Raw genomic sequence first — 54,233 nt, 5'->3', positions numbered from 1 at the left:
TGGTCCGGCGGCGGTTCGCCGAGCCGGAAGGAAACCGCCGGACCGCACCGCGCCGGGCGCCGGATCAATGCTGACGGTTCATCAGCGGAATCCCTTTCCCGGGCGAGCGTGATCGCGCTGGAAAACTCTGATTCAGAGGGATCTCGGCAAGGCGGTAGCGGCTCCGCGGTTTCCGGCCGAGTGGACTCCCGGGCGACGGTCGCCGCCCGGCCACATCGCGGTCTGCCGGTCCTCACATGGCCGCACACCCGCACCGACATCCCGCTGCCCGCGGTCGCCGCCGAACCGGTGCGCGCCGTGCTGACCGCGTTGGCCCAGGCCGGCGATCTGGTCGTGGTGGACCTGCCACGGGCCCTCGACGAGGCCGCGACCGAGGCGCTGGCACTGGCGAACGTGACGCTCATGGTGGTGCCGGCCGAGGTGCGGGCCTCGGCCGCGGCCTCGCAGTTGGCCGCGGCGGTCCGACTGGTCACCCCGGACCTGCGGGTGGTGGTCCGGCTGCCCGCGCCCGGCGGTCTGGAACCGCTGGACATAACGGATGTGATGGGCGGGCTGCCGCTGGCCGGGGTGATCGGCGCGGACCGCCGGCTGTCGGCCGCCGCCGAGCACGGCGAGCCGCCGGGCTCCAGCGCCCGGGGCAGCGTTTCCGCCTTCTGCCGGTCCTTCCTGGACGACCTGTTCGGCCTGCCGTCCGGACGGCGCGGCTCCGAGTCCCGGGCGGCGGCATGAGCATCCCGCCGCCCGTCAAGTCGTCGCCCTCGCCCATGTCCTCGGGTCCCTTGCCCGGAGCCGAGCGGTTGCGGCTGAACGCGGCGCTCGTGGACCGGGTCCGCACTCGGCTGGCCACCCCGCCGGTACGGGTCGACATGCAAGCCATCCTCGCCGCGCTGCGGGCCGAGGGATGCATGCTGGACGGCCGTGATCTGCGCGCCGCGGCGTACCAGGTCCGCTCCGAACTCACCGGCGCCGGTGTGCTGGACCGGTTCCTGTCCGACCCGGAGGTCACCGACGTCCTGGTCAACGCGCCGGACTCGGTGTGGATCGAGCGGGCCGGGACCTTGAGCCGCGCCGACGTGCGCTTCCCCGACGAGACCGCGGTGCGGCGCCTCGCGCAGCGGCTGGCCGCCCACGCCGGGCGCCGGCTCGACGACGCGGCACCGTGCGTCGACGGCGTCCTGCCGGACGGCGCCCGGCTGCACGCGGTGCTGCCTCCGGTAGCCGTGCGCGGAACGCTGATCTCGTTACGGGTCCCGCCACGCCGGGCCTTCACCATGGAACGGCTGACCGCCGGGGGACTGACCACCGAACACGGCGCGCACCTCCTCCAGGCCATCGCCACCGCCCGGCTGTCGTATCTGGTCACCGGCGGCACCGGCAGCGGTAAGACCACGCTGCTCGGCGCGCTGCTCGGCCTGGTGCCGGCGGACGAGCGGATCGTGGTGACCGAGGAGTGCGCCGAGGTGGTCGTCGACCATCCGCACGTGGCCCGGCTGCAATGCCGGATCGCGAACCAGGAGAACCGCGGCGCGGTGAACCTGCGGACGTTGGTGCGGCAGGCGTTGCGGATGCGGCCGGACCGGGTCGTGGTCGGCGAGGTGCGCGGGCCCGAGGTGCTGGAACTGCTGGCCGCGATGAACACCGGGCACGACGGCTGCGCGGCCACTTTGCACGCCAACGGGGTCGAGGACGTCGTGGCCCGGGTCGAAGCCCTCGCCGCCCCGGCCGGGTTGTCACAGGGTGCGCTGCACGCGCAGCTCGCCTCCGCGGTGCAGGCGGTCGTGCATCTGGTGCGGGAGAAGGGAAAACGGCGCCTGGCTTCGATCGGCGTCATCGAGCGCGGGTTCGCGGAGACGCAGGTACTCCCCGCCGTGGACTTCGACGCCGCGGGCACGGCGACGTACGGCGCCGGGGCCGAACGCCTGAGCCGGTTGCTGGGCCTGGAGATCCGTGAGACGCCCGACGATCCCGCGCCGGAACCGGAGAACCAAGGTCCTGACGCCGGGCTGGACCACCTCGACAGTTGGCAGGAGGCGTTGGCCGCGGCCGATCGGCTGTTGCCGGTGCTGAAGAACGCGCCGGGCGGCGACGAAGCCGGTCCGGACGAGCCGTTCGTCGCCGACTACGGCCCCGCACCGGCACGCAGAGGGGGCCACCGATGAGCGCCGCGTTGGCCGGACTGCTGGCGGCTTCAGCGGTACTGGCGTTTCCCGGCCCCGGCGCGCGCCGTCGTCTGGAGACCGCGGTACTGGGCCAGCCCAAGGGGCCGAGGTGGCGGTTGCGGCTGTCCGGGGCGTGGCCGACGGCGTTGTCGGCGATCGCGTTGGGCATCCTCAGTTCGCTGTTGGCCCGCTCGACGGTTCTGGCGTTCCTGGTTCCGTTCGGTGCGTGGCGGGCCCATCGGGCGTGGACGGCGCACACCGCACGGCTGGCCGTCGAGCGCCGACGGACCGAGATCATCGAACTCTGCGTCACCGTCCGTTCCGAACTACACGCCGGGCGCGAGGCGCGCGAGGCATTGCGGGACGCGGCCAACGGCGCGTGCCCGGACCTGGCGGTGTATCTCGCCGGACCGCTCAGCACCGGCGACGACGTGGTCACCGTGCTGCGCTCGGCCGCCGGGACACCGGGCCGCGAGGCCCTGGCCGCGCTGGCCGCGTGCTGGCAGGTCGCCGAGGGCGGCGCCGGGATGACAGCGGCGATCGGGGAGCTGGCCGACGGGCTGCGGGCTGAACGGGCCCAACGCCGGGAGCTGGACGCCGAACTCGCCGGGATCCGCACCTCGGCCCGGTTGCTGGCGCTGCTGCCGGTGGTCGGGCTGGTCATCGGCTCCGGGATGGGGCTCTCGCCGGTCCCCATGCTGCTGCACACCGGGGTCGGCGAGACGTGTCTGGTGCTGGGCATCGCGCTCGTGCTCGGCGGCGTGCTGTGGATGGACCGCATCGCACGATCGGCGGAGGCGCTGTCGTGAACGTCCTGGGCGTCGCGTTCACCGGGATCGCGGCCGGCGTCTCGGCGGGCGTGTCGGTGCTGTGCTGGCCGCAGCGTCGGCCGAACCGCCCGGCCCGACGCCTGGCCTTCCTGACCGCACCAGAGGGCGCGACGGATCCGGCGCACACCCGGCCCTGGTCCGGGTTTCTCAAAAGGCTGAGACACAACCCTTGGAGCCTGGCCCGCCGAAGGACGCGGCAGGGCCAGGCGACGGCCCGCATCTGCCCGGTGGCCGCGGACCTGCTGGCCGCATGCCTGGCCTCCGGCGCCGATCCGTTGCGCGCCGCCGAAGTCGTCGCCTACTGCCTGCGCCCGGCCGGCCGGCTCACCACCCTCGGCGAGCACGCGGCAGCTGAGCTGGCCGACCGCTTCCAGGAAGTCGCGCACCTGCTCCGGCTCGGCGGCAACCCGGTCACCACCTGGCGCGTGGTGGCCGGCGAGCCCGGACTGCGCCCGGTCGCCGAGGCCATCGGCCGGGCCGGCCTGACCGGCGCCCCACCGGTCGCCATGATCCGCGCCTGCGCAACAGATCTCCGCAAGGAACGCCATGCCGCGAGCACCGCGGCCGCCCGCCGGGCCGGAGTGCGCGGCGTCGCACCACTGGCCGGCTGCTTCCTGCCCGCCTTCGTCCTGATCGGAGTCATCCCCATCGCCCTGGGCCTGGCCCACCACCTGCTCTGACCAACCGGCAGCAAGACAGAAAGTCAGAACCATGCGACACACCCTGCACCGCCTCAGGCGCGACGACGGCATGTCCACCGTCGAGTACACCCTCGGCACCCTCGCCGCCTGCGCCTTCGCCGTGATCCTGTACAAGGTGATCACAAGCCCGATGGTCCAGGACGGCCTCACCGCCGTCCTGCGCAAAGCCATGAACACGGCCTTCTGATGCCCGGCCGAAGACCCCCCGACGCCGGCTACGCGACAGTGGAGGCGGCCCTGGCCATCCCCAGCCTGTTGCTCCTCACCCTGGCACTCGCCGGCGTCCTGGCCGGCATGGCGACCCAGATCCGCTGCCTCGACGCCGCCCGCCTCGCGGCCCGAGCCACGGCCCGCGGCGAGTCGCCCGCAGAAGTCAAAGCCGCCGTCACCCGCGCCGCCCCCGACAGCTCAGTGCACATCACCACCGAGAACGGCCTGATCCACGTCTCGATCTCAGCGCCGGTAGCCGCGGTGCCGCTGCTGCACGCCTTCACGGTGCACGCCGAGGCCTACGAGGCAGATGAGACCACGACAGAAAGCGAGGATCCCGGCACCGACCCGGACCCCTGACCAGAACCACATCTCGGTCCAGACACCGAACACCGATAGCCAGCGCTCGCAAATAGCCCAGACAGAGCCGCATACCGAAAGTGAGGACCCCCCATGCCGACCCGAGCCCCTGACCGCGGCTCGGCGACGATCTACGCCGCGTTCCTAGCCAGTCTGCTGACCGCCCTCGCCGGGGCTGTGCTCGCCTTCGGGTCCGCGGTTCTCGCCCGGCATCGGGCCGGGGCCGCCGCCGATCTCGCGGCGTTGAGTGCCGCTGTCCATGCCGATACCGGGGCGCCCTGTGACTGGGCGCGGCGGGTGGCTGCCGCGCAGCGGGTACGGCTGGTCCGATGTGCTTGCGATGGTCCGGTTTGTCTTGTCAGCGCCGCCGCCGGGACGCCATGGGGTGCTGCGACCGTAACGAGTCGGGCCGGTCCGGCCGACGACCCGCTTGGGTCGGATGTCGTCGCCGCCAGCCGACCGAGCGCTCCGCGACCAACCGGCGTCGGTGCCGGCACCGGCACTCGCACTGGCACCTCCGCCGACGTCACCGTCAGCGCCGAGCGGCGGCAAGGTGCGGAAGCGGATCCCGCCCGGCTCCGCCCCGCGCCCCTCGTTCCCCGGGCGCCGCCCCAGCACGCCCCAGTCGCTCCAGGCTGCCCAGCCGTCGTCGTCGGCGTCGCTCTCGGTGAAGCCCAGCCAGTCGGTGGCACGGCGGCTGCGGCGGGCTGCGAGTTGGGCGCAGCGCTCGCCGGAGCGGTGCATACCGAGCCGCAGCAGCCATAGGGCGATGACGAAGACCCAGCCGAATATCGCGCCGGTCAGGAAGACCTGGGCCGTGGTGGTCTGGACGCCGACTCCCAGAAAGGTCAGGTGGTCGTCGGCGGTGCTGGAGGCGGCCACGCCGGTAGCGATCATGACCACGAGGCCGATCAGGCCCAGCGCGACGGCGATCATGGGCGGAACGCCTTTCGGTGGGTGGTCGGGTCCGCGCCGGTCGGCGGCTCAGGGCCAGCGGGGTCGGGGCTCAGGGCCAGCGGTTGGCCGGGGACTCGCGGCGGCCGGGATCCATGGCGGTGTCGTCGGCACCGCCGCGGCGGTCGCCCTCCTGCCAGCGGCCGACCGGCTCGACGTCGCTGTCCGAGTCGAGGATCCAGACGCTGTCGGCACCGGCCCGGGAGCGGCGCCACCACAGCAGGCCGACCGCGCCCAGGGCGCCGATGGCCATCAGGCCCAGCGGGGCCCGGCCGCGGCGGGCGACGGTGGTCACCGCGACCGGCATGACCGCGGCCACCCGGGACATCGGCGAGGGCTGGGGCGCGCCGTGCAGAATGACCTGCCAGGCCGCGCCGCCGCGGGACGCGGCCTCGGAGGCCACCGGGCGGGCGCGCTCGGCCAGCACCGCGGCGGCGACCGACGCGCGGTCGGCCACCTGGTGCGCGACCACCGTGGCCCGTCCTGCGACCTGCTGGGCGGTGTCCTGCGCGACGCCGGCGGCGTTGGCCGCCGCGGACTGGGCGGTCCCGGCCGCACCGGAGACCGAGTGGGCGGCGCCAGAGGTCCGGTCGCGCACAGCACAGCGCACGCGCTCCAGACGGCTCTGCGGCTCTTCGTGGCTGAACGGCATCCTCATCCTCGCCTCTCCCTTACTTAACCTGTTCACCGCTGCCGGCGGCCCCGCCGGGCAGCGCCGCCGGAAGCAGGGTCGACCTGGCAAGCGGCTCGAAGTCGTGCCTGCCCGGCCCACCCTTCCGACAATCTCACTCAGGGCCATTGGGGCTACCCAGAGGGTGAGCGTGCTTCCGTGCGAGGATGGAGAGCGTCCATACGACAGAAACCGAAAGGCAACAGACTGTGGCCGAGAACCTGTACGCCACCATCAAGACCAACCACGGCGATATCGTCGTGCGGTTGCTTCCGGACTACGCGCCGAAGACCGTCGCCAACTTCGTGGGTCTGGCGGAGGGGACCCGGGAGTGGACGCATCCGGAGACCAACGAGAAGTCGACCAAACCGCTGTACAACGGCACGGTCTTCCACCGGATCATCCCGCAGTTCATGATCCAGGGCGGCGACCCGCTGGGCCAGGGCTTCGGCGGCCCGGGCTACGTCTTCGACGACGAACCGCACCCGGACCAGACCTTCAACGACCGCGACTACCTGCTGGCCATGGCCAACGCGGGCATCCGCAACGGCCGGGGCACCAACGGCTCGCAGTTCTTCATCACCGTGCCGACCCCGCGCCGGCCGACCCACCTGAACGGCAAGCACACGATCTTCGGTGAGGTCGTGGACGAGGGCAGCCGCAAGGTCGTGGACCAGATCGCGGCCGTCCCCACCGCCGACCAGGACCGCCCGCTGGAGCCGGTGGTCATCGAGTCGATCACGGTCGAGCGTCGCGAAGGCTGAGCCTGCCGCGCGGGGCCGGAGGAAACTCCGTGCCCCGCGTGTTCGTTTCCTCTACATTCGAACCGGCCGATCGAAACCGGAACCCGTGGCAGAAGGATCACCGTGACGATGCCGCCAGGCAGCCCCTCCGCGCCAGCGCCCGACCTCCAAGCCTGCTACCGGCATCCGGGGCGGGAGGCGCAGATCCGCTGCACCCGCTGTGACCGCCGGATCTGCCCGGAGTGCATGGTGCCGGCCTCGGTCGGGTTCCAGTGCCCGGACTGCGTGCGCGGCGGCAACCAGCAGGTGCCCAAGGCCCGGTCCCCGTTCGGGGCGGTGCTGCGGCCCCGGGTGGTGCCGGTGGTCACCTACAGCCTGATCGCGCTGAACTTCGTGATGTTCGGCCTGCAGCACATCATCGGCAGTTCGCAGGTCGGCGTCGGCGACGGCCAGGTGGCCCAGGTGAACACCCTGGACATGCGGCTGGAGCTGATCGCCAAGGGCACCTGGGTGGACGGCCAGCCGATAGGCGTCGCCAACGGCGAGTGGTACCGGCTGTTCACCTCGATGTTCCTGCACGCGAACCTGATACACATCGCCTCGAACATGATCTCGCTGTTCTTCATCGGCCCGATGCTGGAGGCGTTGCTCGGCCGGCTCCGGTTCCTGCTGGTCTACCTGGTCGGCGGGCTGGCCGGGGCGGTGACGTCCTACTGGTTCATGACCCCGCTGAGCCCGGCCAGCCTGGGCGCCTCCGGCGCGATCTCGGCGGTCTTCGGCTGCCTGGTGGTGATCGGGCTGCGGCGCAAGATCCTGGACCCCGGGATGATCGTGGTGGTGCTGATCATCAACATCGTGATCCCGTTGCAGGACACCAACATCGACTGGCGCGACCACGTCGGCGGGGTGGTGGCCGGCGCGCTGATCGGCGCGGTCTACGCCTTCGCCCCGGAGCTGATCCGGGCCTTCGGGCGGGGCCGGGCGCCCCGTGAGCAGCAGGTGCGGCTGCTCAACGGGCTCGGCTTCGGCACCATGGCGCTGGTCCTGGCGCTGGCGATAGCCGGGACGGCCGTCCACACCGCACACCTGAACGACCCCGCGAACCGTACGCGCACTGTTGACGGCGCCGCGTACTCACCCGGCCTGACCAGGGGCGTCACCGACGTCCCGGCAAGTTATCCACAGGCTTCCGGCACTTATCCACACTGGGGATAAGCCTGTGGATGTTGTGTTAGGAAGCGGTCGGGCACAGTCGGTGACGCCGAGGACCTAATGCGGGCCGGACGCTACTTCCACTTCATCGACGTGATGAATCCGACGATGATCAGGCCGAAGCCGACGGCCATGTTCCAGCCGTGCAGGGCCGACACCGGATACGTCATGTTCGACAGGTAGTAGACGACTATCCACAGCAGGCCGAGCAGGAAACACCCGACCATCAGCGGCAGCACCACCCGGTTCCCGGTGTCCAGCTTGATCGGCTGCTTCTTGTCCGGCGGCGGGGTGTACGCGGCCTTCTTGCGGACCTTCGACTCGGGCACGGTTCACTCCTGGATTGCTCGGCTGCTGTGCGGCCTCGATCGGGCATGCGACAGTGTGCGTCCGATAGCGTATCCGCCATGGCGTCAGGGCGCGATCAGCTGGACGAACCCGTATCGGAGGCCGACCCGGAGCCGGGTCCGGGTTCCGGCCCGCGACAGGCCGGGCGGCCCCGCTCCCGGGTGGTCTGGCACACCGGGGTGGTCCTGGTGTTCGCCCTCGCCGGAGCGCTGTTCCTGACCGCCCGGGACACCGCGAACGGCCAGGGTGACATCCGCCCGGACCGGGGGGCCCAGCTCTCCGACGTGATCCGGGCCCAGAACACGCACAACCAACAGCTTACCGAGCAGGTCGCGACCCAGCGCGCGGACCAGGACGCGCTGACCCGCGCCCAGAGCGCCGACGCCCGGGTCAAGGCGGTCCAGGACCAGGTGGACGCGCTGTCCGGCCCGGTGGCCCTGACCCCGGTCAGCGGCTCGGCGCTGGCCGTGACCCTCAACGACGCCCCGCCGAACGCCCAGCCGGCCGCCGGGGCCCCCGCGGCCCAGCCGGACTGGCTGATCATCCACCAGCAGGACGTGCAGGCGGTGGTGAACGCCTTGTGGGCCGGCGGCGCGACCGGGATCCAGTTGATGGACCAGCGCCTGGCGCCCACCTCGGCGGTGCGCTGCGTCGGCAACACCCTGCTTCTGCAAGGCCGCGTCTACTCCCCGCCCTACGTGATCACCGCGGTCGGCGACCCGACCAAGCTGCGGGCGTCGTTGCTGGCCGCCCCGGCCGTGCAGACGTATCTGGAATACGTCAGCGCCTACGGCCTCGGCTGGGACGTGAAGGCGCGCGATCGAGTGACGCTCCCGGGCTACACCGGGCCGCTGGACGTGTCGTTCGCGTCCGTGGCGCCGTGAAGCCGACAAACTGGCGGAATGTGGGCTGAACGTACGCGGACGACCATCCGATCGCTCGGGGAGATCCTGATCACGCTCGGCGTCGTGCTCTTCCTGTTCTGCGCCTACCAGCTCTTCTACACCAACGTGGTCGCCGACGAGGCGATGAAGTCCGAGGTCTCGGACCTGCACAAGCAGTGGGCCGAGCCGCCGGCCGCGCGCTCGGCCGCGCCGGCCGCCGACCCCTTCGACACCGCCGACAGCCAGGGCCACTCCGGCACGGCGTTCGCGATCCTGCACATCCCGCGGCTCGGCGACAAGTCGATCCCGGTCCTGCAGGGCACCACTTTGGACCTGCTGGGCCGCGGCGTCGGCCACTACAAGGACTCGGCGCTGCCCGGCCAGATCGGGAACTTCGCGGTCGCCGGACACCGCAAGACGCACGGCGAACCGTTCCGCTACCTCGACGAGATGCGGGCCGGCGACCTGATCGTCGTGGAGACCGCCCAGACCTGGTACACCTACCGCGAGGACCGCGACCCGTTCATCGTCGAGCCGACCGACCTCGGCGTCGTCGCCCCGGTCCCGAACGAGCCGGGCGAAAAGCCCAGCCAGAAGCTGATCACGCTGACCACCTGCAACCCCTGGTGGGCCTCCACCCAGCGGATGATCGTCATCGGGACGCTGATCGCCGAGCGGCCCCGCGCCCAGGGCGAGCCCCCGGCGTTGACCGTGAACGCCCCCAAGTTCCAATAAGACTCTGGTAAAACCTCATAGAGACCTCTATAGAGAAGTCTGTAGAGAAGAGGAGCAGGCGATGTACGCGTTTCTATGGCGGCACCTTCCGGGACCCGTCTATGTGAAGGTACTCGTCGCCCTAATCGTGGCGGCCGTGATCGTGGTGCTCCTGTTCGGCTGGATCTTCCCGTGGGTCGAGCCGCTGATGCCGTTCAGCGGTAACACCGTCTCGCAGTAGCGGCTCCCCGCGGCCGGTAGGCTCGCGGCATGGCAGCGCGGATCCTCGTCGTCGACAACTACGACAGCTTCGTCTACAACCTCGTCCAGTACCTGTACCAGCTCGGCGCGGAGTGCGAGGTGGTGCGCAACGACGCGATCGGCGTCGAGGCCGCGCACGACTACGACGGCGTCCTGCTCTCGCCCGGCCCCGGGACGCCCGAGGAAGCCGGCATCTGCATCAAGATGGTCGGTTACGCCGAGCGGCACCGGATCCCGGTCTTCGGCGTCTGCCTGGGCCTGCAGTCGATCGCCGTCGCGCACGGCGCCGTGGTCGGCCGGGCCCCGGAACTGCTGCACGGCAAGACCAGCACCGTGACCCACGACGGCCAGGGTGTCTTCCAGGGCCTCCCGGACCCGTTCACGGCCACCCGCTACCACTCCCTGGCCATAGAGCCGGAGACGCTGCCGGAGGACCTGTCCGTGACCGCACGCACCGACTCCGGCGTCATCATGGGCATCCGGCACCGAGAACTCCCGGTAGAGGCGGTGCAGTTCCATCCCGAGTCGGTCCTCACCGAGGGCGGGCACCGGATGCTGGCGAACTGGCTCACCGCATGCGGCGACGCCGGGGCGGTCGAGCGGTCGGCGGGCCTGGCCCCTGTGGTGATTGGTGCGGCTAACTGAGGGCTGCGCTATAGCGTTTCCCCTATAGCGGACAACACGAAGCCCCGCACGGAAGGTTCCGTGCGGGGCTTCGCTATAGAGCGGATCGCTCAGTTACCTCCGTGCCCCTTCGAACTCGTCGGGGAGCTCGGGCACAGCGCCGGGTCGAGGATGCACGCCATGCTGTTGGTCGGGTTCGGGTTGCCCGGCCCGGACGACGTCGTCGACGTCGGGTTGCCGCTCGGCTGGCAGGTCGGGTCCTGCTGCGGGTCACACGTCTGCTGCTGGGAGCTGGACGGCGTGCTCGGCGGCGGCTGCGGCGCGTAGTACACCACAATCGGCGTGTCGGCGGTGAACGAACCGTCCCCCACGCTGAGCTTGGTCACGTTGCCGGGCTGCTGGCCGTTGGCCGAGGTGTCCGGCTGCGGGGTGACCTTGGTGAAGCCCAGCCCCTCGATCTGGTTGACGACGCCGCCGTACGGCTGCCCGACGTAGCCGCCGCTGGCCCCGTTCAGCGCGATCTTGTTCTTGCCGGTGGAGACGATCCACCCGATCTGGACCTTGCTGACGTCGGGGACCTGCACGCCGTCCAGGACCGCGTTGTTGTTGTTCGCGTCGATCACGTCGATGATGTTGTTGACCGGAACCGTGTCGCTGGACTGCTGCGAGATCACCGGGTTGGACAGATCGAAGTGGGCACCGGCCAGGTAGCTCTTCAGGGTGTCCTGGGTCCAGGTGTTCAGGACGGCCTTCGTCGGCACCTTGCCCGTCTGCGGGCCCAGCGACAGGCAGTAGGTGATCGGACCGGGCTTCTGGTAGACGTTGGCCGCCGGGTTCTGGGCGATGATCGTCCCGAGCGTGCCCTGGTGCTGGTCGGTCCCGGCCGGGCAGTCCTTGCCGTTGCCGGTGAGCGAGTACCCGGCGTACTCCGGCTTGGCCAGCATCTGCTGCGCCTGGCCGAAGTTGGTGATCCCGACGCCGAAGTCCGGCACCGCCTTGGAGCTGGTGTTGCCGCCGGACTTCAGCAGCGACTTGGCCAGCAGGACCGCGGCGATCACCGCGGCGATGCCGGCGATGGCCAGGATGATGTACCCGGTCTTGCCGCTCTTCTCCGGCTCCGGAGGACGGCGCGGCTCCGGACGGCGCGGCGGGCCCGCCGGCGGACGGCCACCGTCCAGGTATTCCTCGTCCTCGTACCGCGGCGTCGGCGGCTGGTAGCCGGTCTGCGCGTCGACCGCGGGCATGGCCCGGGTCTGACCCACCGCGGCCGCGGCACCGACCTGGCGCGGGTCCAGCCGCTGGGTCGGCATGTTGGCCGCGCCCAGCACCGCGGTCTGCGCGTCGGTCGGCCGGCCGTCCAGCACCCGCTCGATGTCGGCGCGCATCTCGGTGGCCGACTGGTAGCGCTGGTCGGCGGACTTGGCCAGCGACTTGAGCACCACCGCGTCGATCGCCGGGCTCACCTCGGGGTCGTACGAGGACGGCGGCTGCGGCTCCTCGCGCACGTGCTGGTAGGCCACCGCCACCGGGGAGTCGCCGACGAACGGCGGCCGGCCGGTGAGCAGTTCGTACATCAGGCAGCCGGTGGAGTACAGGTCGCTGCGGGCGTCCACGGTCTCGCCCTTGGCCTGCTCCGGCGACAGGTACTGCGCGGTGCCGATGACCGCGGCGGTCTGCGTCATCGTCATGCCGTTGTCGGCCATGGCCCGGGCGATGCCGAAGTCCATCACCTTCACGGTGCCGGCCCGGGTCAGCATGATGTTCGCGGGCTTGATGTCGCGGTGGATGATGCCGTTGCGGTGCGAGTAGTCCAGGGCCTGAAGCACGCCGGCGGTGATCTCCAGGGCCCGCTCGGGCAGCAGCCGGCGGCCGGAGTGCAGCAGGTCGCGCAGCGTGGAGCCGTCGGCGTACTCCATCACGATGTAGGGGACCGAGACGTTGGCCTCGAAGTCCTCGCCGGTGTCGTAGATCGCCACGATCGCCGGGTGGTTCAGGGAGGCCGCCGACTGCGCCTCGCGGCGGAACCGCGCCTGGAACGTCGGGTCCCGGGACAGGTCCGCGCGCAGGGTCTTCACGGCCACCGTGCGGCCCAGCCGGGTGTCGCGGGCCATGAAGACCTCGGCCATCCCGCCTCGGCCCAGCACGGAGCCCAGCTCGTACCTGCCGCCGAGCCGCCGCGGCTGTTCCGCCCCGGGGTAGGTTCCGGACATCTCATCGCTCCAGCTCATCGATCACCGCCCGAAGGCGGCGGTCTGACATCGTCTCAGTCGAAAACTTGCTTCCGGCAGTATCCCCCGAACCGGGTCCGGCGCCAGTCCACGCGCCGCTGATCCCCGAGGACCGGCTCCCCGCTACCCGGGGCCGCCGGTCCGACACCCGCCCGGCCCGGGGCGGATCCCCGCCCTGTCAGCTCACGCCGAGTGCCGCCTTCAACACAGCGTCGGCCACCGGACCGGCGAACCCGACACCGCTGACGTCGCCGCGGATATTGGGATTGTTCGTCTCGACCATGGCCGCCACCGCGACCTTCTTGCCGTTGGCGGTGCCGTAGCAGACGAACCAGGCCAGCGGGTTCTGGTTCGTGCCACGCTGTGCGGTGCCGGTCTTGGCGCCCATGTGGATGCCCGCGACAGCGGCGTTCTGCGCGGTGCCGTTGGCGACCACGCTCTGCATCATGTCGTCCAGGGTGGCCGCCGTGGACGGCTGCATCGCCTGGCTGAGCTCGTGCTGGTGGTCCGAGCCCTTGTACGTCACGTGGCCGTTGGGCGCGGTCTCCTTGTCCACCAGGTAGGGCTGCATGATGACGCCGCCGTTGGCCACCGCCGCCGCTATCATCGCCGCCTGCAGCGGGGTGGCCTGCGTGCCGTTCTGCCCGACCGAGTCCTGGGCCAGGGCGACCGCGTCACTGCCGATCTGATTGGCAGCCGGGAAGTTCGACTGTGCGACCGACAGCGGAATCTTCAAGCTGGGGTTGTTGAACCCGAACTTCTGCGCGTACTCGGCCATGGTCTGCGCGCCGAGCTTGTCGCCGACGAAACCGTAGACGGAGTTGCAGGACTGCTCGAGCGCGGACTTCAAGTCCGTTCCCGGGCAGGTCGCGCTGTTCTCGTTGGGCAGCTGGTTGGACGAACCGGGCCAGGTCAGCGTGGTGGCCGGGGCTCCCGTCGGGCCGGTCTCGGTGTACATGCCGGTATCCAGCGCCGCCGCGGCCGTGACGATCTTGAACACCGAGCCGGGAGGGTAGTTCTCCTGGATCGCGTGGTTCAGGTTCGGCTTGTTCTTGTCGTTGGCCAGCCCGTTGGCAGCGGGGTTGGAGACGTCGGAGTTGTTGGACGAGATCCCGTTGGGGTCGAAGCTCGGGTTGGAGTACATCCCCAGGATCGCGCCGGTGGTCGGGTCCAGTGCCACGACCGAGCCGGTCTCCGTGCCCAGCGCCTTGATGGCCGCTTGCTGCACCGGATTCTGCAGGGTCAGCTGGACGTCCCCGCCCTTCTTGGACTTGCCGGTCAGCGTGTCCATGAAGTTGGCCACGGACTCGGAGCTGTCCGTGCCCTTCAGATAACCGTCCAGAACGGACTCGATGTCGGTGGAGCCGTAGCCGATCGACTTGTACCCGGTGATGTTGCCGTAGGCCGACTTCAGCGGGTACTGGCGCTGGTACTTGTACAACAGACCGCCGGAGGGGACCGAGTTGGCGATGACGGTGCCGTCCGCGGTGAGGATCTGGCCGCGCGGATACGCGAACGCGTCGTAGACGTTCCGCTTGTTGCCGACCCGCGACTTGTAGCTGTCGGCGTTGACCACCTGGAGGTAGTTGGAGCTGACCAACAGGCTGGCGATGAGCAGGAAGCAGAAGATGGCCACTCGCCTGATCGGCTGGTTCACGGTCCGTACCTCCGCTCCGACGGACCCGGCCGGCCCGGCGCGTCACCCGGGGTCGCACCGGGTGCCGGGGTCTGCCGCGTCCGTACGTCGTCTTCTTCGTCTTCGAATACCGGGGTATAGGACTCTGTCGGACCCTGTTCCGGTTCCGAGTCCGGCCCGGATGTGGTCTGGATCGCTTGTGTCGCTTCCCCTGCGCGCATCATTGTCTGCTCTCCGTAACCGCGCGGCTGGGCGGGCACGGCCTGCGTCGGGTCCCCGGCACCTGCCGATCCGGCGGCCCCGGCCGGCCGCACCGGCATCGCCTGCGTGGCCTCGGAGGCGCCCGGTGGGGTCGGATCGCCGGGCCCACCGGGGCCCGACAGACCGGTCTGACCCAATCCGCTCTGCCCGAGACCGGGCTGAGCCAGCGGATGCGGACGGGGCGGACCGTCAGGACCCTGCGGTGCCGCCGGCTGGGCGTGCCGCCCCGGCACCGCGTTCGACGGCATCCGCTGCGCGGCCGCCAGGCGCATCGCCCGCAGCTCGTCGTCGGACAGCGGGATCGCCGGCGGCAGCGGACGCCGCGCGGAGTCCGACAGCCGGATGAGCAAGGCGACCACGACCCAGTTCGCCACCAGCGCCGAACCACCGGCGGCCAGGAACGGCATCGGCAGACCGGTCAGCGGGATGACCCGCATGACACCGCCGGCGGTGATGAACACTTGCAGGGCGAAGGTCACGGACAGACCGGCCGCCAGCAGCTTGCCGTAGTTGTCGCGGATCAGCAGCGCGGTCTTGAACCCGCGCATCACGAACAGCGTGTAGACCATCATCAGCGCGAACAGCCCGACCATGCCGAGCTCTTCACCGACCGTGACCAGGATGAAGTCCGCGTTCTTGGCGAAGCCGACCAGCCAGGGCCGGCCCTGGTCCAGGCCCTTGCCGAAGATGCCGCCGGTGGCGAAGCCGTAGATGGACTGCGAGATCTGGTCCGAGGGACAGTGCGTCCCGGCCGGAGCGGTGGCGGCGCAGATCTCGCCGTTGAACGGGTGCAGCCAGTTGTTCACGCGCTGCTGGACGTGCGGGACCGTCTCGGCGATGAACACGGCGCCGCCGATGAACGCGGTGACACCGAACACCAGCCACGAGGTCCGCTCGGTCGCGATGTACAGCAGCACCACGAAGGCGCCGAAGAACATCAGCGAGACGCCGAGGTCGGTCTCGAAGACCAGGATGAGCATCGCCAGGACCCAGCAGACCGCGATCGGGCCCATGTCCCGGCCGCGCGGGATGTTCAGGCCGAACACCCGGCGTGAGGCCACCCGCAGTGCGTCGCGTTTGGCCATCAGGAACGCCGCGAAGAACGAGACCAGCAGCAGCTTGCCGAACTCGGCCGGCTGGATCGACACGCCTCCCGGGAAGCGGATCCAGCTCTTGGCGCCGTTCGCGCTGGAGATCGAGGCCGGCAGCACGGCCGGGACCGCGACCAGGAACAGGCCGGCGACCATCGAGATGTAGGCGTAGCGCTGAAGGATCCGGTGGTCCTTGACCATCAGCAGGACGCAGGCCAGGCCGATGATGCCCAGCGCGGTGAACATCAGCTGGTTGGTCGTGGAACCGGTCGGCGCGGTGTGGTACTTCACCGGGTCGACCTTGTGCAGCGCGGCGAAGGTCTCGGAGTCGTAGATGTCCAGGCGGTGGATCAGGACCAGGCCGATGCCGTTGAGGAAGATCGCCAGCGGCAGGAACAGCGGGTCGGCGTAGGGCGCGGCGTAGCGGATCAGCAGGTTGGCGACCACCACGACGGCCGCCAGGCCCGCGCCGTAGCCCCACATACCGGCCGGCAGCTTGCCGTTGTCGGCCAGGCCCACGTTGGCGTACGCGAACATGGCGATCGCCACCGCGAACAGGCTGAGCAGCAGCTCGGTGTTGCGGCGTTTGGGGATCAGTGGTTCTTCGGGCCGGGGTGGGGCGGCTGACATCGACGACACTACTAAGGACCGTCCGTAGTTCCGGCGCAGTACGCCTTTCGGGGGTCGTCAGTCGGCTGTGACGCGGCCGACGGCGACGACGTGGGATTCTGCGGGGGCGGCGAGCCCTGCTCGCTGCTCCCGGAGGAGCTGCCGGTCGGGATGTCGGCAGGCGGCGTGGGGACCGGCGCGCTGGTCGGGCCGTTGGCCAGCGGTGCGCCGGCCCTGGAGGCCGGCGAGGACGGAGCGAGGTTCTGCTGCTGCGGCAGCGTGGTGCCGGCCGGTCGGCCGGTCACCGCCTGCAGCTGCACCTGCTGGCCGGCCGGCGGCTGGTTGTGCCGGTAGTCCGCGCAGGACTTGGCGGCCGACCGGTACTGCTCCAGGTAGTTCAGCGCGGCGCCCTTGGAGCCGAAGGACTGGGTGTTGAGCAGGTCTGCGCGCTTGCTCTCCGGCACCGATTCGATCCACAGCGGGCCCTCGGTCATCGACTGCTTCGACGCGGCGAACGACAGCTGCGACATGCCCTGGTAGAGCAGCACCTGCGTCTTGTCCGCCGACGGCGTCACGTAGTACTGCCCCTGGCTGTACATGTAAGCGCCACCCGCGGCAGCGGCCAGCACCACGACCACGGCCCCGGTGATGAGCAGCCCCTTCTTGCCCCGCTTGCCGGCGGTCGCACCGCCAGGGCCGCCGGGCATCCCGTCCGGTCCGCCGAACGCCCCGCCGGGCCCGCCGGGGGAGCCGGGCTGCAGGTTCTCGGCACCGGGCATCATGCCGCGCTGCCCGGGCACCGACTCGGTCTCCATGGTCTGCGCCGCCGGGTCGAACTGGGGCGACGCCGTGGCCACCGGTCCGCCCGGGTGCTCGGCGGTCAGCTGCTGGTTCTGCTGGTTGCGGCGGGACCGCAGCCGCGCGGCCCGGCCGGCCGGGTGGTTCTGCGGGAACTCGTCCTGCTGACCGCCGCCCTGGCCCGGACCACCGGTCGCCGGAGTGCTGAACTGGGGGAGCTGGTCCACCCCTTCGCTGGCCGCGCCGACCACCACCGGGGTCAGCGAGCCCAGCATCTGGGTGGCCTCGTTCGGGCTGGCCCCCGGGATGGTCCCGTCGTCGAGGGTGTCGGCGACGATGCAGGTGATGTTGTCCGGGCCGCCGGCCCGCAGCGCCAGCTCGATCAGCGCGTCCACGGCCTGCTGCGGGTCCAGGTAGGCGGCCAGGGTCTCGGCCAATGTTTCCTGTGAAACAAAGCCTGACAAACCGTCAGAACACAGCAGGTAGCGATCGCCCGGATAGGCGTCGAAGGTGCCGATGTCCGCCTCGACCTGGGTGCGGCCGTCCAGGACCCGCATCAGCAGGGAGCGCTGCGGGTGGTGGCCCGCCTCCTCCTCGGTGATCCGGCCCTCGTCGATCAGCCGCTGCACCCAGGTGTGGTCGGCGGTCATCTGCTCCAGCAGGCCCTCGCGCAGCCGGTAGGCCCGGGAGTCGCCGACGTGCACCATGCCGAACCGGCCGCCGGACCACAGCATCGCGGTCAGCGTGGTGCCCATGCCCTCCAGCTCGGGACGCTCGGCCACGATCGCCCGCAGCCGCTCGTTGGCCGCCACCACCGCGCCGCCCAGCAGCGCCAGGTCGGGCTCGCCGAGCGTCGGGTCGGGGGCCGAGTGCGGGTGGCCGGACTCGCGGGCGGCCAGGTCGTGCTGCGAGATGTGCAGGGTCTGCTCGTTCTCCGGCACGCCCTGGTCCCCCGGCGCCGGTGCGCCGGGCCCCGGGTGAGCGCCCCGCGGCATGACGGGCAGCTCGCCGGAGCTCGACAACGCCTCCAGGCCGACCTCGCCGCCGGGCGCGTCCAGCCGCGAGACCGTCGTCATCACGACCGCGCTGGCCAGCTCACCGGCGGCGGCGCCGCCCATGCCGTCGGCGATCGCCAGCAGGCGCGGGCCGGCGTAACCGGAGTCCTCGTTGCCCTCCCGGATCAGCCCGACATGGGAGCGGATCGCGTACCTGAGCACAAGAGCCATCTGGCACCTCTCCTTATCCCTAAGCGCGCAACTCGAGCACGGTCTTGCCGATGCGGATCGGGACACCGATCTGTGCCACGGTCGGCGCGTTCAGCTTCGTCTGCCCGAGGAAGGTGCCGTTGGTGGAGCCCAGGTCTTCGACTATCCACTGCCCGGAGGCATCCGGGTAGAGCCGGGCGTGCCGACTGGAGGCGTAGTCGTCGTCCAGCACGATGGTCGAGTCGTGGGCCCGCCCCATCGTGACCTGTTGCCCGCTGGTGATGTTCACCGTGGTGCCGGCCAGCGAGCCGCCGACCACCACCAACCGGGTGGGCTGCGGCGGGCCGCTGCGGCGGGCGCCTGGGTTGTAGGGTGCGCGGGCGCCGCCGCGGGGGGCGGCCACCTGCTGGGTCGAGGCGGCGGCCGCCTTGGCTGCCTTGGCCTGCTGGCGCTTGCTCGTCCGGGAACCGTAGAGGTCGGAGCGCATGACCCCGACCGCGGAGAACACGAACAGCCAGAGCAGCACCAGGAAGGCGAGCCGGATCACCGTAAGAGTCAGCTGGGACATCTTGTGTGGGTTCGCCTCGCCCCTAGCCCTGCTGCCGGAAGATGATCGTCGTGGTACCCAGGTGGATCACCGATCCGTCCCGCAGGGGAGCCTGCGTCACGTGCTGGTTGTCCACCACGATGCCGTTGGTCGAGCCCAGGTCGGATACGTAGGACGGGGTCCCGATCCGGATCTCGGCGTGCCGACGGGACACCGACGGGTCGTCCACCCGCAGGTCCACGTCGGTACCGCGGCCCATGGTGGTGACCGGCTTGGTCAGCATGTGCCGGGCGCCGTTGATCTCCACCCAGCACTGGGTCTGGGACTGCTGCGGCGGGTACTGGTCCTGCTGCTGGCCGCCGGGCGGGCCCCAACCGGCCTGCTGCGGCGGCGGCTGGCCGTACGGGTCGTACCCGCCGCCCTGGTTGTAGCCGCCCTGACCCTGCTGGTCATAACCGCCCTGACCCTGCTGGTCGTAGCCGCCCTGGCCGGGCGGCGGCGCGCCCCAGCCGGGCTGCGGCCCGCCCTGCCCCTGCGGGGGCGGCGGGGGGCTGCCCCACGGCGCGGGCTGCGGCACCGGGTTCGGCGGCGGCACCGGCTGAAGCCCGCCGGGCCCCTGCGGTCCGCCCGGGCCCTGGGGTCCACCGGGGCCCTGCGGACCCTGGGGTCCGCCTTGGTATGGGGGAGGCTGGCCGTAGGGGTCGTAGCCCTGGGGCTCGCCTTGCATCTGAGACACGGGCACCACTCCTGCCAACGCCTGACTTTGGATCCGGAACATCCCCGTGTCGAGATCGGCCGCGCGCGCGAACTTCACCTCGACAGGTCCGACGAACATATAGCGCTGTTCCGCGCCGTACTCACGGACGAGTTCGGCGAGTTCGGCGCCCAGGGGGCCGGCGTAAGTCGCCAACCGCTCGTAGTCCACGCCGCCCAACTCGACTGTGAAGTCGTTGGGCACCATGGTCCGTCCCTGGCTGACTATGGCCGCCCGGTCGTCGCACTCGCGCTGTAGCGCGGAAGCGATCTCCACCGGCTGGACCTCGGACTTGAATGCCTTGGCGAAGGCGCCGTTGACCAACCCTTCGATGCGTCGCTCGAACCGCTGTAGGACTCCCACGGACACCCCCTTCCGGCGCGCCAGCCTAGCGTTGACCGGCCTCGCAGACCATTCTGTCGTCCAGCGCCCCACATCGGGACGCCGTCGTCGTCGGACCCACGGTCACCCGCACCGTCCGCCGCCTGCGACATCCGGTCCGTGTGCCTGTTACGGATGAGATCGTAACCACCCCATCCCCCGCTGCGTACCCACATCGCCGCGAGATCAGCCGCACGGCCGTGCCCACGCAGCTCAGCGGCCCGCCCGAAAGCGGCGCCGCGAGCAGGTACGGAAGGAGGGAGGTGAACACCCTCTCGACACAAGGACGTGCGACACCCCCGACCGGTTCCCATCGATTCCGGCTCGGCGAAACGGGCGATCGGCACCCGTACCGGGATGTGACGATCGCTACCTTCGGGCCCGCCCCGATATTGGCGAGAGGCACCTCCACCGCGTGCTAATGTTTGTGCAGCAAGAGCGAGCGCGAGTGGCGGAATAGGCAGACGCGCACGGTTCAGGTCCGTGTGCCCGAAAGGGCGTGGGGGTTCAACTCCCCCCTCGCGCACTTGCGGAGTCGCAGGTCAAGTGGCCTGCGGCTTCTTTATTTGGCGGCAAACATGCAAGGAATCATGCAACAGGGTCAGGCTATGAGGCTGGCAACCTGTTCGGCTGCCGCGTGCTGCATGCCCGGAAGGGCGTGCGTGTAGATGTTGAAGGTAATCGTCGGGTTCGCGTGACCAAGCCGTTCTTGTACGACCTTCACAGGAACGCCGTTCTTCAGCGCCAACGTCGCCCACGTGTGGCGAACATCGTGGAGCCGTACGTCTGGAACCTTGGCCTTAGCAAGACGCCGGTCGAACAAACGGGCCAGCCGGTCAGGGTGGCGCGGCCCACCTGCCTTCTGATTCGGCCCGAGCCGGAACCCATCGCGGGCGAACACAAGATCCTCGTCAACCCACCGGTCCCCGAGGGCCAGGCGCTCAACAGCCTGAGCCTTCCGGTACGCCTTTAATACTTCCCGGGTCTTCGCGTCGAGGTCGATCACACGCGGCTTGTTCGACTTCGGCAGCGTCTCGCGCACGATCTTCCCCCTGATCACCCCCACCGTTTGCCGGATGACCGCCGTGCCGGCGGTGCCCGCCTCGAAATCGATGTCTGACCAGCGGAGCCCGAGCGCTTCCCCACGCCGTACGCCGGTCGTGAAGAAGAAGTGCCAGATCGCGTACTCTCGTTTTCCCTTCTCCTGGTTCAGGAACCGGCTCACTTCTGCGGCCGTCAGAACCGCGAACTCCGGTGCAGCCGCTTCAGCCGCAGACGGGCGTATCGCGGTGGTCGCAGGATTCGACGCGAGGAGCCCGTCAGTCACTGCCTGCTTGAGCGCCCGCGACACGGTGTTGTGGACGTGAAGCACGCTCGACGGCTTGAGTGGTCCCTTACCTTTCGGGCTGCCCTCACGTTCGAGCTTGCGATAGAGGTCGGACAGGTGGCGGGTCGTGAGCTTGGATAGCTTGATGTGGCCTATATGTGGGTTGATATGCAGCGTGACCCACTTCCGGTAGCCCGCGAGAGTCTGAGCCTTCACCCTGTGCGTGTCCAGGAACGCCGTGAGGTAGTCGCTCAAAGGTTGCTCGGACGGGTTCACGAACGTGCGCGCATCCACGGCGGCCGTTGCCTCACGCCGCTTCTTCTGGGCCTCCTCATATGTCTTGATGCCGTAGAACGGCTTCCGCTTGGTCTGACCGGTCTCGCGGTCCTTGTAGCTGATCCAGACGTCGTAGACGGTCGTGCCGTCCTTCAGCTTCCGGGGGACAATGCTGCCGTCCCCGTTCGCGGCTTTGGTCTTCTTCTTCGGGGGCACCTACGCCTCTTCCTTGGGGTCGTCGTTGAGGAGCTTCTTCGCCTTGCTGGTCAACTCGGTCGCCCGCTTGCCCGGCGTTCCGGCTAGCAGGCCAAGGCGCCTTGCCTTCTGAATCCGGGCGCTGACAGTGCTCGAACTGACCGACCAGTCCTGAGCAAGGCGCTTGATGGGCGATCGGTGGCCTTCCCGCACGTACTCGACGTAGGCCCGAGCCACAACGGCGTAGTCCCGCTCCGACTCCGCACGCCCCACAGGGTCGCCGGTGTCCGTCTGGCCCATCCACGCGAGGATTCGCGGCTTCAGCGCGTTCCACTCACGCCGAATGTCACCGAGCGGGATGCTGCGCAGGTCTCCCGTGGTAATGCCGGACATCCAATTGGACTCGTTCATTGACTCCTCGCTGGTGTCGAGTCGGACATGGAGGTCCAGCGGGCCATCAGCCGGCGCCATCGGGTCGAACTGGACCGTCACCCACCAACCGGGGATGTTGTAGAGCCGGTTAAACCGGACGTAGACCGAGCCGTCAGGGCTGTAGGTCGGTACCGCTTCCCACCCTTCGGGAAGCGCCAGGGTGCTGAGGTCGATCGCCATAGCGACGACAGTAACGTATGACAGTTGCCAATGTCCACATGAAGGATGTAGCGTCCACTCACCGAACGTCAGCCGGAAGCTGCCGACGCCGATCGAGGGAGTGTGACGAGCTGTCCGACAACATGATGACCACGGGGGAACTTGCTGAGTACCTGGGACTCAGCACGAAGACCATCTACCGCAACAAGCACAGGTTGCCGACGCATCGCGTTGGCAGGGGCTACCGATTCCGACGCTCCGAAATCGACCGGTGGCTGGAGACCTGCCGCGAGAATCCGGGCCTGCTGTAGCCGCTCGCGATGGCCCACAGCACTAAGGGCCAGATCAGGGGCGGTTGGTGGGAGTCACGCGTTGCCGCCGGCCTGAAGCGCTGGGGCTTTAAGACGGCGCACTACTGCCCCAAGAAGGGCGTAGGCGACGTTCTCGGACTCCCCTTCCTGGTGGAGTGCAAGGCGTACGCCGAAACGTCCTGGCGGCCGTCTGAAGCCGCGAAGTGGGTCAGGAAGGCGGATACCCAAGCTGCGGCTTGCCGTCTTCCTTTTGGCATCGTCATCGCCCATCTCCACGGCGGACAGCGCCTTGAACACGCCCTATGGCTCATGTCGCCCGAGTCCTACGCTCTGGCGCGCGCCGTACTCCCTGAGCTGGTGCCGATCTCGACCTACCCCACCGGAACCATTGCACTTCCTGTGATGGTGCCTGACACCGTGATTGCCCTGGTCCACAAGGGTTTTCCCGGCCTCTCGCGAGCCTGAGCGAGCGGCCATACCCCATCTACGAGGAGGCTCCTTGAGTGATGTTCTGACGGTCCCGACTGGGACCGATGTAAATGACCTGTCGGCTGTCCTGGATGCTGTGGAGGGCTTCATGGCCAGGTTCATTGCCTGGCCGGATGGCCAGGATGGGCATTGCGCTTCGATGGCGGCGCTGTGGGTGGCGCATACGTATACGGCTGAGGCGTTCGGGCGGACGCCGCGCCTGTTGGTGACGGCCGAGACGTTCGGCGCGGGCAAGACGCGGGTGCTTGAGGTGTTGCGCTCGCTGTGCTCGGGCGCGGTGCTGTCTGCGTCCATCACGCCTTCGGTGCTGTTCTCCCTGATCGAGAAGCGGCAGACGGATGGCGCCCCGCCTCCGACGTTCCTTCTGGATGAGGTGGACCGCTGGCTTGACGAAGACCTCACGGGCCTGTTGAACGTGGGCTACCGGACAGGGCAGTCTGTGTTTCGGGTGGACACGTCCAAGGGTCGGAAGGTGATCGAGTTCCCGACCTTCGCGCCGGTCGCGGTCGGCGGCCTGTCGATGGGCCGGATGCCTCAGGACTTTCGGTCCCGCTGCATCAAGCTGGCGATGAGGCGCAAGCCGCCGGAAGTCAGTATTGAGCGGTTCGACGCCCGCCGTCAGGAGGAGGCAAAGGCGTTAGGGGTGCTGCTGGCAGGCTTGATGGCTGCTGAGGCGGACGTGTGGGGCCTGTTGGAGCCCTCATTGATGCCCGATGGCCTGTCGGATCGGGAGTATGAGATTTGGTCGCCGCTGGTGGTGATCGGGGAAGCGGCTAGTGATGTGTGGGGGCGGCGTGCGCGGGAGGCGTGCGCGCACTTCACTTCGGGTGTCAAGGCGCGGGTGGATCTCGATGCCGATCAGCGGTTGTTCCCGGACATGCGGGACGTGTTCCACGATCTGATGGCCGCGCGCGGCCCGGATGGCGGGATGGTCTCGGATTTGATCGGCTCATCGGTGCTGCCGCTTGTGGATGAGGAGCACATCGCCAGTGAGGTGCTGGTGGCCGCGCTCAAGGCGCGCGATGACATGCCGTGGGGTGACTGGTCGTGGTTCACGGTCCACAAGCTGAATCGGATGCTCAAGCCGTACGAGATCTCATCAGGGGTGTACCGGTATCGGCAGGACCCGGGCCTTCCTGTGAAGGGCGGTACTCAGCGGCGGGGTTATGCATGGGCTGACCTTGCTCGGGAGTGGGACAAGTACCCGCCGGAGGCGTAACCGCGTAACAGCCTGTCGCAGCACTTGTCACAGTAAACACGGGGTTTGACCTGCGGTCTCCCGGTTCTGTGACGTTGTGACGAGTTGTCGGGGCGGCCCTTCGGGGCCGTCCTACGGTCACTTCAGCCGGTGAGCCGGCCTGGTGCTGTAAAGCTCATCCCCTTCGACAAACGGCCGGTGCCGAAATCCGGCCGCGTAGCCCCTCGAAGGACTTCACTCTTCACCGGTAGTCCGATTGCCTACGGCTGTTCTGCTGTCTCCTTCACGGCCCTCACGGGGCCGATGGGACCTAACCCATTGGGACACGGCCGCCTTACTGGCGAGCCTTCTTTCATGCCTACCCCCCACCTAACGGCTTAGCTGAACTTCTCTGCTGCTGACGTGCGGCAATGCCGCTAGCGGCCACAACCTTGACCCACAAACGGCAACACTTCCGTGTTGTCCCTTTTGGGGTTATTGAACATAGGTGGTAGGTACTTACGGGATAGGGGGGGTCAAAAGTGTATCGACCTATATGCACAAGACCCGCGCAGTCTCATGTGTGCGCCCGCAGAATAAACGGGTTTTGGGCACACGCGTGACTAACTCATCACCATGCGCACACGCAGGTTGGCAAGAAAAAGGTGTGGACGCTCCATGCTGGAATCGGTTATCATTTTCATCTCGGCAGTGACGCACCGGTCCCCGGTGTAGCTCACACTCTGGCGAAGCGGCCCGCCATTCCCCGTAGTCATGCCCCCTCCCATGGGGGCCTCTTTGTGTTGGGATGGTGGTCTCTCTTGACTTCTGCTGCCTGCTCTGCCCCCGCTTCCGACAAGGCCGGAGCACCCCGGCTCGCTACCGGCAACGACGGTTCCCCGTGGCTGGTGATGACACTCCCCGATGGTGGCCAAGAGCCGGCCAGCCGGATATCTGAGATGCTGGCCGCTTTTGGCGCCGCTGGCGGTGCGCCATCTGCCGCGTACGGCATTGCGTGGTCGTCCTACACGGATCGAGCGAACCAGGGGAAAGAAACGGCTTCAGCGGACCGTACGCGGTCCGTGTAGTCCGCCCATATCGAATCACTCTCGGGTTTTCTGTACGGCCGTCAGCGTTGCTGTCCGGCCGTTTCTGTTTCCTCCGTCGCAGGTCACAGGCATGACGTTTTCAGGCCCTCGGTGCCTGCTACGCACAAGAAACCCCCGCCCATCAAGGGCGGGGGTCTTGTCGTTTCACAGACCTTCTGTCACGCGGCGTTCAGCTTGGCGAGGTAGTTCCTACCAGTCCGGTCTGTGGTCCCTAGCACACCCGCGAGGGTGGCGCCGGTAACCGGCTTGCCCTCTGCCTTCAGCCGCTCCGTAGCGGCTTTGACGCGGTTCAACTTCACCGGCTCCGGAAGGGTGTTCCACGACTCGGCAGCGGCCTTCTCGGGGCTGCCCGTGATGTTGCTGGTATCGGCACTGTTGCTCGCCTGTGTGACGGTCTCTGTCGCGGTTTCCGGCTGTGCCGTCTCGGCCAGGAACCGCACGGCGAGGTGAACGGAAAGCGCCATGACGACGGGCGGAATCGCGGAAACGGCGACCACCACGGGCCACCCCACGGTGAGAACGTGGAACGCGTTCAGGTGCTCGATGCCGTTCCCGACCACGGAAAGGGACACGGCCACGGAAGCGTTGATGCCGGACCGCTTACGGTCCGCCTGCCCTTCCGCCAGCACCAGCCACGACACGGTTGATATCAAGGCATACACGTCCATGGAGACGGGCAGCAAAGCGGCAAGCCCAGGGTTCCAACCTGCGGAGATGCCTAGCCGGCGGAGCGCCGAGAAGCTGAGGATTCCGGCTGCCAGGATGACGATTCCGATTCCGGCAAGCACCAGGGCACGGGCGATACGCTTGGGGGACACTGACGACTCCTAGCCGAGTCTGAGGTGTAGAGCCCGGAACGGTGTTGGTAGCACCCTCCGGGCTCGTTGACGTTTCCGGCAAGGTAGCGGAAGACGAGCACTCTGCGCCATCGGCGCGTGTCATTGACCTGTCTGGGACCAGAACGCTTTAGAGCGATTAGCCAGCTAAGATTGGCAAGTACGCGCCATAGCGGAAGTGCGGCATGGGCGCGCACCTTGCAATACCACGCACATCTCGGAATGGCTGCGCGGTGAGGGCATCGAGATCAGCGACCGTGGCCGTATCCTCAAGGGCCTCATGGACCGCTACCGGCGGCGAACCCGGGTTGCTGAATCTACCGAGCGCGGTAGGGGCCAGCCTTCGGGCTGGCCCTCGCCGGTTCGGCCGCCGACATGTTTCAAAGTGCCCTGGCGCGTATGGAGTGTCAACGTGTTTATAACAGAGCTGCGTTCGAGGTCGCGGTTCTCAACATCCGATGTGACTTACATCACAGATCCGTGGCGTATCAAATGAGGCGACTGCGCCTCTGCGCGTGGTCTAGATGTGTCGGACGAGTGGGCTTTCCCTAGCATGTCAAATGATGCAGATCAATATGCCGATGTGATCCATTGACACGAACGTTCAGTGCCGGAAGAGTCACCGACTGAGGGCTCGCAGAGTCCTGACATGGGAGACGGCCGAGTGCTAGCACACCCGGCCGCCGCAATCCCCACTGTCCGCCCACTACCAGAGGGAGGGGTCCGTGAGGACACCTAACATTCTACTGCGTGGAGTCGCAGTCTTGAGCCTTGCGATAGGGGGAGTTGTTGCTGCTACTGGCGGAGCCGGCGCCGCCACCTCGACCGCAGCAACCCCCGCTCCGCCACCGAGCCATGGGCCGGTCATCGCCCTTACGGCTGGCGACGCAGCCGCATGCAAGGCGTCTGTCGAGAAGCAGCTCGTCACCAAGGTCTCCGCAACGGATGTTGCAGTCGCAGTGAAGAGCGCGTGCGACCTCCAGATCAAGGCCGTTGGTGGCAGCTCGAAGCAGATCGCGGCGGGCGCGACCCCGGTCCAGCGCGCCGGTACGGTCTCGCCAGCCTACGGGGGTGACTGTCCTTGCACATATTGGACCTGGTCCAACGGATTCCAGGTCTATTCGCCCGCTGGCGCATGGTCTGCAACCATGCACGCCTCTTGGAGTGGTGACAATCTAGGGAACTTCATCCAGCACAACTGGACCACCGATCTTCGGTGCACCCAGGACTACGCCTATGGTTACACCATCTCGATGGGGTCCTGCAATTGGAGCGGCCCGGATCCGACCGGCGCGGGTGGGGAATTCTTTTCCCACATGGACTTTGTGGTTTCGTGGCTCTTTAAGGGCTTCCCCGTCTCGGTTACTCACGGGGCGAACGCTACATACCAGGCGACCGGCCATGGCGACAACTGGTACAGTTCGTACTAACTGGAATGCCTAGTCGCTGAACTATGATCGTTGGCTCGACGGGCGGCCGTTGAGCCAACGATCTCGCGCTATGTCGAGCATACGGGAGAAAGTGTCGATGTCGGTAATAGTGGAGCTGGATGAAGACCTTCCGTCGCGACCCACAATCTACCTGTTGGTCATTACGGTGCTTGAGCTGGCAACCTATGTCACAACCAGCTACCCTTCTGGTCTGACCGGAGCCGTGGTTGCCTGGTGCGCCGTCGATGCCTATCTGCTGTTCAGGCTTTGGCAGGGTCGGTATAATTCGTGGCTAATATTGATGGCTCTAAACGTCGCCGCCTCGGCTCTTCTGCTAGCGTCATTCATCGGATTCGTGAAGACTGGTCAGAGTCTTTCTTGGGGCGTCATGCAAGCTGCTATAATGCTTCTGAAACTTGCATTGATTGGGTCCCGCAGGGTGCGCGGCTGGGCTTCATAGGAAAATCCGGGCATGACCAGTGGGTCAATCACGCCAATGGTTCTCACGGTCTCTCTCCTGCTTAGTGGTGGCGCACCCGCCCGCCCGGCACGCGCCACGGGGGAAGTCGCCTCTACAGGCGGACGGCTGGATCAGGCGCGCTTTACAGTTGGCCGGCTCAGGCAACCCGCCGACCGGTACGGGATCGGCGGGAGTCTCGGAGTCACAGCGGCAGGCACACGGCAACGTCCTCGGTGTTGAGGAACTGGATTGGCTCCGTATCACCCATGGTGAAGATCCTCACGAACGGCCCGCTCTCTTCAACCCGTTCGACCTGGACCCACCCCACACGATCGCGATAGATGAATGCCCCCTCAGGAACGAGCGCCGGCACCATGTTGGTTTGGCTACTCGGAAGCGCCATGTCTTCCACCTCCGGCTTCCGCTAGTTGCCTTCCTCGTCATTACGCACCCACAGCTGCGAGCTGGCCAGGAACGTCCGGTCGATGATGTCGGTGAATTCGACAGTGACGAACCTGCGCCACTGTTTGGCGGCCGTGCCCGGCACCGGAGCGTCGTAGGGCCGTCCCACCTTGCTCACCTCGTACCATTCCGAGTCCGGGTCCAGGTGTACCCACTGGCCGGGCTTGAGCATGGTCACCGGCACGCGCCGCTGGTTGGCAACGAAGTAGCGTCCCGGCTCTGCCGGACCGGTCATCGGCTCCACGGCTGTGATTGCGTGGCTTGTCGTCCTCACGGCCTGTTCTCCTCTGCGCGTCTCAGATCTTTTAGACCATAACGACGCAGGTAGAAGGCCGGATAGGGCTAGTCACGTAGCCGCATAATCTCCTCATGCGCGGGCGCGAAAATCGGCCGAAATTGAGGCCAGGAGACTAGTTGCGTCGGTACCCCACAACGCATGCTCTTCGAAGAGGCGGAAGCGTTCAAGGTGGATCTCTACGTCGCGCGGATCACGCATCACCACCAGCCCGCCATACGTCTCTGCGGTTGCGAGCCGTTCGTCGTACACGACGAAGATGCTCAAGAGGGCTGGTAGGCCCGATACGCCGTTCGACGGGATGAGCCCCATTCGGACGCTGGCTAGGCTCGCGAGCGAGACAAGGCGATCGACCTGTACAGCCATGCCCTCAGGTCCGAGGATCGGCCAGCGTACAGCGCCCTCTGTCATTAAGAACGTGAACCGCTTCTCGCGGTTGTAGAGAACGGTCTGGCGCTCAAGCCGCTTCGCGATCGCGGCTGCCTGGGGGTAAGGCATGCTCGCATGCGCGTACTCAGGTGTGTGAAGGAGCCCGGTCAACATCGTGGGCAGGAAGAACCGGATCTCGCGCGAGTCCTGTTCAAGCTTTGCTAACTCGCGTTGGCGGTGCTCAAGGCCACGGCGTCGGGATGACCGTACGTCGTGAAACTCGGTGTTGGCGGCGCGCGCCAGCTTCAGCAGCTCTTCGGCGTCAGCCTCGGGGACCTCAAGTGCTCTGACGATAGCCTGAACATCGAACACAGTTGCTAGGGTCCGGCCGGTCTCGATCCGGCTGACTTTCGTCTGGCTCATTCCGGTTCGCACTGCCAGGCGTTCCCCGGACAGGCCAGACGCTAGCCGCAACTCCTTAAGCGCTGCGGCTAGGTCGGCCCGCTGCTGTTCCTGCTCTTCAGGCTCGATCAGTGTTGGTACTCCTGGAACGGCACTGAGTGTGCTAGCGCGTAGTCTCGCCATTCAAGGTATCGCCCTAGGTCGGCGTCTTCGACCAGTTCACGGCCGATCTGCGTCCCGTCCATGTGGTAGTCGAGCCGTGCCACGATCTCTTCGTCCCACAGCCAGAAGTCGAATGTGGGAAGCGGGGGCAACGGCTTGCCAGTCAGGTCCAGGACGCGGATGTCTTCCCCGGCTGCGATGTTGCCGGGGACAGACCAGGCAAATCCATACCGTTGGTAATCGGTGAGCGGCTGGCGCATGACACGGACGCGCGTCATACTCTTGCCCGCCTTTACGTTGGCGCGCACGGTCTCATGCCAACGGGCGTTGTGACCCTCCGGCGGACTCAGCTCGCCGGCTAGAAACCGTCGTACCTCGTCTACCTCGTCCGGCATGGTGTACGTCGGTTGGGTCTCCAGCCGAAACGCGGACCGCTTGAAGTCGCGAGAGTACGCCCGCCAGACTTCACCCTCCAAGCGCACGCAGTGCCTCCCTCAACAGGTCTGCCGAGATCTCGACTGCCTGTTCCCCGGCGCCGAGTCGGAGCCCTTCAGCCTGGCTCACCGCGTCGCCCTGTACGACGATCGTGCCGGAGTCCGTGACGTACACGGCCGGGCAGTCGTCGGAACCGCAGTCCGGCGGGTCGGCCAGTTTCGTGAGCTTCATGGTTCCCCCTTGTCTTGTAGTGGGTTGATCACCATAAGCGAGGCTAGGTGTGGGGTGATGCCTGGTCAACGGCAAGTCACGTTCCTGCATAGATCGGTAGTCACGTCCCTGACTGCCTCGGCGCGCGTCAGCCGACCACCCGTCATGCAGCCATGCAACCGACATGCAACCTGATGTCTTTTTATGTCCTCTCGGGTACAAACGAAGAGTCCCCAACCAGCGCGTCTATGCTGGTCAGGGACTCGTTCACCTGGTGATCCGTTGCCGGTTTGCCGGGTAGGGCGTGGGGGTTCAACTCCCCCCTCGCGCACTTGTAAGTAGTCGACGATAGGGCTCGGTTCCGAGGACGACAAGTCCCGGGGAACCGGGCCTGATCGCTTTTCCCGATCGTTTTCGGGCGGGGATGAGGACGCTCTGTCGGGTGTCCCGGTTAACCCCGATGGGTGTGACGCGGTCGGTCGACGGGTTTGTCCGACTTCCAGACCTCGGTACGGCCGCGGCCGAAAATTCGCGTGCCACAGTTCCCCATCTTCGCGGCGTTGATCGGATATGAGGCTCATACAGCGCGGGAGTCGCGGGTCGACAGAAGCTGACGGCGCGGCCCTGGACTTCCAGGCGTTCGTCGCGGCCAGCGGACCGCGGTTGTTCCGTTCCGCCTGCCTGCTCACCGGTGGGGACACCCATGCCGCCGAGGACCTGGTCCAGGAGACCTTCGGGTTGCTGTACCGGCGGTGGCAGCGGGTGGGCGGGCTGGACAACCCGGTCGGTTATGCGCAGACCACCCTGGTCAACCGGTTTGTGTCGGCGCGGCGTAAACGGAGCAACAGCGAACGCCCGGCCGGCGGTGGCGGGCTCGGCGGTGTGGCGGATCAACCGACTCGCGGCGAGGACGTCGTGCTGCGGGTGGCGTTGCTGGAGGCGTTGCGGTCGCTACCGCCGGTCGACCGTGCGGTGCTGGTGCTCAGGTTCTGGGAGGACCTGAGTGTGGCCGAGACGGCGGCCCGGCTGAACCTGTCCGACACCGCCGTCCGCTCGCGCTGTTCCCGTGCGCTGGCACGGGTTCGCGAGCTGCTGGGCGGCGATTTCGCCGACCTGGCGCGTTTCTGAGCACTTCCCGGGCGCGTCCGGACCGGCCCGGTCCCCGATCACTCTCAGACCTGACACGAAAGAGGTGTACTCCCATGTCCACCGATCACTTCGAGGACATCGACCACGATCAACCGGACGGCATCGCCGCGGCGTTCCGCGAGACTGCCTTCTCCTTCGAGGCACCGGCCTCCGCCGTGCTGCACGCCGGGGCGCTGGCCCACGCCCGGCGCCACCGCCGCCGCTCGGCCGCCGCCGGGACGCTCGCCGCGGTCGCGGCGGTCGGCGTCGCCGGCGCCGTCGTCACCATGATCCCGTCGCGCACCGGGGCTTCCACGCCTTCGTCAGTCGGCCCGGGCGCGGCCGGGGTCACATCATCGAGCTCGACCCCGAGCCCGAGCCCCGACCACTCGACGTCGCCGGCGGCCGTGGCCCCGACACACGTGACGGCGGCTCAAGGCAAGGCGCTCGCGAACTCCGTACTGGATATCGCGGTGGGCGCCCTTCCGCCCGGCTCGCATCCCGTCAAAACGGGATTCGGCGCGGGCGGCACAAAGATCCCGGATGGGAAGAACCTGCCGGTCAACGGCGCTCCAGCGAACATCCTCGGCACCGTCCACGGCACGTGGAGCCTGGGCACCCAGGACGGTCCGGGCGCCGGGGTCGTCGTCTCGATCCGCACCGACACACCCACCTGTCAGAAGATGAAGCTGAGCCCGAATGACGTGTGCACCGTCGCCCCGTTCGCCAAGGGCGGCGAGTTCATCACGTACAAAAGCCGGAAGGATCCCACTACTCAGACTGGTCCCTACTTTTTGTCCTACGTCTGGGTCCGTCCGGACGGCGCTGTGATCGAAGTCGACATGGTGGAACCGTCGCCCTCGCAGTTCACATTGACCAGCGACCAGGCGAGCACACTGCTGGCGGCACCGGGATGGGACCAGGCCGTCACAGAGTTGAAGGCCCTCGTCGCCAACGCGGTGACCGTCCCATGAATCTGACCGCTTAACGCGGTCGATCGAACCGGCGGTGACACAGAGCGCGCCTGTGTCACCGCCGGTTCAGGGTTAGCACTTAACGTCCGGCGCCCTCACCAGCACCGCGAGCCAGCACCCACTGCCACGCTTCGCACCCCATCCCCGTCTCCTTACTCACCAGCTCGTCGACGATCGGCGTGAGACCGGCCTCGGTGAGATGGCGGGTGTTCGTGGCCGGATCGTGGCTGGCGAAGAACATGGGGACGCCGAGCCACGGTTCGACGTCGTCGGCCGACCCGCCCTGGCCGAAGGAAGCCAGCAGGAGGCCGCCGGGGCGGAGCCAGCGGGCGATCTTGGCCAGCAGGGGTGGCTGCTGCTCGCGGGGAACGTGGTTGAAGCTGTAGAACGCCGTGACCGCGTCGAACGAGGCGTCCGGCAGCTCCAGATTGATCATGTCCGCCTTGCGGAACGCGGCGCTCGGCACCCGCTGCGCGGCGAGCGCCAGCTGAGCGGCCGAAATGTCCACGCCGAGAACGTCAAAACGTTGAGCCAGCAAGGCGGTCGCCGGCACCCCGGCACCACAGCCGAGCTCGAGAACGCGCGCACCGTCAGGAAGACGGTCGGCCAACTCGCCCACGAACCGGATCCGGGGATCGTCGGGGACGCCTTCGCCGAACGCGGCCAAGTACTGCTCGGCCATGGCGTCGTATCCGGACTCGATGATGTTCTGCGGATCAGAGCTCATGGGGCAGCAAGCTAGCCGCGCGTACGTGCCACGACCACGGGTTTTCTCAGCCGGGCAGGATGGTGTCCGTGCGCCCGCCGCGACACCGTTAGTGCGCCCCAATAATCTGAGTCAACCAGGTGTCGACGCCGACTCCCAGCGGCTTGGTGCTGTCGGTTCCCTGGCCGTTCCACTGTTGGCCGCCGGCGTTGATGCACGGCACGCCGGGGCACTGCAGGGTGTTGATGGCGGTGTCGTAGTTCGCGCGGATCGCCGCCGCATACGGCTGATCGTCCACGCACTTCACAAACGACGGAGTCACCAGACCGGGGATCCCCCGGGCGATGGAGATCATCTCCGTCGGCGAGCTGAAGGGGTCATCGGCGTCGGAGGCCGGTTGGTGCGCGAAGACCGCGGCCCGGTAGGCGAGGAAGTCGCCCCGATCGGCCGCACACTGCACGGCGTTTCCCGCGACCACGGACCCGGTCCCGTTCGGCGTGTCGTGGCGGTCGATCAGGTCGACCGGGCGGTACTCGACCTCGATCTTGCCGGACGCGGTCTCCTGCTTGAGCAGCGCGCTGGTCCCGCTGTCGACCTGGCGGCACGGCGGGCAGCGGTAGTCGTCGTAGATCACCACCTTCGTCTTCGCCGACGGCGATCCCAGGGTCACCACGGCGTCCGCGGCCGGCGACAGTCGCCCCGAGCTGGACGCCGCACCGGGCTGCGGGGAGCTGCCAGCTGTTCCGGAGGCGAAGGCGGTCCCCGCGATCACCGCCGCGGCGACGACCCCGAGCACCGCCGAGCCCGCCAGACCGTTCCGCCGACGCACCGAGGACCGCCCCCGCCGCAGGATCACATCGGTCGGCGCCGCCGCGACCCGTGCCGTGCCGGCGGTGCCGGTCATGATCTCGCGCAGGCCGTCGTCCCACGAATCCTGTGTCATGCCCGTTCTCCTCTCAACGACGCCGCCGGCTCCCGAAACGAGGACAGCCCGGCCAGACCCGCGTCATTCCTCAACTTCGCCAGCGCCCGTGAAGCCTGGCTCTTGACGTTGCCGACGGAACAGCCGAGCAGGTCGGCGACCTCGCCCTCGGCCAAGTCCTCCCAGTACCGCAGCACCACGATCGCGCGCTGCCGCGGCGGCAGCCCGGCCAGCGCCGCGAACAGCACGTCCCGGTCCTCGACCGCGCGACTGGCGTCCGGCCGCGCGTGCGGCTCCGGCACCGTGGCGACGCTGTACTCCACCGGCCGCTTCGACCGGAACCGACTCCGGTTGGCGTTGACCAGGATCTTGCGCACGTAGGCGTCGACGTCCTCGACCCGGCGCACCCGGTGCCACGACCGGTAGGCCTTGATCAACGTCGCCTGGGCGAGATCTTCGGCGTGGCCGAGATCCCCCGTCAGCAGATACGCCGTCCGCACCAGCCCCGGCCACCGCGCAGCCGTGAAGTGGCGGAACTCGTCTTCGTCCTCGGACCGCATCCGGTACCCCCTTCCGCACGCACAAACCGCGGGGTCGCCAGAACAGGTTGCATCACCGTGACAACTCGCGGAACCGCCGATGGTCGCCGGATACCGCCGACGGGTATCACCCGGATATGACCGACATCGAGATCCGCCCGGCGACCCTGGACGATCTGGACGGCCTCACCCAAGACAGCGCCGACCTGTTCGCCGAGGACGGCGTCACCCGGGACCGGCTGCGTGACCCGGAATGGCCGCGCGACGACATCCGCACCAGGTGTGCCGGACTCATCGCCGCTCCAGACGCACTGGTACTGGTCGCTGTAGAGGACGACACAGTAATCGGGCACGTAATAGGAACCTTCAGCCCGGCGTCCTCTATGTGGACCGCGGCGCGCGCCGAACTAGTCAGCACGCATGTAGCCGTTCCCTATAGAGGACAAGGGATCGGCGGCCGTCTGGTGGAGGACTTCATCGCCTGGGGACGCGAACGCGGAGCCGTACGCCTCCACGTCTCCGCGTATACGGCGAACGACTCCGCGATCCGCTTCTATCAGCGCTATGGCTTCGTGCCACTGTCGATCGAGCTAGCCCTCGACGTCGACTAGGTTCGTCTTCAACGCGGTGACCAGAGCGTCGTCGACACCGAGTTCCTGTTCTGCGTAACCCTCTACAGAGCCGTAGCGGGCCTTCAGATCGGCGATGAACAGCTCCATCGGATCCTTAGGGGCGCGCGCATAGGCGGGCCACTTCAGTTCGCGATCGGGGTAGAACGCCTTCCAGTCCGCGATCAACCGCTGCGTGGCCAACTCCGTCAACGAGAAGTCGTCCAGCACCGTCTCCTCGGGAACCCCGATCAGGGTGAGGACGTACAGCGCGATGATGCCGGTGCGGTCCTTGCCCGAGGCGCAGTGGAAGACCGTGGGACCGGACTCAGGATCGGCGATGACGTCCAAGACCTCACGGATCTCCTTGACGCCGTCCTGTGAGACCTCCATATAGCGATCCGCGAGGAACCGCCACGGATCGAAGTCGCTTCCCAGCGCGCCCTGGTCGTACGGCTGGTGCTCGATGCTGGAATTCAGATAGCGCAGCCCGGGGAAGTCCGGCACCCGGCCGGCCTTCTCTATCTCCCAGGGGTAACGCAGGTCGATGACCGTGTGCACGTCCAGCTCCCGGAAGCGCTCGACGTCAGCCGCCTCGCGCAGCTTCCCGAGGTTGTCCGACCGGTACAGCACGCCCCACTTCGTGGTGCCACCGTCCGCGGTCGGGTAGCCGCCGAGATCACGGAAGTTGTGCAGGCGCTGGAATTCCACGTGTCTGGTCATGACGCCCAGTGTGGATCATCGGCAGGAGCTAGGCGGCGGCCGCCTGGTCATAGCGGGCCTGAAGCCCCTCGATCTCCGGCATCCGGCTCTCCAGGAAGCGCACCAGGTCCTTCAGCCGTTCGGCGATCTCCTTGCCGAGCGGGGTCAGCTGGTACTCGACCCGCGGCGGCATCGTCGACTGCACCTCGCGGACCACGGAACCGTCCCGCTCCAGGGCTTGCAGCCCCTGGGACAGCATCTTCTCGCTCACCCCGTCGACCCGGCGGCGCAGCTCGTTGAACCGGACCGGCCCCTCCAGCAGGGCCATCATGATCAGCGTGCCCCAGCGGCCGGTCACGTGCTCCAGGACGGGGCGCGACGGACAGCGCGCCTGCAAGACGTCGAAGACCAGGTCGAGGGCGCGCTCTTCGGAATCGGCTGATGATTCGGCGCGCGTGCTCATGCCGTCCACGGTACCCCACTCGCTTTCCCTGCGGTAGTGCTGCGCCTCGGGTTGCACTTTCCAAAAGTTAGTGCAATCGTTGATCTCGCACTAACCGAGAGAAAGCGCCCAACCCCGGGCCGCGCCCCCAAGGAGCCGTCATGACCATCGCCATCACCGCCGCCAGCGGCCACCTCGGCCGGCTCGTCGTCGAGGACCTGCTGAGCCGCGGCGTCCCGGCCGGACAGATCCGCGCCATCGTGCGCACCCCGGAGAAGGTGCAGGATCTCGCCGACCGCGGCGTGCAGGTCGTGCCCGGCGACTACGCCGACGCCGCGAGCCTCACCGAGGCCCTGCGCGGCGCCGACAAGTGGGTCTTCATCTCCTCCAGCGGCCCGGACGAGGTCCGCCTCAGCCACCACCTGAACGCGATCAAGGGCGCGAAGGAGGCCGGGGTCGGCCACGTGATCTACACCTCGATTCCGCAGGCTGAGGCCAACCCGATCGGCTTCGCCTGGGTCCACAAGGACACCGAGGCCGCGGTCAAGGAGTCCGGCCTGCCCTACACGTTCCTGCGGAACAACTGGTACTGGGAGAACCTGACCGCGACCCTGCCGGCCTCGATCGAGCACGGCGCGATCATCGGCTCCGTGGGCGAGGGCCGGACCGCGTTCGCCTCCCGGGCCGACTACGCCGCCGCGGCCGGAGTGGTGGCCACCGCCGAAGGCCACGTGGGCAAGGTCTACGAGCTCACCGGCGACCGGGCTTACAGCCGCGCCGAGATCGCCGCCGAGGTCTCGCGCCAGGCCGGCAAGGAGGTCGCGGCCGTGAACCTGGAGCCGGCCGAGTACCGCAAGACTCTGGAGGGCTTCGGCCTGCCGGGCTTCCTCGCAGCGGGTCTGGCCGACGCGGACTCGAAGATCTCCGAGGGCGCGCTGGCCGAGGTGACCGACACCCTCAGCACCCTGATCGGCCGTCCGACCACCACGGTCGCCGAGGCCGTGACCGAAGCGCTCAAGGTCTGAATCCTGCGCTGGACAAAAGGATCCGCCGGTCTCCCCCTCCGAGACCGGCGGATCCTTCTCTGTACGCGTCACACAGCCGAGGCGTAGTCACCGACAGGCTCGGCCGGCGCCGCCTTCGCACCCTTTTTCTCCGGCTTCTCCTTCTTGCTCTTGGGAGCCTTCTTGGGCGCGGCCGGCAAGACCGGCTCGTTGCGCAGCGCCCGCACGGCGAACAGCGCGGTGAGCGCCAGGACCGCCGCACCCGCCAGGGCCGCGGTGTGCAGACCCGAGGTGTAGGCGTCGCGCGCCGTGATCAGCAGGCTGTGTCCGGCCGCCCCGGGGAACTGCCCGGCGACGGCGACCGCGCCGCCGATGGTCTCGTGGGCCGCGTGCACCGCCGGCTCCGGAGCTCCGCCCGCACCCACCGACGCCATCTTGTTGTGGTAGATCGCGGCGCCCAGGCTGCCCAGCAGGGCCATCCCCAGCGAACTGCCGAGTTCGGCGCCGGTCTCGTTGAGCGCCGAGGCCGAACCGGCCCGCTCGGCCGGGGCCGCGGCCATCACCATGTTCCCGACGATGCTCTGCGCCGCGACCACGCCGCCGGCCGCCACCCCGGCACCGACCATCAGCACCACGACCGGGTTGCCCGGGTGGACCAGCGTCAGAACCAGCGCGCCGCAGGCCGAGACCAGGAAGGCGGTGCCGATGATCCGCGCCGGGCGGACCCTGGTGGTCAACGCGCCGGTGAGCGCCATCCCGACGCTGACGAACGGCATCGCGGCCATCGACCACAGCGCGGCGGTGAACGGCCGCATGCCGGCCACAGACTGCAGGTACTGCGTGTTGAAGAGGCTGAATCCCATCAGGACGAAGTTGCCGCACAAGTTCACCAGCATCGGCGCCCGGAAGCTCGGCTTGCGGAACAGCTCCATGTCGACCAGCGGGTTCTTCGCGGTGTGCTGACGGATCACGAAGGCGATACCCAGCGCGACGCCGAAGGCCAACGCGGCGGCCGCGGTGGCGCTGAAGCCGTCCACGGCCAGCTGCTTGATCCCGTAGACCGCCGGGAAGATCGTGGCCATCGACAGCACCGAACCCAGGACGTCGAACCGTCGGCCGGCGGCCCGGGTCTTGTACTCCGGGAGCAGGATCGGGCCCAGGACCAACAGCAGCGCCATCGCCGGCAGGTTGATCAGGAACACCGAACCCCACCAGAAGTGGTTCAACAGCACGCCGCCGACGATCGGGCCGAGGGTGACGCCGCCGATCAGACCGCCGGTCCACAGCGAGATCGCGGTCTGCCGCTGCTTGGGGTCGTGGAACATGTTGCGGATCAGGGCCATCGTCGAGGGCATCAGTGTCGCCCCGGCCACCCCGAGCAGGGCCCGGGCGCCGATCAGCATCTCGGCGCTGCCGGAGTAGGCGGCCACGACCGAGGCCGCGCCGAACGCCGTGGCGCCGGTCAGCAGCAGCCGGCGCCGGCCGATCCGGTCGCCGATGGCGCCCATGGTGATCAGCAGCCCGGCCAGGGCGAAGCCGTAGGCGTCCATGATCCACAGCTGTTGGGTGGCACTGGGCTTGAGGTCGGCGCTGATGAACGGCAGCCCGAAGAGCAGGACCGACATGTCCATCGAGATGAGCAGGCACGGCAGGACCAGCACGGCCAGCCCGATCCACTCTTTGCGGCCGGCCCGCGGGGCCGGGGCGGTTTCAGCACTCTGGGTCGTCGTCATGAGAGGAACGTACAACCGTCTTGGACGATCGTGCAAGACTGTCGTTCAAGACGTTGGTGCAAGACATTCGTCTTAGGCCGCGGTAGGCTACGGAGCATGAGCAACCGTGACGACCTCCTCGCCGGGGCCAAGAAGTGTCTGCTGGAGAAGGGCTACTCGCGCACCACCGCCCGGGACATCGCCCAGGCCTCGGGGGTCAGCCTGGCCGCGATCGGCTACCACTTCGGGTCCAAGGACGCGCTGATGAACCAGGCGATGTTCGAGGCGATCGAGCAGTGGGGCGACCGGCTCGAGGAGGCTTTCGCCAAAGCCGGCCCCGACATGTCGAACCTGGACCGTTTCACCGCGGTCTTCGACGAAGTCGCCGCGACCTTCGAGCGCGACCAGGCGCTGTGGATGGCCAGCTTCGAGATGTTCCTGGAAATCGACCACATCCCCGGGGCGCGCGAAATGCTGGTCGGTGCGATCCCGGCGGCCCGCACGGGCATGGTCCACCTGATCCTCGGGATCCCGGAAGACCAAGTTGACCGGGACCTGGAACTGTCGGTCGGCGCGGTCGTGTACTCGCTGATGGCCGGGGTGCTGGTCCAGCGCCACGTCGACTCGCGGCGGGCTCCCACCGGCTCGGACCTGGCCAGGGGGTTGCGCCAGCTCGCGGACGCGTTGGACGGGAAGATGGTCTCAGTGTCCTCATAAGGAGTGCACGCGACGGTCCTGTTGTTCAGCCGGCGATGGCCTGCCCCAGGCTGACGCCGGCCAGCACGATCATCGCCAGCGCGGCCAACCGGACGATCAGGTGCAGCGGCAGCACCTTGAGCAGGCTGCGCCCGCCGATGATGGCCAGCGCGGCGACCGCCCACAGGCCCAGCACCGCGCCGAGCCCGACGGCCAGCGGGTCGGCGTACTTCGCCGCCAGGTTCGCGGTGACGATCTGGGTCAGGTCCCCGAACTCGGCAACCATGATCACCCCGAACGCCGTCCCGGCCACCTTGCCGAACCCGGCGCCCTCGCCCAGATCCGGCGCCTCCTCCGCCTCTTCCTCTCCGGCTTCACGGCCGTGACTGCGCAGCATCAGCACCGCGCCGGCCAGGAAGAACACCGCCACGATCGCCTGTAGCGGACGCCGCGGGATGAGCGAGAGCAGCGAGCCGGCGGCCACCGCCAGCGCCACGTGCACCACGAAGGCCGCCGCCACCCCGCAGAAAACCCACGACGGGCGGTACCTGGTCCCCAGGATCAGGGACACGATTGCGGTTTTGTCCGGCAGTTCAGCCAGGAACACCACCCCGAAGGCGGTGACGAGGGCGGCCAGATTCATACGGCGCTCACCAGCGTCAAACTACAGCGAATCGGACCGATGTGAAGGCTGTCCAGGACGATAGGCGAGCACTGCGTCCGGCGGTACCGAGGCCGGATATCCAAGATCGCATCGCATGATGGTAGCTCGACCGGGTGATACTAACGGCATAAGTCCCGGAAACCCTCACAGTTCGTCGGCAGCGCCGTACACACTGTGGGAATGAGCCCAGCACGCAGCGTATTAGCTGAAGAACTCGGTCGGCGTCTGCGTCGGCACCGACTGGATCTCGGCTTGTCCGGACTGGAGGTCGCCGCCCGCGCCGGTGTCACCCAGCCCTCGGTGTCGAAGATCGAACGCGGGATGATGCTCCCCTCGGCGGAGGTGCTGGACCGGGTGCTCGGCGTCCTGGGCCTCGGGGACGAACACCGCACCGATCTGCGCGATCTGCTCACCCGGGCCGTCGACGACGCCGCCGACCGGCGCCGGCACGGCCGCGGTCTGGCCCTGCTGGACGCGATCGCCGAGCGTGAGCGCAACACGACGGCGTTACGGTCCTTCTCCACGTCGATGATCCCGCCGCTGCTGCAGACCGCCGACTATGCCCGGTATGCCGCGCGCCTGACGCCGTGGATGTCCGAACGCGAACTCGGCCGGGCCTCGGCGCTGCACCTGGAGCGCCAGGGTGTGCTGTTCGAACAGGGCCGCAGCTTCGAGTTCCTGCTGACCGAGAGCGCCCTGCGGCTGTGTCCGGGCCCTTCGACGCTGGCCGCCACCCAGGCCGACCGGCTGCGCGTGCTCTCGGCCCTGCCCGGCGTGCGGATCGGCATCGTGCCGGATTCCGCCGCGGTGACCGAGGTCTTCCCGCTGTACGGATTCACCCTGCACGACGACGCGGCGGTGGCCGTCGAGACCTTCACCGGCGAACTGCTGCTCTCCCGGGCCGACGAGATCGCCGCCCACGCCGCAGTGCTGGACGGCTACGCGACCGTCGCAGACTACGACCTGGAGACCGCGGCCGGTCTCCTAACGAGTGAGAGGCGCCCGGTGGCGTCTATCCCGGCTCCGGCCGGGGCAGGAACCGGCTGAGGCAGCGGGCACGGGCCGCCGGGGAAGGAGCCGACGGCCGAGGTCACCAGGGGGTAGCCGCACGTCGAGTCGTCGGCCCAGTCCAACACAATCCATACAGGTGACCACCGGCTACTGATCCTGCCGGATCGGTCACCGAATCCTCACAAGTGGTGTAGAACCAATGGGTATGAGTGCGGTGCGAAGTCCATACGCGGCCAAGCTGGGCGGCCGGATCCGGCAGTTCCGGATGGAGCGCGCGCTGTCCAGCGGCGAGCTCGCGGCCGCCGCCGCGGTCACCTCCTCGGCGGTGTCCAAGGTCGAGCACGGCAAGATGGTGCCCAGCCGAGACGTGCTGGCCCGGATCGTCACCGCTTTGAACCTGCCGGCTGAGGAACAGGAGAGCCTGTTCGACCTGCTCGGCCAGGCCGCCGCCGACGCCGCCAGCAACCGCGGCTACGGCAAGGGCCTGACCCTGTTGAACCAGATGGCCGACCGCGAGCGCGTCTGCTCGGCGGTGTCGACGTTCTCGAACTCGATCATCCCGCGGCTGCTGCAGACCGCCGAGTACGCCCGGGACGCCAACCGGCTCACGCCCTGGCTGTCCGAGCGCGAGGTCGGCAAGGCGGCGATGACCCACACCGAGCGCCAATCGGTGCTGTTCGAGGACGGCCGGGAGTTCACCTTCCTGATCACCGAGGGCGTGCTGCGCACCTGGCCCGGCGAGCTGACGGTGATGGCCGCGCAGTTCGACCGGCTCCGGCAGATGGCGATGCATCCGGGGGTGCGGGTCGGGATCCTGCCCTGGACCTCGGCGATGCGCGGGCTGCCGATGGTCACCTTCACCGTGTACGACGACCGCGAGGTCGCCGTGGAGATGTTCACCGGCGAACTGCTGTTGGCCCAGCCTGACAAGGTCTCGACACACGTGTCGCAGTTCCGGCGCTTCGAGGAGTCGGCTGTGTACGGTGAAGAGGCGATCGGGCTCATCAATCGGGTGGAGATGGATCTCGCGCGGCTGCCCCCACTAAACCTGGATGACGAATCATCATCCAAATAAGGGAACTTCCTTAAAATGCCCTAGAACGGGGCGTGTTGGGGGCTAGCCTGGCTGACGGGAGGGCGGAACCGCCCCCTCCCCACCATCCGGGAGGCCCCTGTGTCTTATTGGTCTCGCTCCTTCCCCGGGCTGGCCTCATGTCTGGCCGAGGTCCGCCAGTTCACCCAGATGGTGCTCGGCGACGCACCGGGCGCGGAGCTGGTCGTGCTGGCCGTCTCCGAGCTGGCCGGCAACGCCATCGTGCACACCGCCAGCGGCGCGCCGGGCGGGCAGTTCGTGGTGCACCTCGCGGCCTTCGCCGACCGCTGGCAGGTGCGGGTCGACGATCAGGGCTCGCCGATAGAGCCGCACGTGGTGGTCGGCGGATCGGACGAGGACGCCGACTGGGACTCCGAATCCGGGCGCGGCCTGGCGATGGTCTCGGCGATCTCGCAGAGCTGGGGCGTACGGGGCGACCGCTGCGCGCGGGCGGTGTGGGCCGAGATCCCCTACCCGGTCCGGGCCGGCGGCGGCATCGAGTCCGTGATGTCCGGCAGCATGCTGGAGGCCCTGGAGTCGGTGGCGGAGGCCATGGACGCCGAGGAGAGCGCCCGGTTCCAGGAGATTGGCTTTCCGCGGCAGGCGGCCGCCGAACCCGTCGCCGAACCGGTCTGCGAGCCTGCGGCCACACCGGCATCCACACCGACCCCGACACCGACACCGACACCGACACCGACACCGACGATGGCACCGGAACCGGTACCGAGTCAGGAACCCACATCGGTTCAACTGGTTCGGCCCGGCCGTTGGCGGGGCGCGGTACCGACCGATCCGGCGCGGGCCGAACGGATCCGGCAGCGCGCCAGCCAAGCAGCGTTCATGCGCTCGCTGATCGAGATCGCGCACGCCGAGGCGATCGGCCCCCGGCCGCTGCCGTTCTGGCCACCGTTCCCGAATCCGCTGGCGCTGCAAGGGGCTTCGGCGAACAGCGAGGGATGAGACCGGACGGGCACCGCACGGCGTGGGGCCGGGATTGTCAGTGGCATGCGAGACGATAATGGCCACCAAAGCGACAAATCTCCCGAAAGGACCGGCCATGAGAATCCGTCCCGTGCTGGCCGTCACCGGCGCAGTCTTCTTGTTCTCCTACAACGGTTTCACCGCGCACGCCGCCGCCCGCTCCGACAGCGGTGGCGGCACGTTACCCGCGTCCGGAACCACCGTCGCCCTCAGCGAAGACGGCGACATGGTGTTGGAATGCAACGGTGTCCTCCACCGCTTCGAAGTGCTGGGCACCGGACAAGTACGCGTCGGCGACAAAGTGGCCGGCGATCAGCCCACCGCCGCCGTGCAGACCGTGGCCGAGCAACTGACCGGCTACGACGCCGAACTCGGCACCGTCACCGTGTCCGAGAAGTCCCCGGCCGCCGGCGCTTTCGTGGCCCCGGCCGCCGGCCGCGAGTTCCCCGCCGCCGAGTCGCTGGCCCAGGACCTGACCGTCTCCATGCAGCACAGCCCCTGCGGCGGCGGGCAGCCGGCCACCTTCGAGTCCAAAGCCGCGTTCCCTTTGCTGAACACGGATCTGACAGCCTTCCCGCCCCAGAACGCCGTGTACCTGATGACGAATCCCGTGGAGCTGACCGACATCGCGAACCCGTCCGGCCCCTCGGTCACCCTGACCGAGTTCCCACTGACGATCACCCAGGCTTCGTGACCGCGGGCCGCGGCGCCACAGCCAGATAGCCGTCGAAGAGCGGACCGCCGAGCCGGTCCAGGACATCGCGGGCGCAGGCCCGCACAGCGGCCGGATCATCGCGCGCGGCCAGCCAGCGCTCGGCGAACTCCGGGTCATGAGACCGCAGCTCGCGCAGCAGCCATTTCCCGTTGCCGATCCAGTGGTTTCCGCCCAACCTGCGCGTCGTGTCCGGTCGCGGTCCACAACGTGGTCGCGATGACTTGGCGCTCGCCGGGATCGCTGTATATCTAGCAATCAGTGGCGCGCGCGAAGTCATCGAGCAGATCGGTGAGGCCGTAGTGGGCTGCTTTGAGCTGTGGCTGCGCAAGTGGATCGGGACCGCCATTCCATCCACGAAAAGGTCAGCGACTCACGGCTTGGCGCGCGGGGATCATCGAGGGCGGAGTACGACCACGATGTCCAGATCCGAACCGGCCGTGCGGTGAGCGGTCATAACACTGCCGGCCAACACCGACCACACAGCCTGTGGATAACGTTCGCGCAGCAGGGCTCGGGCATCGGGAAGCGGTTCGCGGTCCATCGCCTGATGGTCGCGCACGCCCCTGACCTCGGATAACCCGTTTCCTAAGGAAACAGGGCCGTCTGCTTCATGCCTTTCTTCTCCGATTCTCATGCTCTCGCACAGTGCGTTCTCATCGTCGGGCCGCATCTTGGGACCATGACCGGATTCGAGCACGACCCGTACCAGCCGGAGCAGCCCGCCACCGGCAACCCGCAGCCGTGGGGCCAGCCGACTTCCGCTTCCGGGCCGGTGTTCGGTCCGGCCCAGACCACCCCGTCGGCCTCCTCCGACCCCTCCGGCTCGTCCGCCCCGTCCCGCACAATGGGCGCGTCCGGCGCTGTGCCCCCGTATGCCCCGATCACCTCGATAACGCCGGGTCAAGGCGGCACGGGCGGCCCCGGCTACCCGCCGTTCCCGCCGATCCCCTCGGTCCCGCCGGAGCAGCCGCGGCGCAAGCGCCGGATGGGTGTGGCGCTGATCGTGGCCGGCACGATAGCCGCCTCCGCGGTCGCCGGCGGCGTCGCCGGGACGGTCGCCGCGCACAACGGCTCCTCTTCGAGCACCGCCTCCTCGAACGTCGTGCCCAGCAGCAGCACGGTGAACACGTCGGTCAGCAACCAGACCGGCTCGCCGACCACCACGGTCGGCCAGGTCGCCAAGGCCGCGCTGCCGACCGTGGTGCAGGTGTCGGTCGATTCCTACCAGGGCAAGTCGGTCGGCTCCGGCGTCATCCTGTCCGCCGACGGGCTGATCCTCACCAACAACCACGTGATCTCCGACGCCACCAGCGGCAACGGCCAGATCACCATCACCTTCAACAACGGCAAGACCGCGCAGGGCAGCATCGTCGGCTACGACACCGGCAGCGACCTGGCCGTGATCAAGGCCCAGAGCGTCAGCGGGCTGCCCACCGCGACCCTCGGCGACAGCGACAAGGTCCAGGTCGGCGACACCGTGATCGCGATAGGCTCCCCCGACGGCCTGCAGAGCACGGTGACCAGCGGCATCGTCAGTGCCCTGAACCGCCAGGTGACCGTCAGCAGCGACTCCAGCCGCTACTCCAGCGGCAATCAGGTCACCTACAACGCGATCCAGACCGACGCCAGCCTCAACCCGGGCAACAGCGGCGGCCCGCTGCTCAACGCCCAGGGCCAGGTCGTCGGCATCAACTCGGCGATCTACTCCCCGACCAGCTCGTACAACTCCCAGGGTGGCAGCGTCGGCCTCGGCTTCTCCATCCCGATCAACCAGGTCAAGACGATGCTCTCCAAGCTCGAGGCCGGGCAGCAGGGCTAGTCGCCCCTAAGCGCGGGCGCCCCGGAGGGTGGCTCCGGGGCGTTCGCCATGTCCGGGCGCGCAAGCGGCCCGGTGCCGGTTCTCCCGTCGGGTCAACCCTGTCCACCGGGGTGTTCCACCCTGGGGTGGAAGGCGAGAGTCCACCCGCAACCCATCTCCGGGTTGAAGCTGCACAGGGGTCTTGGCCTGGATAGTCATAGCCATGACGACCACTGACTGGATCATCGACATCGCCCTCGTCCTCATCGTCTTCCGGCAGCTGCGCGAGGAGCGGATCGGCAAGGCCACGTTCATCGTCCCGCTGGCGATGATCACCTTCGCCGCCAAGAACTACCTGCACGCCATCCCCACCGCCGGCAACGACCTGATCCTGATAGCCGCCATGGCCGGCGTCGGCGCGGTCTTCGGACTGTTCGGCGGCCTGCTGACCCGGGTGCGCAGCCTGGACGGCCACGTACACATCAAGGCCACCGCCAGCGCGGCCGCACTGTGGGTGACCAGCATGGGCTTCCGACTGGGCTTCGCCGTCTGGTCCACCCACGCCACCGGCGCCGCACAGCTCACCCGCTTCTCCGCCGCCCACCACATCACCAGCGGCCAGGCCTGGGTCGACGCGCTGATCCTGATGGCCTTCGGCGAGGTCGTCGTCCGCCTGGGCGTGATCGGCCTGCGCGCCTGTAACCTGTCGAACCGCACCCCCCGGACCGGCCTGCAGACCCAGTCCCAGACTGGCCGGGCCCGCGAGTACGCGATGCAGACAACCGGCCGCTCGTGAGGCGCCGACACACACTCGACAAGAACCCCGCGCAGCGAGGCCCGGCACCGAAGTGCCGGGCCTCGGCCGTTGTCCGGGGACCGGGGTTCGGGGTTCGGAGTTGGGGTTCGGAGTTGGGGTTCGGAGTTCGGAGTTCGGCCGGGACAGATCAGCGTCAGGACCCAAAGCCCTTACAGCGCAACGCTTTCGCCCGGCCGCACACTCTGCACTCCGAGCGTCCCGGCACCGATGATCTCCACCGGTTCGAAACCGACCGAGGTCAGCCGACCATCAGTGACCACCGCTCCGGCTCGCTCATGCAGAGCGACGACGGGACGGTGGTTCATTCGTGCCCAATCCCGAGCACGCGGCACCTCCGAAGGCCGGTGGTGGACGAACACCCCGTACCCCGCGATGCGATCAAGCCCGCGGGTGTCGGTCGTGCCATACGGATCAGGGTCGATATGCGCGATGGTCGAGATGTCGGCGCCCAGCAATGCCGCACCGGCGCTGCCTCCGTAGACGACGCCGCCGTTCTCAATGAACTCTTGCAGCGCGGGCAGGAGACCGTTGCGCCGCACCAGATCGAGCAGACGGAACGTGTTGCCGCCACCGATGTAGACGCCACGGTAGTCCGGAAGGCGCTCGGCCAGACCGGTGCCACGGCCTTCCCACATATCGACGTCGGTCACGCCGAGCGGCCCGAACACCCCGGCCAGCCAGTCGAGGCAGTCGGCGTAAGCCCGCTCGGCCGGATCCATCGCGACCGGCCAGTACCAGAGCGGACCGGAGCCGAGCGCCGCGGCGAACGCCGAATCCAGCGGCACCGAGTCTTCGGCGCCACCGCCGCCCGCAAGGAAGACCGACCCGGTCATCGCAAACCCTCACCTGGTGTTTCGTCCATGGCGCCGAGCGTAGGAGGCTTGATCGCCGGCGGGCAAACCGGCGGCGGCGGGACCTGCGTTCCGGACCCGCGAGAGGCCGTCGGCGACCGCGGCGACGGGCCACACGTCCAGCGTGTAGCCGAGCCGCTGGGCCCACACGACGTGCGCGATCGGCCGTGGCGGTACCCGGACCAGCTCCCAGCGCTGGATCGAGTCCCGGCTGACACCGACCAGCCGGCCCAGCTCCCCCTGTCCCATCCCTAGCGCCAGCCTGCGATTCCGTAAGGGGACGGCCAAGCGCCGGCGCTCGAACATCTCCGACGATTCCCCGGGCCGCGGCCGCGACGGGCCGATCCGCAGATCGCCCTCCCGGCCGACGATCACCAGGCGCCGGCCCAGCAATCGCGACCACAGGATCAGGTGCCCCAAGGTCGGCTCTATCGCCCCGGTCTCCCATTCGGAGATCGCCCTGCCCCGCACCGGCAAGCCGGCCGACAGCGCGTTCTGAGAGATCCCGGCCTGCAGGCGGGCGGACCGCAGACCGTCGACGATCCGCGCGAAGGTCCGCTCCGCCGCATGGTCAGCACGCAACGCCATCAACGCTTCCTGTCGTCCGTCGTCATGCCGACCCTTCTTTTCGCACTCATCTGAGAGGGGAGACCGGCGGCCGGGCCGCCGGGCTTGGGTATCGCCGGGGTCTCGTCGAAGGTGATGTCGGCCCAGACCGACCTGGCGTTCTCGTCGCCGTCGACGCCCCAGTTGGCGGACAGCGCGCTGACGATGGTCAGGCCGCGCCCGGCCTCATCCGCGTCGTCGGCCACGTACACAGCCGGTGTCGAGGGCCCGCCCTGATCATCGACCCGCACCCGGCACCGGTTGCCGAACCGGGCCAGCCGCAGGACGAACTCCCCTCCGGGCCTGCCAGAGGCGGTGTGCTTGATCGCGTTGCCGGCCAGCTCGTCGGCGACCAAGGCGACAGTGTGCGCGGCGTCGCAGCCGTCGAGCACGGCATAGGTGAACTTCCGGGCGTCGACCAGGCACTCGGGCCGGCCTGCGAACTCCTTCGACCAGATCTCCATGTCTCACCCACCACCCTTGGGCGGCTGGTCCTCGGCCGGCTGGTCCTTGCTCGGCTGGTCCTCGACTGGCTGGTCCTCGACTGGCTGGTTGGTCCACCGGCACCGGATCAACGCCTCGGTGTGTTCGGCCACCAGCAGGGCGGCCTGGCGCGGGTTGCAGCCGGTCTCGTGCATCACCAGACAGGCGAGCGAGGTCTGCAGACCCCGGTGGTAGCCGTGCCACTCACCCTGGTCACGCCGGCTCGCGTCACCGGCCGGGAAGTACTCCCCGGCGTCGAAGGTCAGGGTCGCCGCCAGGCCCAGCAGCGCGAGGTAGCTGCCGGAGTAGCCCGCGGCGAGCAGCCGCTGCTGGAACTCCGCCTCGGCCTGGCTCACGGCGATCCCGAACATCGCCGGCACCCGGCCGATCACCCGCGCGTCGCTGTGCTGGGCCAGGAAGGCCCCGATGTCCGGCGGGCGCCTCACCGCGCACCCGCCGGGCTGGTCCGCGACCAGGGCACCTCGACCGTGCCGTGCAGGATCGTCTCAGGCAGCGGAAACCCCTCCAGGGTGAGGCGGGTCCACCCGTTCGGATCCGTCGCGCACCCCAGGACTTCCGCCCACGTCCCGTCGATCTGGGCCCAATCTCCCACCATGAGGTCTGCTGCGTATTTGAACTCGAATCGAGGCACCTTCGGTCTCCTTTCGGCGGAACGTGCCATGCGATGTCGTGACGCGCCGTTAGCTTCCGACCGCAGAGGCGCACCTCAGGTTACTGATTTTGCAGTACCTCAACAAGGACAACGGGGTAATTGCCACGTCCCGCCCGCGAACGCCGCATACCGGCGTAGTGCTGCTACTGTGTCGCTGAGGTGGGCATGGAAGGGATCTGATGAAAGGAGGGGCCTGCGACACATGAAGCGCGTCGACGACCGTCCCCAGTCCGCGCAGATCGCCGCCGACCTTCGCGCGAAGATCCTCTCCGGCGACATCACCGGTACCCTGCCGACCTTCGAGCGGCTGAAAGTCCTGTACAGCACCTCCATCAACACCGCCCAGCGGGCGGTCGCCATGCTCAAGGCGGAGGGCTTCGTCGAGGGCCGCCAGGGCAAAGCCCTGATCATCCGCTCCGACCGGATCCAGATCGTCGACGCCTCATCCCAACTCGAGCCGCCGACCGCCACGATCACCTACCAGGTCCTGCACGTCGGCCACGAACGCCCGCCGACAGACGCCGCCCAGAAGCTGGGCCTGGCCGACGGCGAAACCGCCCTGCTCCGCAAGCGCCTGATGCTCCGCGACGACGAGCCGGTCGAGATCGAATGGTCGTACTACCCGGAGGCGGTCGTCACCGGCACCGCGCTGGACCACCAGCAGCGCGACCTGACGAGCGGCCCGACCGTCCTGGCCGCCCTGGGCTATGAGCAGCACGGACTCGTCGATGAGATCCAGGTCCGCGAACCGACGACCGAAGAGCTCCAGACGCTGGAGTTGCCGGACGAGATCCCGGTCATGCGCACGCTTCGCACGATCACCGACGCGAGCGGAGCCGTGCTCGAGGTGACGGTGATGATCACCAGCGGTCACCTGTACGCCGTGCGCTACCAGCAGACGCTGCCGCCGTCGGCCTGATTCCGAGCGCGCGTCATTCCGGAGCGCGCGTCAGGCAATACTGCCGTCTCAGTAACCTCAGGGGCGGCTGCCACAGCCGCCAGCGATCGCATGACAGTATCCGTCGACTGCGATCACAGGGTACTGACGGTACCGACCTAGTCGAGTGCATCAGCCCCGCTGCGGTGCGGCACGCACCGCCCATTTCCCTGGGCCGTTGCTACTGTGTCGCTCAGGCACCCGAGGAAGGGAAGCGATGGAACGAGGGGTCGACGACACCGCGTCCTATCTCACGCCGAGTGGTGGGGACACCTGGGCACAAGCCACACGGGCAGCCGGCGGCCACGGCTCCCAGAAGCTTCGTGGCGCGACCCGCGTCACCCCGCCGGACTGGGTCGCGGACGCACTCGGCGTCCCGATCGCCGGAACGGTCGTCGCCAGACGCCGCACCATGTACCTCGGCGACCACCCCGTCGAGCTCACGGATTCCTTCTATCCCCTCGAAATCGCCGACCACACCGCCCTGGAGCACCCCAACCGCATCCCCGGCGGCGCGGTCACCCTGCTGGCACACCTGGGCTACGTCGCCGACCACGCCGACGAAGCGGTGGACCTCGCCGGACACCCGACAAAGGCCGAGGCCGCCCTCCTGGAGATCAAGCCGAACACCCGCGTGGTCCGCATCCGCCGAGTCGTGAAGACCGCGGCCGGCGCACCATTCGAGGCAACGGAGATCGTCATGATCCCCACCGGACGCACCCTCCACCACCGCGTCGTAGTCGAGCCCTGACATGCGACGCCTCGACGACCGACCCCGCCACCTGCAGATCGCGGCCGACCTGCGCGCAAAGATCCTGTCCGGCGACCTCACCGAGAAGCTGCCGCCCTTCAAGCGCCTGCAAGAGATCTACGACACCTCCAACAACACCACCCAACGCGCAGTAGCCCTCCTCAAAGCCGAAGGCTTCGTCGAAGGCCAACAGGGCAAGGCACTCCTGATCCGCGCCAAACGCGTCGAGATCATCGACGCCACCCCCTACTTCGAACCGGCGGTCACCCACGTCCGCTACGTAATGCTCCACATCGGCCCCGACCGCCCACCCGCGGACGCGGCACGCAACCTCGGCCTGGCCGCCGAAGAAACAGCCATCCTCCGCAAACGCCTGACCATCCGCGACAACATCCCCATCGAACTCTCCTGGTCCTACTACCCCACCCCCATCGCCACCGGAAGCCCCCTGGAAAGACCCCAACGCATCCGCGGCGGCGCCCCAACCGCACTAGCCGACCTGGGCCTGCCCCAACACGAGTTCGTCGACGAGATCCAAGTCCGCCAACCGACCTCCGAAGAACTCGAAGCCCTCGAACTCCCCGCCGGCATCCCCGTCATGCGCACCCTACGCACGATCAGCACGGAGGACGGGACCGTGGTCGAGGTCGTCGTCATGGTGAAGGGCGGGCATCTCTATGGGATGCGGTATCGGCGGACGCTGCCGCCGATCGGCTGAGGGCGGTTCGCAGCAAGGGGACCGTTCTGACTGTCATCGACGATGAGGGCGACGACGGACAAGCTCTCCAAGCTGCCTGACGCTTCTTCTGACGGACGCCCCTGGGACGCGCACCGGGGGCGTCTCTTCGTATCCCGTTGACTCGCGCTCAGACGACTGACTACACCCTGACGAGTTGAAGCCCATGGTGTGCTTCAAAGTCGAGGTAATCCTTAAGGTTCAGTGTCGCGAGCGGGATGCCATACGTCAGGCAGGCAGCAGCGATCCACATGTCATTTTGAGGGCGAGGACGTCCGCGATCGTCGGCGGCTGCTGCAAGCGCGCCCCAGGTCCGGGCAATGGCTTCGGTGCTGTCAAGAACGGGCATGCCTGCCAGCCAGTTGTCCATCGCAACCCGGTTGTGCCGCGCCCAATGTCGCCGCACAGTCCACTTCACCAGCTCGCCAAACGTCACGAAGGTGATGACCGGGTCCATCGTCGCCAACTTCACGAGCAGCGGTAGCGGCTTGCGTTTGAAAGACGCGGAAGCAACGTCCGTGTCCATCACTACGGCTTGCGGCATACGCCTAGCCTAGGCTGGCCTGACGGTCCTCGTGGTACGCCCGCGCAAACTCGTCAACCTCTTCTTCAGAGGGAAACACATCAGGAGCCATCAACTCGTCTACTGAACGCAGTGGGCGAGCCCGTTTGGCACGAATGATCTCTTCGAGAGTTCGTTCCCGTGGGGGTTCGCGGTGGTGGGCGTATGCCGCGTCGGTAGTCACCTTCCGCCTCCTCTCGAACATGATCGACGTGAGTTTTTCGCGGTACATTTTAAAGCCAGCGTACGCGTTGATCAGCCGGTCCGTGCACCTATCGGTAGTCACTTTTGGCCAACGGTTGGTGGGAAGGGGCCACGATGCGGCCTACAGCTTCAAGCGAAGCCACCGAACCCAGTTCGAGCAACCAGCAACGTGAGTCGGTTGAGGGCACGTTCCTCCGTCGAAGCTGGACCCGTCCCTGCAACCTCTAGGGGCGCGTCCCTAGAAAACGCAAAACAGCCTCGAACCTGTAAAAGTTCGAGGCTGTTCACCGGGGTGGGCCTAGGTGGACTTGAACCACCGACCTCCGCCTTATCAGGGCGGCGCGCTAACCAACTGTGCCATAGGCCCCGGTTGGTAACGTCGAGAAGCTTACCGTACCGGGGGCGGTGCCCCAAAACCGCTTTGGGGGCGGTCAGGAGGCGGTGTCGTCGGCAAGGGTGACCTCTACGCCGCCGACGAGGGAGGAGCACATGTTGTAGAGGTAGGCGGCGAGGGTGGCCAGGGCGGTGAACAGAACGATGTTCACCACGCTCACCAGGGCGGTGAAGCTGATCACCTTGCCGAAGGACAGGACTGAGGTGAGGGTGACGCTGTTGGGCTGGTTCGCCGGGGCCACTGAGGCCAGGGTGCGGTTGATGGAGTCGAAGACGCCGAGGGCGTTCAGGGCGGACCACAGGAGGGCGGCGGCCACCACTGAGACCACCGCGAAGGCGATCGAGAGGACGAAGGTCGTCTTCATCACCGACCAGGGGTCGACCTTGGCCACGCGTAGGCGGGCCTTGCGGCCGCGGGGTGCGGCGCCGGGGGCCTGCTGCTGGTAGCGGGGTGCGCCTGTGGGGGAGCCGGCCGGGGCCGCCGGGCGGGGGCCCCAGCTGCCGCCGGCCTGCTGGCGGGTGCCCGCCTGGCCTTGGGCTGACTCCGATTGCTGATACGCCACGGTGCCCATCGTAGGCGCTTCCTTGCGTCTTGCCCCGGTACGACGGCCTCCCGCGCCGGAAAGCCGACCGGCCAGACCAGAGATACCTGCCGTGATCGACGCGGCCGCGCCCGCTACGGCGGCACCCGCGCCCGCGCCCGCTACGGCGGCACCCGCGCCCGCGGCGGCTCCGGTGGCAGCACCGGTTGCGGCGCCGGTGGGTGCGGCGGGGGGAGTGCCGGGGGCTGTCTCCTATACACATCTCCC

At 68.2% G+C, this 54,233-nt stretch carries 60 protein-coding genes, 2 tRNA genes and 2 pseudogenes (1 of these 64 running past the window's edge); 32 read left to right on the top strand and 32 right to left on the bottom strand.

The features are described 5' to 3' along the window. The 7 genes and pseudogenes from ssd to KGQ19_RS52540 all read left to right on the top strand — a co-directional run. Positions 1 to 729, top strand: the end of a protein-coding gene (ssd, locus tag KGQ19_RS03840) for a septum site-determining protein Ssd (protein WP_212007647.1). It extends 1,002 nt beyond the left edge of the window; the window shows 729 of its 1,731 coding nt (coding positions 1,003-1,731); its start codon lies beyond the left edge, outside the window; its stop codon occupies positions 727 to 729. 35 nt (positions 730 to 764) lie between these two features. Next, a pseudogene (locus KGQ19_RS03835) lies at positions 765 to 1,937 on the top strand (TadA family conjugal transfer-associated ATPase); the annotation flags it as partial. Positions 1,938 to 2,155: 218 nt separating this feature from the next. Then, a complete protein-coding gene (locus KGQ19_RS03830) occupies positions 2,156 to 2,968 on the top strand; it encodes a type II secretion system F family protein (RefSeq protein WP_212007645.1) in 813 nt (270 codons plus the stop codon). Next, the gene (locus KGQ19_RS03825) at positions 2,965 to 3,669 is read left to right on the top strand and encodes a type II secretion system F family protein (protein WP_212007644.1); all 705 of its coding nucleotides are present in this window, start codon (positions 2,965 to 2,967) and stop codon (positions 3,667 to 3,669) included. Before KGQ19_RS03830 ends, KGQ19_RS03825 begins: the two co-directional genes overlap by 4 nt. Before the next feature lie 31 nt (positions 3,670 to 3,700). Beyond that, positions 3,701 to 3,877 (top strand): DUF4244 domain-containing protein, encoded by a 177-nt coding sequence (locus tag KGQ19_RS03820; RefSeq protein ID WP_212007643.1) that lies wholly within the window; start codon positions 3,701 to 3,703, stop codon positions 3,875 to 3,877. After that, positions 3,877 to 4,260: a TadE family type IV pilus minor pilin gene (locus KGQ19_RS51675; RefSeq protein ID WP_212007642.1), complete on the top strand. Its 384-nt coding sequence runs from the start codon at positions 3,877 to 3,879 to the stop codon at positions 4,258 to 4,260. The genes KGQ19_RS03820 and KGQ19_RS51675 overlap by 1 nt, the downstream gene beginning before the upstream one ends. A gap of 93 nt (positions 4,261 to 4,353) precedes the next feature. Next, positions 4,354 to 5,025 carry an Rv3654c family TadE-like protein gene (locus KGQ19_RS52540; RefSeq protein WP_212007641.1) on the top strand — a complete coding sequence of 224 codons (672 nt, stop codon included), beginning with the start codon at positions 4,354 to 4,356 and terminating at the stop codon, positions 5,023 to 5,025. A gap of 241 nt (positions 5,026 to 5,266) precedes the next feature. On the opposite strand, the gene KGQ19_RS03805 is transcribed toward KGQ19_RS52540, so the two are convergent. Then, complete coding sequence (locus KGQ19_RS03805; protein ID WP_212007640.1) at positions 5,267 to 5,872, bottom strand: hypothetical protein; 606 nt, start codon at positions 5,870 to 5,872, stop codon at positions 5,267 to 5,269. A gap of 221 nt (positions 5,873 to 6,093) precedes the next feature. Here KGQ19_RS03805 and KGQ19_RS03800 point away from each other — a divergent pair, with 221 nt between their 5' ends. Next, a complete protein-coding gene (locus KGQ19_RS03800) occupies positions 6,094 to 6,648 on the top strand; it encodes a peptidylprolyl isomerase (protein WP_368862050.1) in 555 nt (184 codons plus the stop codon). 108 nt (positions 6,649 to 6,756) lie between these two features. Beyond that, positions 6,757 to 7,842: a rhomboid family intramembrane serine protease gene (locus KGQ19_RS03795; RefSeq protein WP_230418171.1), complete on the top strand. Its 1,086-nt coding sequence runs from the start codon at positions 6,757 to 6,759 to the stop codon at positions 7,840 to 7,842. Positions 7,843 to 7,913: 71 nt separating this feature from the next. Here the strand turns inward: KGQ19_RS03795 and crgA are convergent, their stop codons facing one another. Next, positions 7,914 to 8,168 (bottom strand): cell division protein CrgA, encoded by a 255-nt coding sequence (gene crgA, locus KGQ19_RS03790; RefSeq protein WP_212007637.1) that lies wholly within the window; start codon positions 8,166 to 8,168, stop codon positions 7,914 to 7,916. A 78-nt stretch (positions 8,169 to 8,246) separates the two neighbouring features. On the opposite strand from crgA, the gene KGQ19_RS03785 reads away from it, so the two are divergent. The 4 genes from KGQ19_RS03785 (at position 8,247) to KGQ19_RS03770 (ending at position 10,691) form a co-directional block, all read left to right on the top strand. Further along, positions 8,247 to 9,071 (top strand): DUF881 domain-containing protein, encoded by an 825-nt coding sequence (locus KGQ19_RS03785; RefSeq protein ID WP_212007636.1) that lies wholly within the window; start codon positions 8,247 to 8,249, stop codon positions 9,069 to 9,071. An 18-nt stretch (positions 9,072 to 9,089) separates the two neighbouring features. After that, positions 9,090 to 9,806 (top strand): class E sortase, encoded by a 717-nt coding sequence (locus KGQ19_RS03780; protein WP_212007635.1) that lies wholly within the window; start codon positions 9,090 to 9,092, stop codon positions 9,804 to 9,806. 61 nt (positions 9,807 to 9,867) lie between these two features. After that, positions 9,868 to 10,026 (top strand): hypothetical protein, encoded by a 159-nt coding sequence (locus tag KGQ19_RS03775; RefSeq protein WP_212007634.1) that lies wholly within the window; start codon positions 9,868 to 9,870, stop codon positions 10,024 to 10,026. Positions 10,027 to 10,055: 29 nt separating this feature from the next. Next, positions 10,056 to 10,691 carry an aminodeoxychorismate/anthranilate synthase component II gene (locus tag KGQ19_RS03770; protein WP_212007633.1) on the top strand — a complete coding sequence of 212 codons (636 nt, stop codon included), beginning with the start codon at positions 10,056 to 10,058 and terminating at the stop codon, positions 10,689 to 10,691. 89 nt (positions 10,692 to 10,780) lie between these two features. Here KGQ19_RS03770 and pknB read toward each other — a convergent pair whose 3' ends face one another. From pknB to KGQ19_RS03740, 6 genes and pseudogenes are all read right to left on the bottom strand, one after another. Next, positions 10,781 to 12,880, bottom strand: coding sequence for a Stk1 family PASTA domain-containing Ser/Thr kinase (pknB, locus tag KGQ19_RS03765; protein WP_212007632.1), 2,100 nt, complete (start codon positions 12,878 to 12,880; stop codon positions 10,781 to 10,783). A gap of 196 nt (positions 12,881 to 13,076) precedes the next feature. Next, a complete protein-coding gene (locus KGQ19_RS03760; RefSeq protein WP_212007631.1) occupies positions 13,077 to 14,555 on the bottom strand; it encodes a penicillin-binding transpeptidase domain-containing protein in 1,479 nt (492 codons plus the stop codon). 518 nt (positions 14,556 to 15,073) lie between these two features. Further along, positions 15,074 to 16,516, bottom strand: a pseudogene (locus KGQ19_RS03755) (FtsW/RodA/SpoVE family cell cycle protein); the annotation flags it as partial. A gap of 11 nt (positions 16,517 to 16,527) precedes the next feature. Continuing rightward, complete coding sequence (locus KGQ19_RS51670) at positions 16,528 to 18,519, bottom strand: PP2C family protein-serine/threonine phosphatase (RefSeq protein ID WP_307856339.1); 1,992 nt, start codon at positions 18,517 to 18,519, stop codon at positions 16,528 to 16,530. Positions 18,520 to 18,538: 19 nt separating this feature from the next. Beyond that, positions 18,539 to 19,066, bottom strand: coding sequence for an FHA domain-containing protein FhaB/FipA (locus tag KGQ19_RS03745; protein ID WP_212007629.1), 528 nt, complete (start codon positions 19,064 to 19,066; stop codon positions 18,539 to 18,541). A gap of 22 nt (positions 19,067 to 19,088) precedes the next feature. After that, positions 19,089 to 20,162 (bottom strand): FHA domain-containing protein, encoded by a 1,074-nt coding sequence (locus KGQ19_RS03740; RefSeq protein WP_212007628.1) that lies wholly within the window; start codon positions 20,160 to 20,162, stop codon positions 19,089 to 19,091. Between the two features lie 460 nt (positions 20,163 to 20,622). Between KGQ19_RS03740 and KGQ19_RS03735 the strand changes: the two genes are divergently transcribed. Further along, positions 20,623 to 20,706, top strand: a tRNA-Leu gene (locus KGQ19_RS03735). Between the two features lie 75 nt (positions 20,707 to 20,781). Here the strand turns inward: KGQ19_RS03735 and KGQ19_RS03730 are convergent. Together KGQ19_RS03730 and KGQ19_RS03725 are read right to left on the bottom strand one after the other, a co-directional pair. Beyond that, the gene (locus tag KGQ19_RS03730) at positions 20,782 to 21,999 is read right to left on the bottom strand and encodes a tyrosine-type recombinase/integrase (RefSeq protein ID WP_212007627.1); all 1,218 of its coding nucleotides are present in this window, start codon (positions 21,997 to 21,999) and stop codon (positions 20,782 to 20,784) included. Continuing rightward, entirely contained in the window at positions 22,000 to 22,590 is a 591-nt protein-coding gene (locus tag KGQ19_RS03725) for a hypothetical protein (protein WP_212007626.1), read from the bottom strand. A 17-nt stretch (positions 22,591 to 22,607) separates the two neighbouring features. On the opposite strand from KGQ19_RS03725, the gene KGQ19_RS52535 reads away from it, so the two are divergent. From KGQ19_RS52535 to KGQ19_RS03710, 3 genes are read left to right on the top strand one after another with little or no spacing between them, the layout of a single operon-like run. Further along, positions 22,608 to 22,880, top strand: coding sequence for a helix-turn-helix domain-containing protein (locus KGQ19_RS52535; protein ID WP_368862049.1), 273 nt, complete (start codon positions 22,608 to 22,610; stop codon positions 22,878 to 22,880). A 9-nt stretch (positions 22,881 to 22,889) separates the two neighbouring features. Then, positions 22,890 to 23,345 (top strand): hypothetical protein, encoded by a 456-nt coding sequence (locus tag KGQ19_RS03715; protein ID WP_212007624.1) that lies wholly within the window; start codon positions 22,890 to 22,892, stop codon positions 23,343 to 23,345. A 34-nt stretch (positions 23,346 to 23,379) separates the two neighbouring features. Next, entirely contained in the window at positions 23,380 to 24,588 is a 1,209-nt protein-coding gene (locus KGQ19_RS03710; protein ID WP_212007623.1) for a DUF3631 domain-containing protein, read from the top strand. A 1,225-nt stretch (positions 24,589 to 25,813) separates the two neighbouring features. Here the strand turns inward: KGQ19_RS03710 and KGQ19_RS03705 are convergent. After that, positions 25,814 to 26,473: a DUF2637 domain-containing protein gene (locus tag KGQ19_RS03705; protein WP_212007622.1), complete on the bottom strand. Its 660-nt coding sequence runs from the start codon at positions 26,471 to 26,473 to the stop codon at positions 25,814 to 25,816. 782 nt (positions 26,474 to 27,255) lie between these two features. On the opposite strand from KGQ19_RS03705, the gene KGQ19_RS03700 reads away from it, so the two are divergent. Next, positions 27,256 to 27,921: a hypothetical protein gene (locus KGQ19_RS03700; protein WP_212007621.1), complete on the top strand. Its 666-nt coding sequence runs from the start codon at positions 27,256 to 27,258 to the stop codon at positions 27,919 to 27,921. A 662-nt stretch (positions 27,922 to 28,583) separates the two neighbouring features. Here the strand turns inward: KGQ19_RS03700 and KGQ19_RS03695 are convergent. From KGQ19_RS03695 to KGQ19_RS03675, 5 genes are all read right to left on the bottom strand, one after another. Next, on the bottom strand, positions 28,584 to 28,784 hold the full coding sequence (locus KGQ19_RS03695) for a hypothetical protein (protein WP_212007620.1): 201 nt from the start codon (positions 28,782 to 28,784) through the stop codon (positions 28,584 to 28,586). Between the two features lie 21 nt (positions 28,785 to 28,805). Next, positions 28,806 to 29,117, bottom strand: coding sequence for a hypothetical protein (locus KGQ19_RS03690; protein WP_212007619.1), 312 nt, complete (start codon positions 29,115 to 29,117; stop codon positions 28,806 to 28,808). Between the two features lie 93 nt (positions 29,118 to 29,210). Further along, positions 29,211 to 30,092, bottom strand: coding sequence for a Scr1 family TA system antitoxin-like transcriptional regulator (locus KGQ19_RS03685; protein ID WP_230418160.1), 882 nt, complete (start codon positions 30,090 to 30,092; stop codon positions 29,211 to 29,213). Continuing rightward, entirely contained in the window at positions 30,038 to 30,553 is a 516-nt protein-coding gene (locus KGQ19_RS03680; protein ID WP_368862048.1) for a DUF6879 family protein, read from the bottom strand. Before KGQ19_RS03680 ends, KGQ19_RS03685 begins: the two co-directional genes overlap by 55 nt. Continuing rightward, the gene (locus KGQ19_RS03675; protein WP_212007616.1) at positions 30,537 to 30,737 is read right to left on the bottom strand and encodes a hypothetical protein; all 201 of its coding nucleotides are present in this window, start codon (positions 30,735 to 30,737) and stop codon (positions 30,537 to 30,539) included. Before KGQ19_RS03675 ends, KGQ19_RS03680 begins: the two co-directional genes overlap by 17 nt. 549 nt (positions 30,738 to 31,286) lie before the next feature. On the opposite strand from KGQ19_RS03675, the gene KGQ19_RS03670 reads away from it, so the two are divergent. Further along, on the top strand, positions 31,287 to 31,844 hold the full coding sequence (locus KGQ19_RS03670) for a SigE family RNA polymerase sigma factor (protein ID WP_212007615.1): 558 nt from the start codon (positions 31,287 to 31,289) through the stop codon (positions 31,842 to 31,844). Positions 31,845 to 31,918: 74 nt separating this feature from the next. Further along, the gene (locus KGQ19_RS03665; protein ID WP_212007614.1) at positions 31,919 to 32,818 is read left to right on the top strand and encodes a hypothetical protein; all 900 of its coding nucleotides are present in this window, start codon (positions 31,919 to 31,921) and stop codon (positions 32,816 to 32,818) included. A 79-nt stretch (positions 32,819 to 32,897) separates the two neighbouring features. On the opposite strand, the gene KGQ19_RS03660 is transcribed toward KGQ19_RS03665, so the two are convergent. The 3 genes from KGQ19_RS03660 to KGQ19_RS03650 all read right to left on the bottom strand — a co-directional run bounded on the left by KGQ19_RS03660 (position 32,898) and on the right by KGQ19_RS03650 (position 35,006). Further along, positions 32,898 to 33,545 (bottom strand): class I SAM-dependent methyltransferase, encoded by a 648-nt coding sequence (locus KGQ19_RS03660; RefSeq protein WP_212007613.1) that lies wholly within the window; start codon positions 33,543 to 33,545, stop codon positions 32,898 to 32,900. 88 nt (positions 33,546 to 33,633) lie between these two features. After that, positions 33,634 to 34,467: a DsbA family protein gene (locus KGQ19_RS03655; protein ID WP_212007612.1), complete on the bottom strand. Its 834-nt coding sequence runs from the start codon at positions 34,465 to 34,467 to the stop codon at positions 33,634 to 33,636. Continuing rightward, entirely contained in the window at positions 34,464 to 35,006 is a 543-nt protein-coding gene (locus tag KGQ19_RS03650; protein ID WP_212007611.1) for a SigE family RNA polymerase sigma factor, read from the bottom strand. The genes KGQ19_RS03655 and KGQ19_RS03650 overlap by 4 nt, the downstream gene beginning before the upstream one ends. A gap of 116 nt (positions 35,007 to 35,122) precedes the next feature. On the opposite strand from KGQ19_RS03650, the gene KGQ19_RS03645 reads away from it, so the two are divergent. Beyond that, entirely contained in the window at positions 35,123 to 35,596 is a 474-nt protein-coding gene (locus KGQ19_RS03645; RefSeq protein WP_212007610.1) for a GNAT family N-acetyltransferase, read from the top strand. Here the strand turns inward: KGQ19_RS03645 and KGQ19_RS03640 are convergent. Further along, on the bottom strand, positions 35,576 to 36,316 hold the full coding sequence (locus KGQ19_RS03640) for a tyrosine-protein phosphatase (RefSeq protein ID WP_212007609.1): 741 nt from the start codon (positions 36,314 to 36,316) through the stop codon (positions 35,576 to 35,578). The genes KGQ19_RS03645 and KGQ19_RS03640 overlap by 21 nt on opposite strands. A 28-nt stretch (positions 36,317 to 36,344) precedes the next feature. Continuing rightward, entirely contained in the window at positions 36,345 to 36,758 is a 414-nt protein-coding gene (locus KGQ19_RS03635; protein WP_212007608.1) for a winged helix-turn-helix transcriptional regulator, read from the bottom strand. A 140-nt stretch (positions 36,759 to 36,898) separates the two neighbouring features. Here KGQ19_RS03635 and KGQ19_RS03630 point away from each other — a divergent pair, with 140 nt between their 5' ends. Continuing rightward, entirely contained in the window at positions 36,899 to 37,762 is an 864-nt protein-coding gene (locus KGQ19_RS03630) for an SDR family oxidoreductase (RefSeq protein WP_212007607.1), read from the top strand. Between the two features lie 68 nt (positions 37,763 to 37,830). Here KGQ19_RS03630 and KGQ19_RS03625 read toward each other — a convergent pair whose 3' ends face one another. Further along, the gene (locus tag KGQ19_RS03625) at positions 37,831 to 39,474 is read right to left on the bottom strand and encodes an MFS transporter (RefSeq protein WP_212007606.1); all 1,644 of its coding nucleotides are present in this window, start codon (positions 39,472 to 39,474) and stop codon (positions 37,831 to 37,833) included. Positions 39,475 to 39,570: 96 nt separating this feature from the next. Between KGQ19_RS03625 and KGQ19_RS03620 the strand changes: the two genes are divergently transcribed. Further along, complete coding sequence (locus KGQ19_RS03620) at positions 39,571 to 40,170, top strand: TetR/AcrR family transcriptional regulator (RefSeq protein WP_212007605.1); 600 nt, start codon at positions 39,571 to 39,573, stop codon at positions 40,168 to 40,170. Between the two features lie 25 nt (positions 40,171 to 40,195). Here the strand turns inward: KGQ19_RS03620 and KGQ19_RS03615 are convergent, their stop codons facing one another. After that, positions 40,196 to 40,792: a TMEM165/GDT1 family protein gene (locus KGQ19_RS03615; protein WP_212007604.1), complete on the bottom strand. Its 597-nt coding sequence runs from the start codon at positions 40,790 to 40,792 to the stop codon at positions 40,196 to 40,198. A gap of 201 nt (positions 40,793 to 40,993) precedes the next feature. Here KGQ19_RS03615 and KGQ19_RS03610 point away from each other — a divergent pair, with 201 nt between their 5' ends. The 4 genes from KGQ19_RS03610 (at position 40,994) to KGQ19_RS03595 (ending at position 44,592) form a co-directional block, all read left to right on the top strand. Further along, positions 40,994 to 41,860: a helix-turn-helix domain-containing protein gene (locus tag KGQ19_RS03610; protein ID WP_212007603.1), complete on the top strand. Its 867-nt coding sequence runs from the start codon at positions 40,994 to 40,996 to the stop codon at positions 41,858 to 41,860. Positions 41,861 to 42,029: 169 nt separating this feature from the next. Beyond that, entirely contained in the window at positions 42,030 to 42,899 is an 870-nt protein-coding gene (locus tag KGQ19_RS03605; protein WP_212007602.1) for a helix-turn-helix domain-containing protein, read from the top strand. A 99-nt stretch (positions 42,900 to 42,998) separates the two neighbouring features. After that, entirely contained in the window at positions 42,999 to 43,877 is an 879-nt protein-coding gene (locus KGQ19_RS03600; protein ID WP_212007601.1) for an ATP-binding protein, read from the top strand. Between the two features lie 97 nt (positions 43,878 to 43,974). Then, positions 43,975 to 44,592: a hypothetical protein gene (locus tag KGQ19_RS03595; protein ID WP_212007600.1), complete on the top strand. Its 618-nt coding sequence runs from the start codon at positions 43,975 to 43,977 to the stop codon at positions 44,590 to 44,592. On the opposite strand, the gene KGQ19_RS03590 is transcribed toward KGQ19_RS03595, so the two are convergent. Next, positions 44,576 to 44,788 (bottom strand): hypothetical protein, encoded by a 213-nt coding sequence (locus KGQ19_RS03590; protein ID WP_212007599.1) that lies wholly within the window; start codon positions 44,786 to 44,788, stop codon positions 44,576 to 44,578. The genes KGQ19_RS03595 and KGQ19_RS03590 overlap by 17 nt on opposite strands. 504 nt (positions 44,789 to 45,292) lie before the next feature. Here KGQ19_RS03590 and KGQ19_RS03585 point away from each other — a divergent pair. After that, complete coding sequence (locus tag KGQ19_RS03585) at positions 45,293 to 46,432, top strand: S1C family serine protease (protein WP_212007598.1); 1,140 nt, start codon at positions 45,293 to 45,295, stop codon at positions 46,430 to 46,432. 202 nt (positions 46,433 to 46,634) lie between these two features. Continuing rightward, entirely contained in the window at positions 46,635 to 47,207 is a 573-nt protein-coding gene (locus KGQ19_RS03580; RefSeq protein WP_212007597.1) for a hypothetical protein, read from the top strand. Between the two features lie 170 nt (positions 47,208 to 47,377). Here the strand turns inward: KGQ19_RS03580 and KGQ19_RS03575 are convergent, their stop codons facing one another. Genes KGQ19_RS03575 through KGQ19_RS03555 form a run of 5 tightly spaced genes read right to left on the bottom strand, consistent with a single transcriptional unit; the run spans position 47,378 to position 49,820 of the window. Continuing rightward, positions 47,378 to 48,061 (bottom strand): Type 1 glutamine amidotransferase-like domain-containing protein, encoded by a 684-nt coding sequence (locus KGQ19_RS03575; protein ID WP_212007596.1) that lies wholly within the window; start codon positions 48,059 to 48,061, stop codon positions 47,378 to 47,380. A 9-nt stretch (positions 48,062 to 48,070) separates the two neighbouring features. Beyond that, positions 48,071 to 48,667, bottom strand: coding sequence for a helix-turn-helix transcriptional regulator (locus KGQ19_RS03570; RefSeq protein ID WP_212007595.1), 597 nt, complete (start codon positions 48,665 to 48,667; stop codon positions 48,071 to 48,073). Continuing rightward, positions 48,667 to 49,149 (bottom strand): ATP-binding protein, encoded by a 483-nt coding sequence (locus KGQ19_RS03565; RefSeq protein ID WP_212007594.1) that lies wholly within the window; start codon positions 49,147 to 49,149, stop codon positions 48,667 to 48,669. Before KGQ19_RS03565 ends, KGQ19_RS03570 begins: the two co-directional genes overlap by 1 nt. A gap of 3 nt (positions 49,150 to 49,152) precedes the next feature. Beyond that, entirely contained in the window at positions 49,153 to 49,614 is a 462-nt protein-coding gene (locus KGQ19_RS03560) for a hypothetical protein (RefSeq protein ID WP_307856338.1), read from the bottom strand. After that, positions 49,611 to 49,820 (bottom strand): hypothetical protein, encoded by a 210-nt coding sequence (locus KGQ19_RS03555; protein ID WP_212007593.1) that lies wholly within the window; start codon positions 49,818 to 49,820, stop codon positions 49,611 to 49,613. Before KGQ19_RS03555 ends, KGQ19_RS03560 begins: the two co-directional genes overlap by 4 nt. 223 nt (positions 49,821 to 50,043) lie before the next feature. Between KGQ19_RS03555 and KGQ19_RS03550 the strand changes: the two genes are divergently transcribed. The 3 genes from KGQ19_RS03550 (at position 50,044) to KGQ19_RS03540 (ending at position 52,247) form a co-directional block, all read left to right on the top strand. Further along, positions 50,044 to 50,760: a GntR family transcriptional regulator gene (locus KGQ19_RS03550; RefSeq protein WP_212007592.1), complete on the top strand. Its 717-nt coding sequence runs from the start codon at positions 50,044 to 50,046 to the stop codon at positions 50,758 to 50,760. A gap of 235 nt (positions 50,761 to 50,995) precedes the next feature. Further along, positions 50,996 to 51,529, top strand: coding sequence for a UTRA domain-containing protein (locus KGQ19_RS03545; RefSeq protein WP_212007591.1), 534 nt, complete (start codon positions 50,996 to 50,998; stop codon positions 51,527 to 51,529). Position 51,530: 1 nt separating this feature from the next. Beyond that, positions 51,531 to 52,247 carry a GntR family transcriptional regulator gene (locus tag KGQ19_RS03540; RefSeq protein ID WP_212007590.1) on the top strand — a complete coding sequence of 239 codons (717 nt, stop codon included), beginning with the start codon at positions 51,531 to 51,533 and terminating at the stop codon, positions 52,245 to 52,247. A gap of 160 nt (positions 52,248 to 52,407) precedes the next feature. On the opposite strand, the gene KGQ19_RS03535 is transcribed toward KGQ19_RS03540, so the two are convergent. The 3 genes from KGQ19_RS03535 to KGQ19_RS03525 form a co-directional block, all read right to left on the bottom strand. Next, positions 52,408 to 52,809: a type II toxin-antitoxin system VapC family toxin gene (locus KGQ19_RS03535; RefSeq protein WP_212007589.1), complete on the bottom strand. Its 402-nt coding sequence runs from the start codon at positions 52,807 to 52,809 to the stop codon at positions 52,408 to 52,410. A gap of 515 nt (positions 52,810 to 53,324) precedes the next feature. Beyond that, a tRNA-Ile gene (locus KGQ19_RS03530) sits at positions 53,325 to 53,398 on the bottom strand. A gap of 64 nt (positions 53,399 to 53,462) precedes the next feature. Beyond that, positions 53,463 to 53,996, bottom strand: coding sequence for a DUF3566 domain-containing protein (locus tag KGQ19_RS03525; RefSeq protein ID WP_212007588.1), 534 nt, complete (start codon positions 53,994 to 53,996; stop codon positions 53,463 to 53,465). Positions 53,997 to 54,233 lie beyond the last annotated feature (237 nt).

The sequence above is a fragment of the Catenulispora pinistramenti genome (assembly GCF_018274385.1).
GTDB classification, from domain to species: domain Bacteria; phylum Actinomycetota; class Actinomycetes; order Streptomycetales; family Catenulisporaceae; genus Catenulispora; species Catenulispora pinistramenti.
This window is presented reverse-complemented; position numbering and strand designations above follow the sequence as displayed.

Coding starts and splice junctions, on each gene's coding strand:
- KGQ19_RS03830 (WP_212007645.1), top strand. CDS start 2,156: ATGAGCGCCGCGTTGGCCGGACTGCTGGCGGCTTCAGCGGTACTGGCG.
- KGQ19_RS03820 (WP_212007643.1), top strand. CDS start 3,701: ATGCGACACACCCTGCACCGCCTCAGGCGCGACGACGGCATGTCCACC.
- KGQ19_RS51675 (WP_212007642.1), top strand. CDS start 3,877: ATGCCCGGCCGAAGACCCCCCGACGCCGGCTACGCGACAGTGGAGGCG.
- KGQ19_RS52540 (WP_212007641.1), top strand. CDS start 4,354: ATGCCGACCCGAGCCCCTGACCGCGGCTCGGCGACGATCTACGCCGCG.
- KGQ19_RS03805 (WP_212007640.1), bottom strand. CDS start 5,872: ATGAGGATGCCGTTCAGCCACGAAGAGCCGCAGAGCCGTCTGGAGCGC.
- KGQ19_RS03795 (WP_230418171.1), top strand. CDS start 6,757: ATGCCGCCAGGCAGCCCCTCCGCGCCAGCGCCCGACCTCCAAGCCTGC.
- KGQ19_RS03785 (WP_212007636.1), top strand. CDS start 8,247: ATGGCGTCAGGGCGCGATCAGCTGGACGAACCCGTATCGGAGGCCGAC.
- KGQ19_RS03780 (WP_212007635.1), top strand. CDS start 9,090: ATGTGGGCTGAACGTACGCGGACGACCATCCGATCGCTCGGGGAGATC.
- KGQ19_RS03775 (WP_212007634.1), top strand. CDS start 9,868: ATGTACGCGTTTCTATGGCGGCACCTTCCGGGACCCGTCTATGTGAAG.
- KGQ19_RS03770 (WP_212007633.1), top strand. CDS start 10,056: ATGGCAGCGCGGATCCTCGTCGTCGACAACTACGACAGCTTCGTCTAC.
- pknB (WP_212007632.1), bottom strand. CDS start 12,880: ATGTCCGGAACCTACCCCGGGGCGGAACAGCCGCGGCGGCTCGGCGGC.
- KGQ19_RS51670 (WP_307856339.1), bottom strand. CDS start 18,519: ATGGCTCTTGTGCTCAGGTACGCGATCCGCTCCCATGTCGGGCTGATC.
- KGQ19_RS03745 (WP_212007629.1), bottom strand. CDS start 19,066: ATGTCCCAGCTGACTCTTACGGTGATCCGGCTCGCCTTCCTGGTGCTG.
- KGQ19_RS03725 (WP_212007626.1), bottom strand. CDS start 22,590: ATGGCGATCGACCTCAGCACCCTGGCGCTTCCCGAAGGGTGGGAAGCG.
- KGQ19_RS52535 (WP_368862049.1), top strand. CDS start 22,608: ATGACAGTTGCCAATGTCCACATGAAGGATGTAGCGTCCACTCACCGA.
- KGQ19_RS03715 (WP_212007624.1), top strand. CDS start 22,890: ATGGCCCACAGCACTAAGGGCCAGATCAGGGGCGGTTGGTGGGAGTCA.
- KGQ19_RS03695 (WP_212007620.1), bottom strand. CDS start 28,784: ATGGCGCTTCCGAGTAGCCAAACCAACATGGTGCCGGCGCTCGTTCCT.
- KGQ19_RS03685 (WP_230418160.1), bottom strand. CDS start 30,092: ATGGCGAGACTACGCGCTAGCACACTCAGTGCCGTTCCAGGAGTACCA.
- KGQ19_RS03675 (WP_212007616.1), bottom strand. CDS start 30,737: ATGAAGCTCACGAAACTGGCCGACCCGCCGGACTGCGGTTCCGACGAC.
- KGQ19_RS03670 (WP_212007615.1), top strand. CDS start 31,287: ATGAGGCTCATACAGCGCGGGAGTCGCGGGTCGACAGAAGCTGACGGC.
- KGQ19_RS03665 (WP_212007614.1), top strand. CDS start 31,919: ATGTCCACCGATCACTTCGAGGACATCGACCACGATCAACCGGACGGC.
- KGQ19_RS03660 (WP_212007613.1), bottom strand. CDS start 33,545: ATGAGCTCTGATCCGCAGAACATCATCGAGTCCGGATACGACGCCATG.
- KGQ19_RS03655 (WP_212007612.1), bottom strand. CDS start 34,467: ATGACACAGGATTCGTGGGACGACGGCCTGCGCGAGATCATGACCGGC.
- KGQ19_RS03650 (WP_212007611.1), bottom strand. CDS start 35,006: ATGCGGTCCGAGGACGAAGACGAGTTCCGCCACTTCACGGCTGCGCGG.
- KGQ19_RS03645 (WP_212007610.1), top strand. CDS start 35,123: ATGACCGACATCGAGATCCGCCCGGCGACCCTGGACGATCTGGACGGC.
- KGQ19_RS03640 (WP_212007609.1), bottom strand. CDS start 36,316: ATGACCAGACACGTGGAATTCCAGCGCCTGCACAACTTCCGTGATCTC.
- KGQ19_RS03635 (WP_212007608.1), bottom strand. CDS start 36,758: ATGAGCACGCGCGCCGAATCATCAGCCGATTCCGAAGAGCGCGCCCTC.
- KGQ19_RS03630 (WP_212007607.1), top strand. CDS start 36,899: ATGACCATCGCCATCACCGCCGCCAGCGGCCACCTCGGCCGGCTCGTC.
- KGQ19_RS03625 (WP_212007606.1), bottom strand. CDS start 39,474: ATGACGACGACCCAGAGTGCTGAAACCGCCCCGGCCCCGCGGGCCGGC.
- KGQ19_RS03620 (WP_212007605.1), top strand. CDS start 39,571: ATGAGCAACCGTGACGACCTCCTCGCCGGGGCCAAGAAGTGTCTGCTG.
- KGQ19_RS03615 (WP_212007604.1), bottom strand. CDS start 40,792: ATGAATCTGGCCGCCCTCGTCACCGCCTTCGGGGTGGTGTTCCTGGCT.
- KGQ19_RS03610 (WP_212007603.1), top strand. CDS start 40,994: ATGAGCCCAGCACGCAGCGTATTAGCTGAAGAACTCGGTCGGCGTCTG.
- KGQ19_RS03605 (WP_212007602.1), top strand. CDS start 42,030: ATGAGTGCGGTGCGAAGTCCATACGCGGCCAAGCTGGGCGGCCGGATC.
- KGQ19_RS03595 (WP_212007600.1), top strand. CDS start 43,975: ATGAGAATCCGTCCCGTGCTGGCCGTCACCGGCGCAGTCTTCTTGTTC.
- KGQ19_RS03585 (WP_212007598.1), top strand. CDS start 45,293: ATGACCGGATTCGAGCACGACCCGTACCAGCCGGAGCAGCCCGCCACC.
- KGQ19_RS03580 (WP_212007597.1), top strand. CDS start 46,635: ATGACGACCACTGACTGGATCATCGACATCGCCCTCGTCCTCATCGTC.
- KGQ19_RS03575 (WP_212007596.1), bottom strand. CDS start 48,061: ATGACCGGGTCGGTCTTCCTTGCGGGCGGCGGTGGCGCCGAAGACTCG.
- KGQ19_RS03570 (WP_212007595.1), bottom strand. CDS start 48,667: ATGGCGTTGCGTGCTGACCATGCGGCGGAGCGGACCTTCGCGCGGATC.
- KGQ19_RS03565 (WP_212007594.1), bottom strand. CDS start 49,149: ATGGAGATCTGGTCGAAGGAGTTCGCAGGCCGGCCCGAGTGCCTGGTC.
- KGQ19_RS03550 (WP_212007592.1), top strand. CDS start 50,044: ATGAAGCGCGTCGACGACCGTCCCCAGTCCGCGCAGATCGCCGCCGAC.
- KGQ19_RS03545 (WP_212007591.1), top strand. CDS start 50,996: ATGGAACGAGGGGTCGACGACACCGCGTCCTATCTCACGCCGAGTGGT.
- KGQ19_RS03540 (WP_212007590.1), top strand. CDS start 51,531: ATGCGACGCCTCGACGACCGACCCCGCCACCTGCAGATCGCGGCCGAC.
- KGQ19_RS03535 (WP_212007589.1), bottom strand. CDS start 52,809: ATGCCGCAAGCCGTAGTGATGGACACGGACGTTGCTTCCGCGTCTTTC.
- KGQ19_RS03525 (WP_212007588.1), bottom strand. CDS start 53,996: ATGGGCACCGTGGCGTATCAGCAATCGGAGTCAGCCCAAGGCCAGGCG.